This window comes from Vibrio sp. B183, from assembly GCF_000740665.1.
GTDB classification, from domain to species: Bacteria; Pseudomonadota; Gammaproteobacteria; order Enterobacterales; family Vibrionaceae; genus Vibrio; species Vibrio coralliilyticus.
In genome coordinates this window covers 115,343-172,176 of sequence record NZ_JPQB01000005.1, presented here as the reverse complement: position 1 = coordinate 172,176, position 56,834 = coordinate 115,343, and the positions used below count along the sequence as shown (strand labels likewise).

Below are 56,834 nucleotides of genomic sequence, written 5' to 3'. Positions count from 1 at the left end.
CGGCCGCAGCGGCTGCGCTGATGGAAGAAAACAAAGAGCCACCGCCAGAACCAGTAAAAGAAGAAGTGCCTCCACCACCGAAACCCGAAGTGACAGACTTTTACGTTAGCCCTCCTAAACTCGGGATTAGAGAATATCCTAGGTATGACGCTTTCGTCGAAAGTGTGGCCTATCGCGGAGATAAACTGCATATTCTTGAGAAAAAAGACGGCTGGGGAAGAATTTCTCCTTACTATGTCTACGAAGAGGGTGGTGAAGAAGTGGCGGAATGGGTGCCAATGGAAGCTCTGCTGGAAGTGGCACCAACCATTACTAAAGAGGAGCGGGTTGAAACCGTCAGCAGCTACATAGAAAAATCAGACGACTTCAAACAGCACTTTGAAATGTTTGTGAAAAAGACAGATCAATTGCTCAAAGAAAAAACGTGTGAACCAGAGGACTTTGAAGAAACCAGTGGTTGGGTTCGTTCTTTGACGTTTGAGCAAAGAGATGTCTACTTTGTATACTGCGGTGGGCTAAAGCAGGCAAACAAGATTTATCTGGACGCACAAACCGGAGAGATATTCTATCGCTAGCAACAGATAACTCAGGTGTTTTACTGATTTTAATCAGTTTGGTTTAGCGGTTAAATGTGCAATATTAGGTTTTAGAACATTTTAGTTGTTTATAGGCAGACTTGGACTTACCATCCAGTCGTCTTCTAATATTGGTGTCGTGAATGGCTCAACGTTTAATCAAGTTTTTCTGGCTTACTTTGCTTGCGATGGTGTTACCAACGCAAGCATTGGCGTATTTTGCGCAAGCCGAAAATGAAGCCAGCGCACGCTTAAATCGCCATACGGCTAATGTTTTACCTCAATCCCAAGCGGATTATCAGACTCTGTTTGAAGAGTCACAACAAAAAGAAACATCTCAAAGTCCGGTGTCACAGTCTGAAATTGACACCGATGTTTTGGCCATTGTTCAGTTTAATCGTTGGAGCTTATCTGATCGTCATTCAGAGGAAGGAGAAGCACCGGGAACCAGCGATGGCCATTATTCCAGTCAGGCGTCTCTGCCTCTAAATAGTCTTTACTCTTACCCACTGGGCCAGAATGGCTGCTGGGTCGAAAACTCTTTCACTTCAAATCATCGCATTTCGGGTTGGAAAGAATCCAACGCGCTGTATGTGGCCCTGAACGCTCAATTCGTCTAACGACTTCTATCAAATCTGTAAGACAGGTGTGGTTAGTTTTATCGGCTAGCTTTAAGCCCTTTGGCACCTCACTTATCACCTCTGCTGTTTAGCCATCTTACGCATTGGCACAAAGTACTCATCTTCTTACAGATTCAATCCATTATTTTACGACTGACCAAACTTAAGAGTCAGATGACTTTCTGTACCTATCTCAGCTAAGACTTTGATTGGGTACTGCATGTAAAGATATAACTATGAAGAAAAATACGCCGAAAACGAAACATGCGAGAGTGATGAACCGCTACTCGGCATGGAAATACGCAGTGCTGATCGTGACAGTTATTGTGCTTGCACTCAGTGCGATCCCCACATGGTACGGTGAGCAGCCATCCATTCAGGTGACAACGTCACAAAGAAATAAAGTTATCGACAATCCAGTGGAACTAAACCGCTACTTGGAACAACGAAACATTCACGCTAACGAGATTACTCAGCAAGAGAACTCAACCACATTGGTGTTCGATAACGAAACCGATCAAACCCATGCACGCGAAGCACTGAATGGTTTATTGGGCAAGCAAGACGCCATTACCTTCTCTTACGTGTCTGTCGCACCAAAATGGCTAAGTGCTATGGGTTTCAACCCAATCAAACTCGGTTTGGATTTACGTGGTGGTGTGCAATTCTTATTGAATGTGGACGTGGATAAAGCGTTTGAAGAGCAACGCAACACCATAGTCGATGAAATGCGAGACATGCTACGCCAAGAGCACATTCGAGGCGTTAAGTTCGCGCAGGTCGGCGTGGATGGGTTCGACCTGAAAAGTAATTCAGGCGAGGCTTTAACTAAGTCTGCGAACTATATTCGTCAAAACTATCCAGGTTGGGACATCAAGCGTCATTCAGACTACCTAGCAGTTAAGCCGACAGTGCAGAACAAATCTGAGTTTCAAACTGTCACTATCAAGCAAAACCTGAAAATCATGCGTGATCGTATTGAAGAGCTTGGGATCACGGAAGCTTTGGTACAGCGTCAGGGTGAGCACAGCATCCGCATTGAACTGCCGGGTGTGCAAGATCCCTCTCAGGCGAAGAACGTCATTGGCGCGACGGCGACATTAGCCTTCCATGAAGCGAAATCGCCATCCGAAGGTGTGTCCTATGGCGACATTGTGCTTAAGGACAACGATGGTCGTGATGTTGTGCTGTCAAAACGCCCTGTGTTAACCGGTGAACACATCGTTAATGCACGTGCTGGCGTGGACAAAATGGGTTTCTCAGAAGTTAATATTTCGCTGGATCACTCGGGTGGTAAAACCATGAGCGACTTCTCCGGCAAGCATATTGGTAAGCCAATGGCGACCGTGTACCGAGAGTACACCACCAATGCTAATGGCGAGACAGAACGTAGCGAGAAGGTCATCAGTGTTGCAACCATTCAATCCCAGTTAGGTAGTCAGTTCCGAATCACAGGAGCAGGCTCTCTGGATGAAGCACAGAACTTGGCATTGCTGCTTCGTGCAGGTTCACTAACTGCTCCTGTCACGATCGTTGAGGAGCGCACCATCGGCGCATCACTTGGTGCAGAAAACATTGAAAATGGTTTTGCTGCGTTAGCCTTGGGCATGGCGATGACACTGACGTTCATGGCGTTGTGGTACCGACGTTTGGGCTGGGTGGCTAATGTTGCACTTGTGGTCAACATGGTTAGCCTGCTGGGTTTAATTGCTCTACTACCGGGCGCTGTATTAACACTACCGGGTATCGCTGGTTTGGTACTAACTGTGGGTATGGCGGTGGATACAAACGTCCTGATATTCGAAAGGATCAAAGATAAATTGGCGGAAGGGCGAACCTTTGCTCAATCCATCGATTTGGGCTTTGGGAGTGCGCTGAGCACCATTCTAGATGCCAACATCACAACCATGATCACCGCGGTTGTTCTGTATTCAATCGGTAACGGCCCAATTCAAGGCTTCGCTCTGACGTTAGGGCTTGGATTGCTAACCAGTATGTTCAGTGGCGTGTTTGCCTCTCGTGCAATTATCAACTTAGTTTGGGGACGCGATAGCCGTCGTGATGTAAGGGTTTAATTATGGTTGAATATCTAAAACAAAATATCCGTCGCATCCGTTACATCACCAGCTTTGTTTCGGTTGCACTCATGGTTATCTCACTTGGTGCATTCGCGGTAAAAGGCCTCAATATGGGGTTGGACTTTACCGGAGGCATGGTGACAGAAGTGCAGGTGGACAAAAACCTGAATAACAACGATTTACTTGAAGCACTTCAGCCTTCATTAGGTGAATTTACTTCAGTGACGCATTCTGATCAGGATGGTCGTTGGATTATCCGCTATCCAATTCCAGAAGACGAGGCGACGGCACCAGACATCAAATCTATACTGTCTGGGGTCTCTCATCAGGTTGATGTAGTCAGCAATAGCATGGTGGGTTCGCAAGTCGGACAGGACTTGGTAGACCAAGGTGGACTGGCTTTGCTGATTTCGATGCTGTGTATTCTGGGCTATTTGTGTTTCCGATTTGAATGGAGGCTTGCGAGTGGCTCATTGCTTGCTCTACTGCATGATGTCGTATTGGTATTAGGTTTCTTTGCTGCGACACAAATGGAATTCAATTTGACCGTGTTTGCCGCGATTTTGGCGATACTGGGCTACTCATTGAATGACTCCATCATTATCGCAGACCGAATTCGAGAGTTACTGGTAGCAAAACAGAAGACGCCTACAGACGAGATTAACGACCAAGCAGTAATTGCGACGTTCTCTCGAACCATGGTGACTTCAGGCACAACCTTACTAACGGTGTCTGCTTTGTGGATTATGGGAGGCAATGCTCTGGAAGGGTTTGCGATCGCGATGTTTATCGGCATTCTGTCGGGCACTTGGTCTTCTATCTCCATTGGTACCGTGCTGCCTGAGTGGCTTAAACTTGAGCCTAAACACTACCTTCCAGTCGAAGTGGACTCAGCGCCTTAACATTCGCTAAAAGTGAAACTTACACGCCCTGTAACAAAGTTATGGGGCGTTTTTGTTTTGGTCACTACTGAAAGGCAGGTAGTGTATGAACATAGATTAATAACGTTCTCGGCGGTTGAGAGTATGGGTACAGACAATGAACTGTCACAAATGGGCAGCGCGAAAGTCCGTTTGATAGAAAGACAAGGGAAGAGATACATTCAGAAACAAGGCGTTAACGAAATAGAGCGAGGTTTCTATTTCACTGCTGCTAATGTGTTGAGTGAACGAGGAGTGCATTCACCTTCTCTTGTCCACGCCGAAGGTGATTCCATCGTCATAGAGTACATTCCTCGTGCCGTAACATTGGAGGAGCTAACCAGTTCAAGTCAAGTGTTTAGTCAGATCGCGGCTATACACCAAACTCCAATTGATTCGGACTGGGCGTTTAAACAGCATAGCTGGAGTGACGATGCTCTGCGTACAGCATTTCAGCTCCTATCTCTCAGCTCTCAAGAACAGAACGTGCTGAAAAAGTTGCAATCCCAAAGTCATGTCATTTTTGATTACCCAACGCTCTTATCTGGTGATACCAATGATGGTAACTGGGGTCGCAGAGAGAATGGGGAACTGGTTTTGTTTGACTGGGAACGCTTCAGCACGGGTAGCCCAGCGATAGATCTCGTTCCTTTAATCAAAGGGTTGGGGGATGAAGAAGCCATGCTGCGCATTGTCGATAGCTACATGAACGTACATAAAGCGATGCCAAGAGAGGAATTATTCCGACATGTGATCATTGCTAAAGCTTGGATAGTGGTTGAAGTCACTAATCTGCTCTATGAACGCCAAAAGCCTCAACTTCAAAAATATCTAGATTGGTTCAATGCGAATCTACCCAGATGGATTCGAGGCGTTGAGGCTCTGGTCTAATTGAGATTAGTTTGTTGAAGAGGCAAGGAACTCCGTAAAGCGCTGCCAAGATTTTTCATCTGCTTCTTTTCGATAACGTTCACTGCCAAATACAGTAAAGGCATGAGGAGCACCGCTGTAGGTGATCATCTCATGGGCTACGTTCTGGGCTTCTAACTCGCTTGCCAATGCTGCGAACTGTTCCATTGGGATCGCACTGTCAGCAGTACCATGCAAAACCAGTATAGGAGCGGTTGTCTCTTGGTAAGATTGACCTTGAGGTGTCTTTAGCCCGCCATGAAAAGTTACAAAACCTTTGGCATTCATCCCAGCTCTTGCAGATTCCAATACTGCAGCGCCACCAAAGCAATAACCCATAACAACGGCATTATTGGCATTACCACCAAGAGTGGTAGCATAATCTAAACTACCTTGCATCAAGGTTCTTAGTTTGTCTCTATCTTTATACAGTTCACCTGTATGCTGCTTTTTATCCTTTACTTCGGTTGGTCGAACGCCTTTACCAAATAAGTCTGCAGCGAAAACGTTGTAGCCTAAATCATTGAGCATCTTAGCTCTCTTCATCTCATAGTCGGTTAAACCGTCCCAGTCGTGAACGAGTAAGACTAATGGTGCATCGTCACTGACTTTTGCCCAGTAACCTTCATAATCATTACCATTTACATTGTAAATTTTATTTTCGCCCGCAGTAGCAAATACGCTGACAAGCGCGAGAATAACCGTTAACTGTATCTTCATAACTACCTCCGTTAGTTTAGGTAGTGTAGTCACAAAACGATGCATTGGTATTTTTAATAAGTTTATTTTGTGATGATGTGTCAGCGCTTGTTTTGAAGCAGCTTAAAGTTAACTGACACTGCTTTATTGACTTGATGGCTTATAGAGTGTTTTACAATTAATATTAATTCTATTGCTTTTATCTTGATAGTTTATTTTTATAATATTTAATTTCCTATATTTATTATGTATGTTTGGTGATTTTTTATACGGATATAATGCTTTTTTACGAATATTAAAGATATATAAACCTTAATTAGATTATTAACCATCGGTTTTTGCTCACGCTTTTAGTATTCTGTACAGTTGCTGTACTCATTGTTGTTATTGCCATGCTGTCGGCATCAATAAATGTTTAAAGTGAAGAAAAGGTCATAAAAACTCCGTTTTTATCCCTAACTTATGTGTAGAAAGAGGCATAAATATAAAGTGCCCATTATCGAAATTCTAAACTGATTTCGAAATTATAAATAAATACAGAAATAAAATTGGCAAGGATAATGATTACAATTAATGGATCTTTCGAGGTTGATCTTGAAAAAGGAATCGTAAAAAACACAGAAACAAATTACATCGTTAGCTTAGGAGTAAATGAAATTGAATTACTAAACTACTTCATAGATAACTCTAATACTTTACTGTCCAAGAAGGACTTGTTGGACCATGTATGGACGCGTAAAGGTGTGTTTGTCGAAGAAAGTAGTTTAATGAATGCGCTGTCTTATTGTAGGAAAGCGTTTGACGATAAATATGGTAAGGTCATTAAAACTGAGCGTGGTAAAGGCTATCGATTTGTTGGCGAAATTGATAGTGCCCAGCCTCAGCAAGTCATTGAGCATGAATGCTTGAAACCTATAGAGAAAGATACGAGCAGTTTTGTAGGCAAACTGAACGTTCGGTGGACCATATTTTATATCGCGCTCTCAGGTGTATGCTTCTCATCGGGTATGTACGCCAGTGCAGCCTTCAAAGGGTTCAAAGGGCCAGATACCGCAAAAGATTACTCGTATAGGATATATGATTCGTGTGCGTACATCTCTAAATCTAGCGGCAACAGGAAAGACTTTGGTCGTTCTGCGGTGATAACAAATGATGGTATCTCTATCATCATAAATGAAGAGCTGGAATCACTGAGTTTTCCATCGAATATTGCTGAGGTGATCTGTGAATAAGGCGGTGCTCGCGTTGGTTTCAGCGCTGCCATTCATCACAGGCTGGTATTATCACTCAGAAAATTACGGACGTTTATCCGGTGTTTACTATTCGGATACAGAGTCCCACGTAGCGACCAAGAGTAAAACAGAAGATTTGATGCTGAGGCTGCGAACTGAGTTAGAGTTAAACTCGAATAGTATGTATGAGCTCAATCTGTATACAAGAAAGAAAAGTGGCTCTTTTACAAAAGGAGTCTACGTATATGACAATTATCGTTTATCGCTTTATGAACAAGAGCATGTCTCGTTTCAGCCATCGGATCGAGACATTCCATTCAGTGAAAAAGTGGTCATTGGTCCAGGTACAATGGGCAGAGAGAATATGACTGTCGTTCCAATAGAACGAGCCAATAATGGCTTTATACTGTTCACAGAAAGAGCAGCGTATCTATACCACAAAGTCGACTAATGGCTTAGGCTCTGGGTAATACGCCCAGAGCAGGCTGCTCACAATAATAAAACCTTCTTCTGTAAACCTAATCTCACGAACGAATCACAATCTTTAATGCCGTGTTGGGTACGCCGCTAGAACTCCCTAGTTCTTTTCATGTATTTGTTTTTTACACCGATTATGATCCTGTCGACAAAGAACGCAATCGGCATAACAAATGCTAAGAAGGCGATCCCGCGAGTTGAGGGCGATAAATGATGCTGGGCGAGGATTAGAGCCAGTAAAACGATAGAGCCCAAAAAGGATATGACGACCATAAAGCGATATTCGTTTTCTCTGCTAAACAGCAGAAGCAAGCCCAAGCACAGTGGGCTGAAAAGGATAGCTGCGGTTAACACTAGCTCTCGAATCTCGGGAACAAATAAAGACACTCCTACGTATATTGCCACCAAATACAACACCCAAAAAATCATGACTACTCCTTATCTTAGATTGGGTGGATATTGTTTTAGTTTTAGACAGTTAAGACAATTTACATAAGATTAATTAAGTTTAAATGTCTTGATTAAACTTGAGTTTGTTGAACAGGTTGAAGAGCTTGATATGTTCTTGATATAAGTCATTAAATTAAATGGAAGAAAATGAAGCTACTCAAGTTATCTGCCTTGCTTGCACCTATGTTACAACTGAGTAATATAGCCTATGCAAGTGATACCAAAGACATCCTTCTTTATACCCCTTGGATTGAAGAGCCCGGTACCAGAATCATGGTCGACAAGCTTAAGGAGGTGTCATGGGATAATCACTGGAACGTCAATCTTGTCTCGGATCCTGTTGAACTTGGTGAAAGTCTTTATGCTAAGTCGAAACCATCGGCCATTGTCATTAACGCAGACCCAAGCTCAATCGAAGAATATTTAATGATAGCGAAAGAGCAAGGTGTTCCTGTCGTCGGTATGGACTCTGCTCAATCAAGGTATTTTGTCGCTAACATTACCAGTGACAATACCGCTATGGCTCGTGAAACGGCGGCCTACCTTGCGAAAGATATGAACTTTCAAGGAGAGGTTGTGATGGTGAGTTATCGAGCATATCCACCTGTTTACGAGCGAGAAGTGGCAGCCAAGCAAGAGTTTAAAAACCATCACCAAATTCGAGTCCACAGCACTATAGAGCCAGATGTTGCTAAATCTGATTACCAAGCTTTTAAACAAAAACTGGCGAAAGTTCTTACCGCTGATAGCGAAGGAAAAATCCGAGGAATTTGGTCAGCGTGGGATAGGCCGGCACTGGTTGCTGCCAAGGCGATAGACGAACTAGGATATTCCGGTCGCATCAAAGTGGTGGGAATAGACGGAACAGCCCCTGCATTGGAAGCGCTACAATCGTCTAACTCGTTTATTGCAACATCTTCTCAAGACCTAGAAGGTATTGCTCAGCAAGTGGCTCAGACTGTTTTTCAGGCAATGGATGGAGAGATTATCGAGCAACAACGTATAGAACTGCCAGCGCAGTTGCGTACTAAGTCGGATTTGCTTGAAGATCTCAGCATCTAGAGACCTTTTCAAAATGATCGATGTAAGCGCTACGCACCTATTGCGATAGCGCTTCACGTCATTCTACTTCCTCAGCAAGTTCTCCAGCGTGTGACAAACTTGATTACCACGAGTGAATGACACATGGTGAAGGGCGGCTAAGTTTCGCGTAGCTTGGAAAATGGCCTCAAACTCGACTTGTTTTCCATTGTCGAAATCTTCTTTCATGCTGAAATAGGCATTCTGGTAGCTGGGGGCATCTAACAAGGAGAGTAGCTCAGAAATAGTGAGTTTGGGGTGCGGAATAGATAAAGCATCAAACAGAACCAAGAACTCTTGTTCAATATCTAGCATCAACGCGCGACACTTGGCGTTATTGGCCAGGCCATACATGTCTGAATCAAAGATAAACGACGCAGCGTTAGCAGCGAAGCTAATCATAAGTTTTGGCAGCCTCGCATGGTAAGTACTTGTTTCGCGTTTTACCTCGTCAAAGGCGTGACTCAATATGGAATCCAGATACGGGTTCGCTTGGCCTTGATGGACAGCGTAAACACAATCCAGTAACTGATTATGCAAAGTGACCTGATAAGGGGCGGTGGTGTAACTGGCTTTTAAATGAGTGATTGCGCTGATGATTGCGTTACTTGAATCGAGTGCTTGAGCGAGTTTTTCATCTTCCCCAATGCCATTTTGGAGTAAAACGATCGTTTTGTTTGTCCAAGCTTTGGCTTGAGAGAATAAGGCGCTATTATCGTGTGCCTTGGTTGTGATAAACACGACATCACCTGTCACCTGTTCTAACCCGTAGCTGGTGGCGTGTGCTTGACCGATTAGTGGCTCATCGGTTTCAGGATAGGTGAGTAACACCTGTTCGTCCTGCCTGATGGAACTCTTTCTATAAACCCATTGGATTTGAATATCGGGAAAAGAAGACAGTCGAGCGGCGAGAAATCCTCCAAGACTGCCTAAACCAACAATACTTACTTTCATCATTCCACACTCCTTGCTTGAATCGATAGCAGCATTCTACATTGCTTAAGAGTCTTTGCTAACAGCTTGGTTTTAATAAAGTAAGTATCAATAACCACATGAAATGATTACGTTCTTGGATGTTTTGTTCTCTTATATATTTGGCGTATTTTTCGATCAATTATTTTGGGTTGCTTTTATGAGATCTTAACTCGTTAATGAAGGCAAATTAACGTCTGATTGACAAATGTTAATAGGTGTTTCTTAAACTTGTGCGCCGCTGAATTTTAACAACACAATTAGGATACGTAATGCTAGCTCGCTATTTACTCATAGTAATCGCCTCAATAAGCCCTTTATCTGCTTACGCTGCAGATAATGGTGATGACATTGGCCTGGGAGATATTAAAAACAGCATCGAAAAGTCTCAAGATACGATGCACTATGTTCGAACAATGGACGGCTCGGTTTATGTTCCAGAACCAAAGCAAAATCGCGATAAACCTGCACACAGCTACTTCAGTTTAGAATCTTACGACATTTATAGCAGTCAAGGTGGCAAGCGCATGGTACAAGCGATGGTGACGAACAACTCTGGTGGCGGGATCACTTTAAAGCCTAAGCAAATCAAAGGTTATTTTGGTAATGAGCACTATGTGTCGCCAACGCGTATTGATCAAGATGGTAGTTTTGCACAAGGCGAGACCAAGTCGGTGACCTTGTATTTTGGTGAAACTGATGCCTCAATACTGGGTCTTTTAACCCGCGCATATTGAACTTTTCTCTGAATAGAAAAGCCTCCCGGAGGAGGCTTGAGTTAGGAAAAGAAAATGGTATTACATGGCGGCTTCGAAGATTGAAGAGATTTCTTCGTGGGTCGCCTGTTTCGGGTTAGTAAAGCCACACGCGTCTTTTAGCGCGTTATCAGCCAGTGTTGGGATGTCTTCAGATTTCGCACCCAGTTCTTTGATACCTACTGGAATGCCCACATCTTTCGCAAGCGCTACGATCGCATTGATTGCCGCTTCAGCGCCTTGTTCTGCCGTCATGCCCTCAACGTCAACACCCATTGCGTTAGCCACATCACGTAAGCGATCAGGACACACTTGCGCGTTGTAGCGCTGTACATGTGGTAGAAGAATCGCATTACATACACCGTGTGGCAGATCGTAAAAGCCTCCTAACTGGTGAGCCATCGCGTGAACATAGCCTAGAGACGCGTTATTGAACGCCATGCCTGCCATAAATTGCGCGTAAGCCATTTGTTCGCGAGCTTCGATATCTTCACCGTTTTCGACAGCGGTGCGCAGATGAGCCTGAATAAGCTCAATAGCTTTGATGGCGACGGCGTCAGTGATTGGTGTTGCAGCGATAGAAACATACGCTTCAATAGCGTGTGTTAGAGCATCCATACCTGTTGCTGCTGTCAATGAAGCGGGTTTTGCCAGCATCAGCTCTGGATCATTCACTGAAATCAGTGGAGTGGTGTGCTTGTCCACAATGGCCATCTTAATGTGACGCTCTTCGTCAGTAATGATACAGAAGCGAGTCATTTCAGACGCAGTACCGGCAGTTGTATTGATGGCAATGAGTGGCAGCATTGGTTTTGCAGATTGATCAACACCTTCATAGTCACCGATCTTGCCACCGTTTGAAGCCACTAATGCAATACCTTTAGCGCAATCATGCGGTGAACCACCACCTAGAGAGATAACGAAATCACAGTCATTGTCTGCCAATAAAGCAAGACCGTCATTTACATTGCTGATGGTTGGATTAGGCTGAGTCCCGTCAAAAACTACAGTTTGGACGTCACGTTCTGTCAGTAGATCTTGAACCTGTTTTACTACACCGATTTGGTTAAGAATCTTGTCTGTAACGATCAGACCTTTTTTGAAGCCCTGAGACTGCACGCTGTCTGCTGCGTCCTTTAAACAGCCAGCACCCATTAAGTTTACAGTAGGGATAAAAAATGCACTTGTCATCGACTTGCTCCGAATATATTTAGAATAAAAACTACAAATAGATTGGCATATCCAAGGTCGTAGCAATTTTGATCTCAAACAATTTGCCTACCCAAAAGTGGTAGGTGTGCACTGGATTTGTGAGCTTGGTCAGATGAGTATTCGGGTAGTGATAAAAATGTTAAATATTAGTGGGTTATCGCAACCGTTTGTTCAACAGGAATCGTGATTGTCGTAATATTCTTCAGCGATGGCTTTGTGTGGAAAATTAAAAAAGCCCTCTGATTGAGCAGAGGGCTGTAGTGTTGAATGGAGAAATTAAGCAACTTCTATAAGTTTGCTTACTAGTTTTTCGATGCCACTGGCTGCCTGAGAAATATTGCCCGCTAACATATATGCAGGTGTTGAAAGCACTTTGTGTTCTTCATCGAAGACGATGTCGTCCACCTCGCAAGTAATATGTTCGCCTCCCAATGCATTGAATGCAGAAGCAGTGGCTTCATCATTACCGATTGTCCCTTTGACGCCACTGTCGTAAATCATCGGAATGATAGCTGGTGCAATGCACAGATAGCCGGCTGGCTTTCTGGCTTGGGCGAAAGCTCGACAAGCAGAAGCAACGTGAGTATTGATGCTGCACTCGGCTCCATTGATTGCAAAATCAGTCAGGTTTTTTGCCGCACCAAACCCACCAGGCAGAAGGAGTGCGTCAAATTCTTCAGCATTGAGTTTCGCCACATCTTCAATGTTGCCCCGTGCTATACGAGCAGCTTCAGTCAAGACATTGCGTGTCTCCGCCATTTCTTCCCCAGTAATATGGTTTATCACATGAAGCTGCTCAATGTTTGGCGCGAAGCAATGCCAGCTTGCTCCTTGTTTTTCGATGGCATGTAGCGCAAGCACGGATTCATGAATTTCAGCGCCGTCAAATACACCTGAGCCGCTGAGGATAACTGCAATCTTTTTCATTATTTGTTTCCTTATCAAACTGACGTTTTTAGCTTACATCAAGTCGTCCTTAATGGAACAAAGAAAGCGTTATTGTTTCTTTTTTATGTGCTTTTTCTTTTCATTTTCTGTTTTCTCAACAGGGTTAGGACTAGAGCCCTTATTGGTATCGCCTTGTTCTGGTTCAGAATAATGTTTAACCACGAACGGAGTGAGCATCACGCTAGAAGGAAAAAATCGTTTCATAAAGACCTCGGATACAACGGAACAAAGAATGGCTCAATTGTGTGACTCTATAGTGCTCTCACCTTTGTTTCAGGTCATGAAATAGAGTTAGAGTCGGGGAATTCGGCGCTATGTGAGGACGGAGTCACATCTTAAGTGACTCATCGTTCAAGGTTTATGTGCAGGCTGAATCAAATCCCAATAGGGAACGTCTGATCCAAATTTCTCGGCGATAAAATCCACAAACGCGCGGACTTTTAGTGGTAAGTGCTTTCTTTCTGGAAAAACAGCATAAACAGAGTGAGAAGGGAGTGTGTAAGCCGTCATAATGGGTTTGAGCGTACCGGCTGCAATGTCTTTTGCCACGATGAATGTAGGCAATTGACCAATCCCCAAGCCTTCCAGCAGTGCTCTGCGGATTGCTTCACTGTTGTTTACGACCAGTTTACCTTTCGGTACCACGCTAACTGGCCCTGTAGGGCTTTCGAAAGTCCACTCGCTGCCGCCACGAAAGTAGGCGTAACGTAGACAATTGTGAAGGCTAAGATCGCTGGGCTTTTCTGGCTCACCATGCTCATCCAAGTAAGATTGAGAGGCGCAAAGAATGCTACGACAAGTGGTTAGCCTTTTGGCAACTAGGTTAGAAAGTGGTAGATGACCAATGCGGATGCCTAAATCAAACCCGTCTTGGACCAAGTCTACCATTTGATCTTCCAGTTGCAGGTCGATTTCCAGATCTGGGTACAGAGTCAGAAATTCTGCGACCAAAGGAGCAACGTGTAGAACACCGAAGGACATTGGTGCCGTAATCTTGAGCTTACCCCTTGGCTTTCCTTGCAGTTCAGTAACGGCATCAATACCTTGTTGTGCAAGGCTAAGTGATTGGGCGACATAATCGTAATAGCGTTGTCCGGCTTCGGTGAGGCTTAATTTGCGAGTGGTACGATTAAGCAGGCGAATACCCAACTCATCTTCCAGCTGGTTAATGCGCTTACTGACCGCGGACTTGGTGATATGGAGCTTTTCAGCGGCAGTGGAGAAGCTACCACTTTCCACTACAGCGACAAAAACAGGTATTGATGAATAGGCTTGCATTGGTTGAGTAATAGTAAACAATCAGTTTCTTGATTAGTAGATTATCATCTTGTGGAAAACAATCTACACTAGCGATGAAAATTGAGGAGAGAAAAATGAAATACGATTGGATCTTATTCGATGCTGACGAAACCCTGTTCCATTTTGATGCCTTTAAAGGGATGCAGCTGATGTTCTCTCGCAAAGGGATTGAATTTACCCAAGAAGACTACAACCATTACCAAACGGTCAATAAACCTCTTTGGGTGGATTATCAGAATGGCACTATCACTGCACATGAATTAAAGCACACCCGATTTAAAACTTGGGCTGAGAAGCTAGAAACAACGACCTCTGAACTGAACAGCGCTTTTCTTGATGCAATGGCCGATATTTGTACCTTGCTACCCGGAGCAAAAGAACTGATGGAGGCATTACAAGGTAAAGCCAAGCTAGGGATCATTACCAATGGCTTTACTGAACTTCAGGCGATTCGATTAGAACGAACAGGAATGACAGATTACTTCGAGCACGTGATTATTTCTGAAGAAGTCGGTATCGCTAAGCCAGATGTGGGGATTTTTTCTCACGCATTGGAAAAGATGGGCAACCCTTGTAAGAGTAAAGTGTTGATGGTGGGTGATAACCCTCATTCTGACATCTTAGGTGGAATTAACTTTGGGATTGAGACCTGCTGGTTAAATACAACTCAAGAAGATGAAGTGGAAGGGATTGAACCAAACTACACGGTTGAATCACTACTTGAACTGAAGAGTATTCTACGCGCTTAATTACTGTGTGATCCATTATTCCCTGCAGTGAGTATTTATTGTCAATATAGACAAAAGATGTACGGAAAGATTATGCAGGGAACAATCATTGAGTATGATGCCAAACATGGCTACGGTTTAATATCTATTAAGAAAAATTCACATCAGAAAGTTTTCTTTCATTTCAGAGATATGAGTAGGGACGAAGGACCGCCGTACATTATGGAATATGTTGAGTTCGACGTGGTAAATGACATGAATGGTTGTATGATGGCGGTCAACATTTCCCCGCTCATCTTAAGAGTTGCCTGCTAGTCCTTTGGTGAGTAAAGCGTAATAAAGTGTTCTAGAGACTTAGTTTTATTGGTCTCAAACTGCTGGTCTAGGATGCTTAGCTTTTCAATCCGATCCAATCTGAAGTGACGATAATCGTCTCTTAGTTCGCACCATGCGACTAGCGTCCAGACTTTTCCCCAAAACATTTGCCCGAGAGGTTGCAGAGTACGCTTCGTTCTAGCCCCACTTTCAGCGACGTAATCAATCTCTATTTTCAACTTTGCATCAATTGCATGTCTGAGCATTTGCCCGTGGCGAGCCGATTCGGTCTGAGTATAAAAGTCAGGCACCAGTATCGGAAAGCTCTCAACCTGTTGTTTGAGTTTGTCTGGCAATACGGAGAGGATTTTGTTTGATGCGCTGATGGAAGCATCTGCTAGATCACTGTCTGACCAAGCTCGAACCATCCTCATTCCGAGTTCCAGTGCCATCATTTCTCGTTCTGAGAACATCAATGGTGGCAAATGCGCGCCCGCCTGTAAGATGTAACCAACGCCTGCTTCGCCCTGAATTGGAACCCCGGAATTCATGAGTGATTGAATATCTCGGTAGATAGTTCGTTCGCTCACTTCCATAGTTTGGGCTAGCTCAGAAGCTGTGACTGCATAACGTTTTGAGCGTAGCAAAGTCAGCAGCTCAAACAGTCGTTCAGATTTACTCATCTGTTCCTTTCTCCTTACAGGAGGGCACATTATGCACCCTCCTTAAGCTAGCGTTAAGTCAATTCTACTGATACTTAGCGGCCAGATCGCTCATACGTAGAACTTGATGTTGCATGTTGACCGATTCAGAATCAATCAATGCCATTAACGGCTGACACTCTGCACAGTTTACAAACTGCTCGCCTGCCGACTTAGCGTCTTCCATTGAGTCCCAGTAGACCACATCGGTCCATGTATCGTTTTCTGCATCATGGCTTAAAGAACGATATTGGAAGCCTTTTAATGTCGCAACGAATTTCTGGCTTTGATTGGCGGCTACGATAAAGTCTTCAGATGTTGTTCCTGCCAGTAGCTTAAAGCTAACCATTTCAATTACGTTTTCCATTGTATTACTCCTTTTCTGTTGGTGTTGAGTTCGAAACTGAGTTTATGGCAGGGGAGTGTCAGAACCTGTCAGTATTGATTCTTGATCTGAATATTAAATGAGTGAGGCATTATTGAATGTTTTATTAGGCGACTTGTTGATTATGCAACTAAACTAGAACTAAGAAGTAAAACGAAAATACGTTGTGTTTGGCTAAGGAATCTTAGGCAGGGAGCCTGAGAGAGTGAGGGACCATAATGGCGATTCAAGGAACCATTAGTGAGTGGCACGATACTAAGGGCTACGGGTATATTTCGGTTGATGATCAGGAAGCACAAATCAAGTTTCATCTTTGTGACCTAGAAGCATACGGTCATCCTCCAAGAATCAGTGAGCGAGTTCAGTTTCGATTGGCGAAAGATGCCCAAGGTGGTATCCGTGCTGTCAATGTCGAAAGGCAAGTTGTGTTTAATTTCTCTTTGTCTATTGCGATTTGGTTTTTTACCACGCTAGTAGCAAGTGTGTTTCTTCTTGATTATCCACCGCTGTCGTTTGTCCTTTATATTGCGTTAAGCACGATTGCTTATATGGTTTATGCACTGGATAAACATGCACTTCACACTGGCGGGTGGCGTGTTCCTTCGTTGACTTTTCACGTTTTGAATATTGTCGGAGGCTGGCCGGGAGCTTTGCTTGCTCAATCTGTGTTGCACCATAAGTACAATGACATTGGCTTTAAGAGTTTATTCTGGCTAACGCTGTTTGCCAATTTTGCCCTGTTCTGCTGGACACTCACTGAGGAAGGCACTGTGGTAATGGTAGAGTTCCTTGTGGAAATGCAACGCCTGTTGTCTTTTTAAAAACAAAAGCCAGTAGCAAAGGGCTACTGGCTTTTCTACTATGAACGAACTGCTGGGTTAAGGACGCTCACCCGCTTCCAGACGGCGTTCAATATCTTTAACCACGTCAGGTAGCTCAGAGATTGTGTCAATCAAGTAATGTGGCGCGCTCTTCATTAACTTCACTTTCGCTTTTTCACGCGCAGCATTCAGTGTTGCTTCATCAGCCTTCTGATATTCTTCAAACGTTAAACCCGCTTCATTGCCAGAAAGCAGTAGGCCTACCGTCCACATACCAGCATTGTGTCCTTCGTCGATGCCAGGTGCCGCGTCATCCACTTTAATGCATGACTTTACATCCGTTACGTTCAGCTCGATGACGTTTTTTAGTGCCATATAAGGTGCAGGGCGGCCTCCTTGAGGAAGGTCGTCTGTCGCAACAACATAATCAGGTTTATAACCATAGTCAGCAGCGACAGGGATTAACACATCCATGACTTCACGAGGATAACCAGAGCAAGATCCAATCTTGATGCCATGAGCTTTTAAATCATCGACGACTTGAATCGCGTTCAGGATGGGTTCTGCGTGGTCAGCGACTTTTGCTTTTTGCAGGGGCATAAAGGTTGCGTAAATACGGTCAATGTCATCGCTATTCATAGAACGACCAAACTGCTCATTCCAACGTTTATCTACAGCCGGAAGGCGACCTACCGCCTGAATGTGGTCCCATTTTCCAAGCCCCATTGGCTCGCGTGCTTCTGCTAAGTTGATATCAAAGTCGAAACCTTGTTTGAATGCTTCAACAAAGATGCTGGTTGGTGCGAATGAACCAAAATCTACAATGGTGCCAGCCCAGTCAAAGATGACAGCCTGAATCGGTGAGTGAGAGTGAGTCATAATTGATATCCTGTTATCAGTAGTTGTGTTCATTACATACATTGGCAATCGCTTCTTCAAAGATAGCCAGCGCTTCGGTAAGTTGCTGACGTGAAATAATTAATGGTGGGCTGAGCTGAATAACATTGCCTTGAGAAACTTTAAAGCTCAAGCCATTATTCAGACATTGATAAAGTACGGCTTCCGCTTCATCAAACGCTCTTTGTTTGGTTTGCCTATTTGTCACGAGTTCTACGCCCCAAAGTAAACCGATGCCGCGAACGTCTCCGATTACTGGGTATTTCTCTTTCATTTCCAGCAACTTTTCACGTACAAATTCGCTATCGTCTTTTACTTTTTCCAGTAAACCTTCTTGCTCTATAGCTTCCATAGTTGCGAGTGCAGCGGCGCAGCCTATTGGACTCTTCTCGTGGGTGTAATGACCCATAGAAATTTGCTCTGCAGTGTTATATTTGTCTTTGGTTACCATCGCTGCAATGGGAACCAATCCACCACCAAAACCTTTTCCAATACACAATATGTCAGGTTCGATGTCATAGGCTTGATACGTGAACCATTCTCCGCTGCGCCCCATGCCGTTAGGAATGTCGTCAATAATGAGCATGACATTGTGCTTATCGCATATCTCACGAATACGTTTCCAGTAGGCTTTGCTGGGTACCTGAACATCGGTATTGCGCACAGCTTCGGCAATAAAAGCACCAATGCCGCCTTCTTTTTCAATCACATATTCCAGATAGTCGGCATAGTGAACATCGCTACCATCAGAAGAGGCGTTCTGGAAAGCACCGCGGTAGGATACAGCAGGCGGAATACGTTCTACTCCTGCCATTAAAGGGCCCATACCTTCACGGAAACAGGCTTCACCGCCAACGGAGATTGCGTCCAGAGAGGCACCGTGAAAAGAGTCCCACAAAGAGACCACTTTAAAGTTGCCAGTGACATGACGAGCTAACTTGAGTGCCATGCCTATTGCCGATGTGCCGCCTGGGGCGAACAAGACTCTGTTGAGCTCTCCACCACAGATCTGCGTGAGTTTTTCAGCGCATTGAATCGCGGTTTCATTGGTGAAGCGGCGAGGCGAAAATGGCAGATTCGCAATCTGTTCGGTGACACGCTTAATCACATGTGAATGACCGTAGCCGAGCTGGTGAACGTTGTTGCCATGAAAATCCATGTACTTTTTGCCTGTGGCATCTTGAATATAGATTCCTTCGGCTGCTTCAAGTGCGTCCAGACACGGTGTAGACATGGCCTGATGCAGAAAGACGTCGCTATCGCGCTGTAGCAGTTCTTGCGTACGTTCGTCGTTTAGGGATGCGTTCCAAGCCTGTCGAGCAGGCGTGGTATTCACATCTCCTTCACTGCGAAAGTGGGTTGGTTTTATCGACTGAGTCATGATTAAGCTACCGTTTGCGCTTCTTTCCAGTACATGGCGTTCTTGATTGCACCGATCAAACGCTCAATATCCTGCGGGTATACTTCGCCAATATTGCCAATTCGGAAGCAATCTGCGTTAGATACCTTGCCCGGATAGATGACAAACCCTTGCTCTTTCAGGCGGTCATAAAACGCCTTAAATTGATAGTCCGGATGAGTCGGGGAGTAGAAAGAAGTAATAATTGGTGAGTGAAGATCATCGCTTAACAATGGTTCAAAGCCTAATGAACGCATACCTTCGACTAGAGTTGTCTGGTTAGTTTGATAACGAGTGTGACGTGCCTGAACCCCGCCTTCCTGTTCGAGCTCTAACAGCGCTTGGTAAAACGCGCGTACAGTGTGAGTTGGAGATGTGAAACGCCATTTTCCATGGTTCATTTCCATACACTTCCACTGATCGTACAAATCTAGGCTCAATGAACGGGCTTGCCCTTGGCATCTTTCCAGTTCGCTTTGCTTTGCTATGACAAAACCAAACCCTGGTACACCTTGAATACATTTGTTGGCAGAGCTGATCATAAAGTCGACGCCCATTTCGCCAATGTCCATTGGAATACCGCCAAAGCTAGACATCGCGTCTAGGATGACAACTTTACCGTGTTGTTTTGCCAATTGAGTAATAGCCTCAATTGGATTCAGCATGCCAGTTGTTGTTTCGCAATGAACAATGGCAACGTGAGTAATACCTGGATCCGTTGCCAATGCAGTTTCCACCTCGTTCAAGTGTGGCTGTGATGTTTCGCCTGGGGAAACTACATGGCAAGGGATATCTAGGTATTGTGCGATTTGTGCAATTCGAGCGCCGTAGGCACCGTTGTCAACAACAAGCAGTTTGCCTTCTTTTGCTATCGCACTGCCAATGGTTGCTTCAACTGACGCTGTTCCACTGCCTTGCATAAGTACACTCGTATAGCCCTGGTGTTGAGTCGCCAGCTTTGTCAATTTAATACGAATCACTTCTACGATGTCTTTGTTGTATTCATCATCCCAAGTACACCAGTCTTTTAACATAGCTTCACGGACCGTTTCTGATGTCGAAAGTGGTCCAGGAGTTAGCAGTAAGTATTCGTTTTTCATCCTAATATCCATGATTGTTGTTTTTGGTATACACCAGAATTTGAACTCACTCTAACAGGGCAGAAAACGATGAGTAAATAGACAAAAACTGAAATTCATAAAACTTTAACATCGCATCGTTGTGGGATTTTAACTTGGTCAAATTTCTGGATAGGTTTCTAAAAAGTGCCATTTTTTATTCATAGAATCGTCACAAAGCCATTTTAGGGTGTATATCGTTAACTGGTACAGACCAATCGACTTTTGCAAAGAGAATGCAATGTCAATCGGTCTCAAACAAATAGTCTTAATTGGAGAAAATGATGAAAAACCGTTTGATGAAAGGATCGCTGGCTGCACTTGTCTCTCTGCTAGCAACGAATGCAATGGCGTCTCAGGAAGTAACGGTTTACACCGCTTTCGAAACGGACATTCTTGCAAAGTACAAGTCTGCGTTTGAGAAAGAAAACCCAGACATCAAGATCAAGTGGGTTCGCGATTCTACGGGTATTATGACTGCTAAGTTACTGGCAGAAAAAAACAACCCACGTGCAGAAGTTGTATGGGGCCTGGCAGGTTCTTCAATGGCATTATTGAAAGACCAAGGTTTGCTTAAGCCATACACGCCTAATGGTGTAGAGTCCCTACATGCGAACCTTAACGACCCGCAATCGAATCAAGCTTGGTTTGGTAATGATGCATTTTTCAACGCAGTTTGTTTCAATGAAGCGGTGGCGAAACAGTTGAACCTACCTAAACCTACGTCGTGGGAAGACCTGACAGATCCGGTCTACAAAGGTCACATTGCGATGCCAAACCCTGCGTCTTCTGGTACAGGTTACATGCAGGTTTCTGCATGGCTACAAAACATGGGTGAAGACAAAGGTTGGAACTACATGAAGGCGCTGGATAAAAACATCGCACATTATACGCACTCAGGTTCTAAGCCATGTGTACAAGCGGGTATGGGCGAAGTAGCGATTGGTATTTCTATGGCTAGCCGTGGTGCTAAGCTGAAGACTCAGGGCGCACCTTTGGCTGTGATCACACCTAAGGGCATTGGTTGGGAATCAGAAGCAGTAGGTCTGGTTAAAGAGTCCGAAGCGGCGAAACGTGTTGTTGATTGGTCTATTTCTAAAGCAGCAAACGAGCTGTATGTAGAAATGTACCCGGTTGTTGCTCATAAAGATGTCAAAGCAAGCGTCTCTAACTTCCCTAATGTACAAGAGAACATGGCAGAGATGGACTTTGCTCAAATGGGTAGCAAGCGAGCAGACATTCTTGCAACTTGGTCTGCGAAATTTGACGCAAAATCAGAGCCAAAATCATAAGGTTTTGATAACCTTACTGGCCTCTTATGGCTGAGTATTTTAGGGAGAGCATAGGCTCTCCCTTTTGCATTTTGGATTCATCACAGGCAAATTTGTTCAAAGGTTATTCGAGGTAGAAGAAATCATGGACGTTAGAAAAATATCAGCAGAAGACACGCTTGCTTTAAGGCATCAGGTACTTTGGCCAGAGAAGAGTATCGATTTTTGCCGTGTGGAAGAAGATGACGTGGGTTTACATTTTGGTGCGTTTGTCGCTGGAGAGTTAGTCTGTGTCGCTTCTGTATTCGTCTCTGACAATGTCGCTCGATTGAGAAAGTTTGCTACTTCTCCGGAGTATCAAGGGCAGGGGATAGGTTCAAACGTACTCAAGGTTATAATTAGTGAATTGCAAAGTACGGGCGTCATTGTTTTTTGGTGTGATGCTCGTGAAAGCGCATTATCGCTGTATAAAAGATTTGGTATGACAGAGCAGGGTGAGCGCTTTTACAAGGGGGATATCCCATATTACAAAATGTCTGTCGCTTGGGATTAATCTGAGTCGGTCTTGGTGGTTAAATCATCCTGCCTTCATGCTTTTGTCATCTTTGGTCTATAAATTTGTAATGCGTCTGAAATAAACCAGATTTAGAGTTGGTATATACCATTTGGAGAGTGTGTTATGCCAACTAACCAACCTTATCTACAGATTGAAAACGTTGTAAAGCAATTCGGGCAATTTACAGCGCTTAAAAATATCTCACTTGCCATTGAAAAAGGCGAGTTTGTTTGTTTCCTTGGGCCATCTGGCTGCGGTAAAACGACGCTACTGAGAGCCATTGCTGGGCTCGATCTTCCAACTTCAGGTTCAATTTCTCAACACGGTGAAGAGACTACTTTCCTACCACCTGAAAAGCGCGATTTTGGCATTGTATTCCAATCGTATGCTCTGTTTCCCAATCTGACTGTGCAAGAAAACATTGCTATTGGCCTGAAGAATCAAGGCATGTCGAATCAAGAAGCACTGGAGAAAGTCGATTACTGGCTGGAGATGATTGGACTTCCTACATCTGGGCAAAAGTATCCAAATCAGCTATCTGGTGGTCAGCAGCAGCGTGTCGCACTTGCTCGTGCTTTAGCCCTTTCTCCAGGCCTACTACTACTTGATGAACCTTTATCTGCACTTGACGCCAAAGTACGTGTTCACTTGCGTGATGAGATTTGTAAACTACAACGTAAGCTGGGCATTACAACCATTATGGTGACTCATGATCAGGATGAAGCGCTGTCGATGGCAGATCGCATTGTGGTGATGAATCACGGCGTAATTGAGCAAGTTGGCACGCCACAGGAAATCTATCAACAACCAGCAACCCGATTTGTTGCTGAGTTTGTTGGTAGCATGAATTTTATTGGTGCTTCGGTGGCAACTGACAGTCAGCTACGCATTGCAGAGTCCCTCATTCAAGCCCCGGTGTTGGAAAACAGAAATCTGGTCCGTGGTGATCGTTTTGACTTAGCAATCCGTCCAGAGAATATTCGCTTTTCCGAAGAAGTAAAGGATGCGTTGCCAGTCCGTATTCGTACCTATGAATTTTTAGGGTCGTTCTGCCGATATGAGTGTGAGTTGCAGCACGACAAACACGCTGCTCCTATCTTTGTTGACGTTTCCGGTGAACAAGCGCAAAACATGAAGCTGCGTGTTGGCGACATTCGCTACATTCAGTTTGCCGAGCGAGGAGCCAGAGCCTACCCAGCGTTGAGCGCAAATGGCGACAAAGCGATTGCGGCTTAGGATGAATGCAATGGACAGTAATACAATGAATAGTTCGACGCTGATTGCTCTGAAGAATCATTCTACCAGCCACTTAAAACGTATCAGCCGCGATAACATCGTCTTGTTTAGCTTACTTGCGCTTCTATTTTCGTTGCTGGTGATTTTTATCGTCATGCCTCTATGGGCGATGTTGGCGAAAAGCGTGCAGGGTACGGAAGGTGAATTTGTTGGTTTAGCCAATTTTGCCAGCTATTTTTCACAGGCGAGCCTGTGGCAGTCTCTCGGGAATACATTGACGGTTGGATTGTTGGTAACCGCTGTTGTTGGTGTTCTGGCGTTTGGCTATGCCTACGCATTGACTCGCTCTTGTATGCCGATGAAGGGCTTGTTCCATGTCTTGGGTGCAGCGCCTATTCTTGCACCTTCGCTGTTACCTGCGATCAGCCTGATTTTTTTGTTTGGTAATCAGGGTATAGCGAAAGAAGTGCTGGGCGGTCATTCTGTGTATGGTCTAATTGGTATTTCGTTAGGTTTGATTTTCTGGACCTTCCCCCATGCGTTGATGATACTGACTACCTCGCTTCGTACGTCTGACGCGCGTTTGTATGAAGCCGCTCGCGCGTTGAAAACATCTCCACTGAAAACGTTCTTTATGGTGACTTTACCCGCAGCGAAATACGGATTGATCAGCACGCTGATCGTTGTCTTCACTTTAGTTGTGTGTGATTTTGGTGTGCCAAAAGTCATCGGTGGAAGCTATAACGTTCTTGCTACGGATATCTTTAAGCAGGTTGTCGGGCAGCAAAACTTCTCTATGGGTGCAGTGACCAGTATTCTGTTGTTGATTCCCGCTTTGTTAGCATTCGTGGCAGACCGTTGGGTGCAGAAAAAACAAAAGAGCTTGTTTGATACGCGCTCCGTACCTTATCAACCTGAACCGAACAAAGTTCGAGATGGCGCTTGCTTCCTGTATTGTTCATTGATCTCATTAGCGGTCATTACGGTATTGGGCATGGCGGTTTATGGTTCCTTGGTGACCTTCTGGCCTTGGAATAAAGCACTAACGCTGAATAACTATAACTTCGCCGAGATGAGTACTTATGGTTGGCAACCGTACTTCAACTCATTATCGCTGGCGACATGGACTGCCATTATTGGTACCGCATTGATTTTTGTCGGAGCATATTGCATCGAGAAAGGACGCGCCTTTGCTCCTGTAAGGCAGGCAATGCAAATGCTGAGTGTGGTACCCATGACCGTGCCGGGCATGGTGTTAGGCTTGGGCTATATTTTCTACTTTAACGATGCCAATAACCCGCTGAGCTTCCTCTATGGCACGATGGCCTTTCTGGTAATCAATACAGTGGTTCACTATTACACTGTCGGTCATATGACAGCCGTGACGGCGCTGAAGCAGATCCCAGCAGAAATCGAGGCAACAGCAGCTTCCGTCAAGTTGCCTCAATATAAGCTGTTCTTTAAAGTGACTTTGCCCGTCTGTGTCCCTGCGACATTGGATATCGCTACGTATCTGTTTATTAATGCATTAACCACCACTTCTGCGGTAGTATTCATCTATTCAACTGAAACCATTCCGGCTTCTGTTTCTGTATTGAATATGGACGATGCAGGTCAGACGGGCGCTGCAGCAGCGATGGCGGTGATGATCATGATTTCAGCTACGGTCGCAAAGCTAGTGCACATGACGCTAGGGAAATGGTTAGAAAACAGAACGCAAGCGTGGCGTAAAAGGTAAGGACAACGGGTGCAGTACGTAAAAATTAAAGATTCTATTGTCGAGCAGATTGAATCCGGTTTACTTTCACCGCGGCAAAAATTGCCAGCAGAGCGTAAACTGTCAGAATCGTTTGATACCACTCGTGTGACATTACGTGAAGCCTTGTCATTGCTGGAAGCGGAAGGTCGTATCTATCGCGAAGACCGCCGTGGTTGGTTCATTTCTCCAGAGCCTTTGAAGTATGACCCTACGCAGACGTTGAATTTTACCAATATGGCGCTGGCGCAAAACCGTTCCCCACAGACTGAACTGATTGCGGCAAAGGGCATTCTTGCCAATAAGCAGGCTGCTAGCCTTCTTGGGCTTCAACCATTCTCCGATGTTTATAAGGTGGATAGGGTAAGGTATCTGGAAGATCGCCCTGTGGTGTTTGTCACTAACTATATTCGTCCTGAGCTGTTTCCTAATCTTTTGGACTTCGATTTATCTCAATCGCTTACCGATATCTATCGTGATCACTTCGGCATGGTGTATCAGAAAATTCGATATCGCATCAGTACCAGTAGTTTGCTCGGAGATACCGCTCAGGCGTTGAGAGCTACGTCTGGTACACCAGCTATGGTCGTCGAGCGTATTAACTACAACCAGCATGGTGAGCTTATCGATTGTGATATCGAGTATTGGCGCCACGATGCAATTAGCATCGAATCTATTGCTGTACTAAACCACTAATCTCTTCTCTTAATTTGATGGGCTTCCGTTTGTGGAAGCCCTTTTTTACAAGGATTTTCTATGTCTGTTTGGGCTATGTTTCTGGTTGTTATTTCTGCTTTTCTTCATGCAGGATGGAACTTGCTCAGCAAAAGCAATAAAGCTTCGGGGCCAGCTTTCTTTCTCGCCAGTAGTTCAGCGGCGGCGTTGCTGCTCACTCCTTATATCGTCTGGTACATCAATCAAGTTGGTGTCGATTCATTCCCTCAAACCTTCTGGTGGATTCTATTGGCTAGTGGTATTGCCCAGATGGTTTACATGCTGGGCCTTGGGTTCGCATACAAGCAAGCGGATATTGGCGTGATTTATCCTATTGCGCGGGCACTACCTGTATTGATGGTAGGCGCAGGTACGGTTGCTCTTGGTTATGATTTGTCGACGCTTAGCTGGGTTGGCTTCTCGCTTATCACACTCGGTTGTCTATTTGTTCCTTTAGAATCATTCAGGCAGTTTAATTTGCAGGGATACCTCAATGCTGGTGTGTTGTTTGCTCTTATTGCTGCGCTTGGAACCTCGGGTTATTCGATCCTTGATAAAGAAGCTCTAGTAATTTTGGGTAATGCTTTTCAACAAGTAGTGAGTGATAAAGCCTCTGCGGTTTTCTATTTGGGGATACAGTTTTGGTCAATTGCGTTGTGTATCGCGAGCTATCTATTAGTTGCTAAGCGATTTGATGACTTTAAAGATGCTTGGGCTATCAAGAAGCCTTCAGCCATTGCAGGCACAATGATGTCAACCACTTATGGGCTGGTGCTTTACGCAATGACAATGACGGAGAATGTAAGTTATGTGGTCGCGTTGCGTCAGCTTAGTATTGTGTTTGGGATGATATTTGGAATTATTTGGCTATCTGAAAAGTTTTTAGTTACCCGCCTATCAGGAACGATGTTGATCTTAGGTGGCTTAGTTTTGACCGTGCTCTGACGGGCAACAACTCATGTATCGGGTGGACTATTCTCAATAGTTGATTAAATTTATCAGTTTTTATTATGACATTTGTTACTTATTTTATGAGAAATAATTATAAAGAGTAAAAGCCTTCCGCTTTCTTCGTTCTAGACTCGAAATAATAAGTGATTGAAGTCACATAAAATTATCTTATTAGCATATCTTGGACCACTAAAACCCTAATTTTTATACAACAACTAGTTTTAAGTAATCGTCGAATTTGTTGAATAACAAGTGCAAGATTTTCTAATCCCTATCGGTCTTCTTTTACGTACCATTTAGGTATTCGAGCGAGGCACAAGGCTCGATTTTAAGGTAACTAAGGAGTCAGTTATGATTAAGTTAATCAGTCTATCTAGCGTATTGTTGTTTAGTTCTTTTGCTGTTGCAGGTTTAAGTGGTAACACTTCTCTAAAATCCGTCACGATGACGGGAGACATTGTACAGAGTAGTGATGCTGCGTTTTCTGCTGGGCATGCAATGGCCGATCAAATCAACAATAAATCGCCTTACGAGCTGAGCCGCACTGTGGATTACTATTCAGGTGAGCTTGTGGATACTAGTTCATTTAAAATCATTCAATCTAGTGTATCTGTAAAAGAGCTTGTAAATTCTGATGGTGAAGTGGCATACCAGCCAGTACTAAGCGTGGATTATAAGTACCGCACCCACTCTTCTTCTAATAGAGACTAAATACGTCTTTATTGGTTTTTTGCTAGCACCTAATAAAAAGCCCCGGATATAAACCGGGGCTTTCTGTTTCATGAATCTATTAGCTTTCAGCTTCAACTAACTCAGGCTGCTCATCTGCACGAGCTGCATCTAGCATCTTACGAATGATGACAGAAGAAATCAGAGCAATTGCAACCATGACTACGGCTAGTACAGTTAGCAATTGGAAGTAATCACCGTAAACGTTTTGTACGATCTCTTGCGTTATTTCCTGGCCTTTTTCGAGTGCGATTGAGGTTGAGAATACCGCGCCCACGATACCACTCAATGCCATCGCCACTGAGAAGAGCGACACCGAGAAACCTTCAATGTGTTTTGGAGCGACTGAAAGGATAAAGGCGACTACCAAGCTACCAACGATAACTTCGGCAAATGCTTGGAAGAAGTGAATCGCTAAGAAGACTTCAGGACGAATCACAACGTCTTCACCAATGTTCATTACAGCCATTGTCAGAATACCAAAGGCGATAGCGGTGAAGATAAACGCAAAGCCGATCTTTGTCGCAGTGGAGAAGTTGATGCCTTTTTTCTCCAGAGAAGAAAACGTCATGGCAATCACAGGGCCCGCAACAATACACCAAAGTGGGTTCATTGCCATTGATGCTTCCGGAGCGATAGGGATGATGTTGAACAGGTCACCACGCATGGTGTTGATGGTTACCATGGTCATAGAGGTCATCATTTGACCGTAGTACACGAAGAAGCAGGTCGTGAGTACAGTCATGATAAGGATTGTGCCCATTTTCAACGCGTCTGACTTACCTGACTTGATCATTAATGTGATGAAATACAGGATAGCTGCAGCACCGATGGCGTAGACAATGTTCTGGCCAATATCCATGTTTGAGAACATGAAGAACACTAAGCCAACCATTGCTGCCGAAAGGGCAAAGAACGACAGCCAGTTTTTAACACTCACTGAGTTCTTGTCGATATCTGCACCCACACCAACTAACTGTTTGTTGAAGATGACTAGGGTAACAAAAGCGAAACCAGCCATTACCGCAGACAGCATGAAGCTACCATGGAACCCGATTGCCAGGACAAACATTGGGAACAGATATTGGCCGAGAAGTGCACCGACATTGTTGACCGAGTAGTTGACGGGATAGCCGTTTTCGAAGTCTTCTTCAGTAGAAAAAGTGCGTTTGTATAGACTTGGATAAGAAGGAGACATCAAACCACGCGCGTAGCTCGCCAGTGCGATACCGACAAGGCTCATTGGCACGTTCGTTGTTGATGCACCTAGCACGAGTAGCGTATAGCCAGTTGCAAAAGTGCCGTAAGCAATAGTGAGTGAACGGTAGGCTCCAAGGAATTTATCTGCTATGAAGCCACCCGCGATAGCGAACAGTGGACCGATAGAAGAGAAAGCCCCGACAACCATCATGGTGTCCGCTTCACTATACCCCAGATCTTCTAAGAAGAAGCGGGTCAGGATAACCATCACACCGTAGAATGATAAACCAAACATTGCTTGGCAGAACATCATTGATTTGTTGAGTTTATTCCACATAATAGTCTCATATAGTTGGTATAACACAGAATTAACATCTGATAATAATATCATCTGTGGCATGTTATAAATTGAAACAATTATCGCAGAAAATGCATTCGATGCACGAGTTTTTCTAAATCTCGCATAACTTTTTATAATGAAGTTGAACCAAAACGTTTGCGTCGGATAAGTATCACTTGCAAACCTTTTGTCAGGAGTCTGCATTTTCATTTTGGTGCACTAACCTTTGTGTTAGCCTGTCTGGCAATCTCGCTCTTATTGATAAGGAAAGTAATTCAATGAAGATCTTCAGCAATTTCGAAAGTGGTAGTATTGAAGTCGTCAACGCAGATGACAAAGATGCAATTCAACTTAAGATTCCTAATGACAACCAATCTGAGTTTTATCAGTGGTTCCACTTTCGACTGGAGACAGAAGCTGAGCAGTCACATTCTATTCAGATAGTTGACCTGAAAAACTCTGCGTATCCAGAGGGTTGGAAGGATTATGACGTAGTGGCCTCTTATGACCGAGAAGAGTGGTTCCGAATTCCGGCCGAATTTGACGGTGATACGCTTAGTTTTACCGTGATTCCTGAACATGGCTCAGTTTACTTTGCCTATTTTGCGCCTTATAGCTATGACCGACACCAAGATCTGTTGCATGCCGCGCAAAGCGCTCATCACTGCAAACTGGAAACTCTAGGGCATACCCTTGATGGCAATGACATGAGCTTACTGACTTTTGGCGAACCGGAAGAAGGCAAGAAGAAAATCTGGGTCATCGCTAGGCAGCACCCAGGTGAAACCATGGCCGAATGGTTTATGGAAGGGATGATTCAGCGCCTGATTGATGATGAAGACACAGGTGCTCGTGCGTTACTTGATAAAGCGGTACTTTATGTTGTACCAAACATGAACCCTGATGGCAGTATCCGTGGACATCTACGTTGTAACGCGATTGGTGTAAACCTTAACCGTGAATGGCAATCTCCAAGTATGGAGAAAAGTCCTGAAGTCTTTTTGGTAAGAGAGAAGATGCTTGAAACTGGTGTGGACATGTTTCTTGATATTCACGGCGATGAAGCGATCCCTTACAACTTTGTTGCGGGTTCAGAAGGCATTCCCTCTTATGATGAGCGATTGGCTTCACTTGAAACTGCATTCAAACAGGCACTGCATACTGTGACTCCTGAATTCCAAGATGAGTTTGGCTATGACAAAGATGAGCCGAGTAAAGCTAACCTAACGGTAGGCTCAAATTGGGTGGGGGAACAATTCAAGTGCTTGTCTTACACGATTGAAATGCCGTTTAAAGACAACAACGATTACCCTGATCCTCTTTATGGTTGGTCGCCCGAGCGAAGTCTTCAGTTTGGTGCCGATACCTTGTCTGCAACGTTAGCAGTTTCTGACAAAATCTAGTCAGGGATCATTTCATATAAAAAGCGCAGCCAGTCTGCGCTTTTTTGTTTGCGTTAGTTTTACTATCGCTGAGCGAAAGATATCCTCGTTGGGCGATTGACGCCGATATGCGTACCTTTTGAGTATCGATAACATAAGGTATTCAGCTATGTCACAGCATCCCTCATTTTGGTTCAAACAGGCTCTAGAGCGAGAGCATCCCCTTGATACGCAACCCTTGTCAGAGGACATTACGGTTGATGTGGCTATTGTTGGCGGTGGTTATACCGGTTTATGGACTGCCATCATGCTCAAAGAACAACAACCTGAACTTGAGATCACGGTGATTGATAAAGGGCTGTGTGGCAGCGGGGCATCTGGTGCGAATGGTGGCTGTATGCTGACTTGGTCTACCAAGTACCCAACGATGAAACGTTTATTTGGTGAGGATGAAGCTAAAAGACTCGTTAAAGAATCCGAAGCTGCGGTATACGAAATCGAGCAATTTTGCCAACAGCATGAGATAGACGCAGAACTGCGCCGACAGGGCACTTACTATACCGCAACCAACACCGCTCAGCGGGGCGCGATGCAGCCAGTTGTCGATGAACTTAGGCGACTAAATATCAGCAGTTGGCAAAAATGCAATGATGACGATATCGCTCGGTTAGCGGGTTCTGCGCAGCATATTGAAGGGTACTATTCGCCTGCAGCAGGGAGTGTTCAGCCAGCATTATTGGTGCGTGGCCTTCGCCGAGTCGCTGTCGAGAAAGGCATCAAAGTGTTTGAGAACACGCCAATGACGCAGATTAACTTTGGCGATCCTGCAATCGTCATAACCCCAAATGGTAAAATCACAGCGGCTAAAGTGGTACTCGGTTTAAACGCTTGGATGGTTGAACACTTTAAACAGTTTAAGCGCAGCATTGTGGTGGTATCTTCCGATATGGTCATTACTGAACCGCTTGAAAATACACTTGAAAAAAGTGAGTTTGACCGAGGTGCAGCGGTAGTAGACTCTCGTATCTTTGTTCACTATTACCGAGATACCAAAGACGGACGGCTTATGCTAGGTAAGGGTGGTAATCGATTTTCGTTGGGTAATCGGGTTGATAACATGTTCAACCAACCCACCCGATATTTCTCCATTTTGGATAAGTCGTTCAAGAAGTTATTTCCCCACTTTAAGGAGGCCAAATTTGCCTACAACTGGACAGGTGGATCTGACCGCTCGGTAACGGGATTGCCTTTCTTTGGTCGTCTTCAGGGACAGAAAAACATCTTTTATGGTTTCGGTTATTCAGGTAATGGCGTAGTGCAGACCCGCATGGGCGGAAAGATATTGTCTTCTCTTGTGCTTGGGGAAAGTAATGATTGGACTCGAAGTGGGTTAGTACAAGGGCCGCTAGGGTGTTTTCCGCCAGAGCCGATAAGGTGGCTAGGCGCCATGATGGTGAGAAATGCGGTACGAAGAAAAGAAGAAGCAGAAGATAATGAACAATCGCCAATGATTTGGGATAAGTGGTTGGCGAAACTTGCAGGTGCTGCAGGCAAAGCAGATAAGGTTGAGTAATACACCTGTCATAAAGCCTTGGCATGCTGAGTGTTTGTAAGAACAACTGCCTACCTATGCGTTTTATCCCTCCTCTTAATGCTTTAAAAGCTTTCGAATCCGCAGCTCGGTTGCAGAGCCTAACCAGAGCTGCGGAAGAACTTAATGTGACTCGGGCTGCCGTAAGTCAGCAAGTTAAGCAACTGGAAACTTATCTTGATGCGACCTTGTTTGAACGTAAAGGCGCCAAGCTACTGCTAACGCAAGATGCTCAATATTACTTACCGCTCCTGACGCAAATGTTTGAATCACTGTCGGTTGGAACAGAGCAACTGTTTCAACGCAAACAACGCCAAATGCTGAAGCTGAGTATTGCGCAAAGCTTCTGCTTTCAATGGTTAATTCCACGTCTCGAAGACTTTCGGCGCGAATATCCCAATGTGGAGCTCAAGGTATTCACCACATCTAATGCTTATCCGAATGGGAGCAAAGTAGCGGACATTGAAATCATTAATGGACCTTTACCTCAAGATGAAGTGAAGGCCAAGGTTCTTACGGAAGAAAGTTGGGTGCTGGTTGCGGCTCCGCGGCTCGTTAAATCCAAGCTGTTGAACACGCTGGAAGAACTTGCAGGGTGTGAGAAAATTGCCACAACGGGTTACAAAGAAGACTGGCAATTCTGGTTCGATTACCATCAGTATGTGGGAGTGGTGAAAGAGCCGTCGTTGCAGTTTGATCACTCCCTCCTTTCTATTGAGGCAGCTGTTGCGGGGTTGGGTGTGCTGTTAGTGAAAGAGTTGTTGGTCGAAGAGCAGCTTATTCAGGGCAGTCTAGTGAAAGTAGGTGATAAAAAAGTGCCCAGTCGAGATGGGCACTATTTATTGCAGCGTGATGTTCACAATCCACTGGCTACTCAATTCTCCGAGTGGATCACCAAGAGTTTAGATTACTCACACGGTGGAGCCATATGAATAACCGCTAATCCGCCAAGTGACGTTTCGCGATATTTCTTGTTCATATCCTTACCCGTCTGATACATAGTAGCGATGACTTTATCTAGTGAGATTAAGCACTTGCTGGTTCGTTTTAGAGCCATGCGCGATGCATTAATCGCTTTCATTGCTCCCATCGCATTACGCTCGATACACGGAACTTGCACTAGGCCACCAATTGGGTCACATGTCATACCCAATGAATGCTCCATAGCAATCTCTGCTGCAATACAGATCTGTTCATTGCTACCACCTCTAAGTGCTGTCAAGCCTGCCGCAGCCATAGACGATGAAACACCAACTTCACCCTGACAGCCAACTTCAGCACCAGAAATGGACGCATTGGTTTTATAAAGAATGCCAATCGCTCCTGCGACCGCGAGGAAATCTTTAATCTGCTTGAGGTCGAGTTCTTTGATAAATCGGTGGTAATACATCAATACTGCTGGAATAACACCTGCGGCGCCATTGGTAGGCGAGGTGACAACCTGACCACCTGCAGCGTTTTCTTCACTGACCGCAAAGGCAAACAAGTTAATCCAATCCATGATTTCCATTGGGTCGTTTTCGATTGCTTCGTTGGCTTCCAGTTTTTTGAGCAAGTTAGGCGCACGTCGGGTAACATTTAGGCCACCTTCTAGAATCCCTTCCGTTTCAAAGCCGCGTTGCATGCAGAGGGACATGACTTTCCATATCTGTTCTGCTTTGCGGTCAATTTCATCGGCGTCGAAAAAGCACACTTCGTTTTGCAGAATCATTCCGCCAAGGCTGAAACCACTTTCCTCTGCCATGTTGAGCATCTCATCTGCAGAGGTAAATGGATAGGGCACGTCGACCGATTGCTCACTGCCACCATTCTCCAGCTCTGCCGCTGTGGCAATGAAGCCGCCGCCGATAGAGTAGTAGGTTTCAAATGCGAGCTGCGTCCCAAACGAATCATAAGCTGTTATCGTCATACCGTTTTCATGTAACGGCAGGTTGTCGCTATGGAATACAATGTCACTCTCGTAGCCGAATGCAATGGTATGTGCGTCAGCTAATAGCAGCGAACCTTCGTCCAGCGTCTGTTCGAGTGCCTGTTTAGCACTGGTCATCTTGATAGTGTCTGGCCTATTACCCATAAGCCCCAGTATCACTGCACGATCCGTGTGGTGACCTATCCCTGTCAAAGACAGAGAACCATACAGATCAACCTGTACTCTATGCACTTTCGACAGAGATTCGTTGAGCAGGCGCGTAAAGTGGTAACCGGCCAGCATAGGCCCGTTGGTGTGGGAACTGGATGGTCCAACTCCGACTTTAAAAATATCGAAAATCGACAGCATAAACTAACTTCCTGTTGATATGGCCTGTTGATCAGACTCTATTTAAATATAGTTAACAAAATATTAACCTTGCTAACGCTATCTACAAAGAAGATGTTTGTACAGTACTTCAGCAAGTTAGTATTAATAATTGAGAAGTGAGTAAATAATGAACATTCGTAATGTGGTTATTGTTCTTGGCAAGCGACTTGTTGGTAATGCTCTGACCGCTGAAGGGAGGTCACGTGTTGAAGCTCTGCCAGAGTTACTCAGTTCTTATGACCTGAATGAAACGGTATTGTTGTTTTGTGGTGGCGTGACGCCAGGTCAAAGCACGTCAGAAGCGATGGCAATGAGAGACTACTTTAAACAATTACCGTCGGCGAAGATGCTCGACGACTCCAACATTATTCTAGAAAGCGATTCACAGAATACGGTACAAAACATCCAAAATGCTGCTTTGAAGTTAAAGCAACTCGGCTTGGCAGATCAACGTGTCGAAGTGACACTCGTGTCCAATGATTACCATCTCAAGCGTATTTTTGAAATCCAGTCTCTGATGGATGAACAGGGCCTGTTGCGTACCCTTAAACAACACTGTGCAAGTTCTGGATTAAATCTGCATATTGACCAAGACATAGATCAGCATTGCAGTGTTATGTATCCGCATCAAGGTTTGTATGCTCAAGCGTTTTTATTGGTAGATGAGTTGACGACGTATCGAGTTTATTTAGAAGGGGTGGTGAACAAGGCGTTTGACAGGCCGTTAGGTGATGTCAGGTGCTTACCCGAAAAGTTGGCTCTACATGCTTTGTCATTACTGGAAGCGTTAAATCTGCCAGTGGAAATACAGGATAAGTTACAGACCATGAAAGAGGTTGTTCTCACAACAACCTCAGAATTCGACTGTCACGCAATAGAATCTCAGTTGACGTATTTCCACCAAACGTTGACGTGGCTAAACAGGCAGCTTGATCCAGAAAATCAGTCAAACTATAGCGTTAACGAACCCTCATGCTAATGCGAGTTTTCACAGCAGCGAGCGCAATGAGGCAGTAACAAAGTAGCTCCATGCTTTCCTCTGACACGTTCTTAACTTCTCGAATGTAGTGCTCGCCCATGACTGAGTGCCAGAAATGTCCCATGCCGTACAGGCGAGAAAATACGATCAGTAAAACAACGCCGCCAATCAAGAAATTCATGTGACGAGCATTTAAAATCGTCGCCATTTCGTTGATAGTGTTTTTACCTGCTCGATAAGCATAAATACACGCAACAACAGTGACGGCTAATGCTGGAAGCACCCATGCACCGTGGAAAATCATGTCAAACCAGACATCCATCTCGCGTATCGCTAATACAGTGAAAAAGCCACTAATTAAGGCAGCAGCATGAGTTATGTCTTTTCGCTCTCGCATCATGCTGTAAAAGGCCCAGACTGAAATTACCAACATCATCAGTTGTAATGACTCTGTAATGGACGCTTCACCAAATCCGGCGTTTAGGTAGCTGAAATCAGCGCGAATCGATAAGTTAACCAAAATGCTGATTGCTACGATAATGAGCGCATTGAGTGCTGATTTATAAATGATTTTTTTGGATTGAAGCGAAATTGATTCAGAGGTGGCTGCTTGTTCCTCGTACAGTGAGGGAGTTTTTTGCTTCATAGTGACATCCAGTGTAGAACGGTATAAATGTGATGTGCGACACATTTTATTCCTCACTTGCACTGTTTTGTCAGGACAATGTCATAAATAAAACACTGTTCATTAGTTGCATATTGTTACAGATTGAATGGATTGGTAAAGGAGTTATTAGCTGAATTGTCCCGAGACCGCTCGAATTAGGTGCTTCAAGTGGCTGGGGTGATTAATCGCGGTAGGTGTACGTATTAGCTATCTGAAGATTTCTGGTGTTGGCGATAGTATTCCCACTGCTCGATTCGGCTGTCCGAAGAAAGGACACAGTAGGTAACACGTTTTTCATTTTCGCTCACGGTTTCTAGTTTCCCGCCTTGCTGTGCACAGTATACGGAAGCCGGATTGGCAATAGAGGTGTAGCCTTTCACTTCATATTCATCAGGTTCACTAGCGCAGCCAGCGAGTGCTATTGCTGCTGCCGAGGTCAAAACCCAAGTCGCTTTTTTCATTCTTGTTCTCCAATCGAATCAATCAGTCGCATATCGAGTATAGAAGAGTAGATAAAAAACATTGCCTTAAGTTTGTTAAAAGATCGAAGGTGTCTAAAATTAAAAATGTACTCATAGTACTTATCTATGAAATAAGCATTGAAGCAAAAGTACCAGTTATTCGAAATGTGTGCATTGAGCTGTTAAAGATAAGGATATAAAGATGTCGGAACAGAAGCATCGTTTAGTGACACGGAGTGATTTTGACGGACTAGTATGTGCCGTTCTTTTGAAGCAACTTGAACTTATCGACGACATAAAGTTTGTTCATCCAAAAGACATGCAAGATGGCATCATAGAGATAACACCGCAAGATATTGTCACCAACCTCCCATACGTCGCACAAGCTCATCTTGTGTTTGACCACCATCTATCTGAAATGATTCGAAATCCAGGTGAGAGGCCTAATCATATTATTGACCCGAATGCGCCTTCAGCAGCACGTGTGGTTTGGGAGCATTATGGGGGAGAAAAAACCTTCCCAACTGATTGGATTGGCATGATGGAAGCAGTTGATAAAGGAGATTCAGCTCAGTTTTCGCGAGACGAAGTTTTGGACTCTACAGGCTGGAACTTGCTCAACTTTCTTATGGATGCCAGAACAGGCTTAGGGCGTTTCAAAGACTTTAGGATCTCCAACTATAACCTGATGATGGACTTGATTGAGTACTGTACATCACACTCGATAGAAGAAATATTAGATCACCCTGATGTCAGGGAGCGTATCGAACTTTACAAAGAGCATGAAAATCTGTTCAAAGAGCAGATACAACGCTGTGCGACTGTCTACGATAACCTGGTGTTTCTTGACCTTACGGGAGAGGAGGTCATTTATGCTGGTAATCGATTTATGATTTACGCTTTGTACCCTCAATGCAATATTTCAATACATAAGATGTGGGGGTTTCAAAAACAAAACACCGTGTTTGCGACAGGAAAATCGATATTTGATCGAAGCTCAAAAACTAACGTAGGTGAGCTGATGCTGAAATACGGTGGAGGCGGGCATAAAGCTGCTGGAACCTGCCAGATTGATAATGATAACGCGGAAAGCGTAGAGCGGGAACTCATCGAGGCCATTACTGCAGATGGCTAATAATTAGTGAAAGATTAAAAAAGAGCCCCTAATTGTTAGGGGCTCTTTTTATAGGTTAAAGTGGCATTACTCGGTTGCGCCCGAGTTGTTTTGCTTCATAGAGAAGCTTATCCGCTCGCTCAATGATCGAGTTAGGCATTTCACCCGGTTGCAATTCGGCTACACCAAATGAAGCGGTGATATTACCCACTTGCTTGCCAGAGCGTCTGTCTTTAATCGACAGTTTTTCTACTGAACGACGTAGACTCTCTGCAAATTGACGGGCGATTCTCAATTGCTTGTTGGGCATAATCAATGCGAACTCTTCACCGCCGAAGCGGTAGGCATGGATACCATCACGGCTACTAATCTGAAGGCGCTTAGCGATGCCTTTAATCACAGCATCCCCAAATAGATGGCCATAAGTGTCGTTGTAGCTCTTGAAGTGATCGATATCGGCCAGAATCAGGCAAATTTTCTGTTCCGAGCGGCACAGCGTGTCCAAATCATTATCGAATGAACGACGGTTGTACAGGCTAGTTAGCCCATCAAACAAGGCGTCTTGTTGTACTTCAGCAAGTTGTGTTTTGAGTCGCTGAATTTCTTCGGTTGCTGTTTCGAGCTGGTTATTTAGAAAATTAGTCGAGTGACGAATCTCTTTAGACTCGGCAACGAGTTGACGAATGACTTTCATCACTTCGTCGATGGACATTGCTTCATCATCGACTCTTTCGAGATTTTCGAAGCTTTTGTCGATCACTTGAGAAAAGTGTGAAGTATCCGCGAGCGTATCTGTCATTGAAGAGGCAACCTGACCTACGAGCACTTCAATATTGGCGCGCAACTCTTTCATGTCAGTTTCAGCTCTACTAGCAACATAGTTGTTGTAGAGCTGTTCGCCTGCTGCTGGTGGACACACGCCGTAATTCTCCAGAATGGTCTCGAGCTCACGGTTCATTTGAGGAATGGCATTTTCCACATAGGTATACCATAACGCATAATTAGCTGGCGTTGCGGCTACGTGGTTTTGCATCATAAGTGGGACAGCTTTCTTTAAGTTAGCGGTCGATTTTTTAAAATCGTCTTCTGTCATCTGATTATAAGAATTCTACGTTAACTACCGATTACGTTAAGATTAGCGGATTTAGTCCTGAGATGCTTGAGTTAATGTCAATAAAATTTGAATATTTAATAGATTTGATGAACTTACCGCAACAAAGTTCATCATACTAAAGTCTAGAACGCTTAACTTTTGGTATTACACCGCGACTTCAATTCGTTCTTTTGTGCTTCCTGATTCGAGCATGGCGGCACCTCTCAGCATAGCCTTAATTAAGTCACCTGCATTAAACTTCTCAAGAGCCTCATGTGCGCCAACCTGACGAGCTCTGTCGACACAAATTTCACTCGATAATGAAGTGTGAAGAATGATGTAGGTATTACTGAGTTGCTGTTCACTCTGGGTTTCAAACGCCAACTCATAACCGTCCAATCCAGGCATTTCAATATCGCTAACAAGAAGTTGAATTGGCTTGCCTCGTTCCGCTTCTTCTCGCATCAGTTCAAGTGCTTCAATGCCATTGTTTCGGATCTGATAAGAAATATTAATACTATCGAGTGCATCGGCGAGTTGTTTTCTTGCAATAGAGGAGTCATCAACGAGTAAAATACTCAGTGCTTTGAGCCGCTCTCGTTCGATATCGGTCAACATCGGAATCTTAGTAGATTCATATTGAGGGTAAATTTTCGACAAAAGGAGCTCTACATCGAGCATCTGTACAATCTGTTCTTCGAATCGCGTGATACCCGTAACGAAAACATTGCTACCTGCTGATTGAGGGGAAGGCTCAATAGAGCGCCAGTCACATTCGATGATTTTCTCAATCGAACGCACCATGAAGGCAACAACGGTTCTCAGACAATCGGTGACGATTAGATAGCAAGAATCGTATTCTTCTGGCTGGATCGGCCTAAAACCTATAGCGGCAGGCATATTAATCACAGGGATAGTTTTATCTCGGATGGTGACTGTGCCAATTACATGGTGATGTGAGTAAGGAATTTGAGTTGTCGGTTGATAAGGGACAATCTCACGAACCTTTAGTGTACCAATCGCAAATAGTTGTTCACTGCGAGTTAGCGTGAACATCAACATGCCTTGAGACTGATTTGCTTTACTGATTGTTTTTGCCATGACGGACGTTTCTCAAATTTGATACTTTACAATATGAGATGGTAACGCATCTACGGTTCGAATCAATTAAGATAGGTCAATTAAGTCAGATTCTTTGATAGTTTGTGTGGATATTTAGTTAATAGGATGGTGATTCTGTGCTATTTGGTTACAATGTGCGCCCTCAGATAGGCCCAATACATTGAGATTTTGACATGGCAAATACAGCGGCAGCTTTACACATCTTGGTAAAGCATAAGGAACAGGCTGAAGACATCATCAAGCAGTTGAAGAAAGGTGCAAAGTTTCAGACTCTGGCAAAAAAATACTCCACATGTCCATCTGGTAAAAAGGGTGGTGATTTAGGTGAGTTTCGCAAAGGTCAGATGGTTCCTCAATTCGATAAAGTCTGCTTTAGTGGAGAAACGCTAGTGCCACACTTGGTGAAAACCAAATTTGGTTGGCATGTAGTAAAGGTGCTATATCGAACTTAGCATAACTTTTATTCCCCTCAAAAACTAAGTAAATAATCATGTAACCTCCAGATTATTAAGGGGGTTTCATGGTGAAAGCTCTAACTGTTTAAGCTTTACAAATCTGTTTATTGGCTCATGTGCACCATACGGTGTTACTGTCAGTTTCGCCAGAAACAAACCCATTGATTGGATTTGTTTCTAGTTTAGCTACGTCAGCAATTGCAGGATGCTTAATAATACCGTAACCATTATCTTATTCATGTACGTAAGGAATATACTCAATATCAATGTCTGGAAGGTTGTCTTTATCCAGATGATCTTTATCAGTGATTGAACTATCGGTTGAGCTAGTGTTTACCCATACACAGACAGTAGGTCGAGTAATACTAGTGATTTCTTCATCATTGCTATCCTTTAGAAGCGGAAACCGAAGCTAAGGCTAGCTTGTGTAGGATCTGCGTATACAACGTTACCGTGTATACCGTGTTCGTAGTCGTACCTTAGAAACTCAAGGTTGAAATACACTTCATCCTTAACAATAACTGAAGTACCCAGACCGTAGTATGGAATTACGCTATTTGCTGATTGTGTGTAACCGTTAGATAAAACATCACCGGTTGAGTACATCATGCCAATAGGTAAGAATGGTTCTACTGATAAATACTCATTTACTTGGAAAGCCGTTTTTAGGCGAATACCACCTGTGTAATTAAATAGGTCTGCATTGTAACCGACACCATTGATGTTCTCGCTAGAGCTTGCGTGGTAGAATGCAGCGACGAAATCAACGTTCTTATGAAGACCAGTACCACCTTTGATGTTAAGGCCATTACCATCGGCTGTACCAGCGTCAATATTTGTGTAGCCAAACTCAATAAAAGACTTAGTTTCGTCAGCAGTAGTGCCAAAAGAGAGTGAAAGAATAGATACTGCTAGAGCTGATTTTAGTTTAGACATAACTTCTTACTTAAAAAGCTTCCCTCTGAATAAATCTAACGATCTCCATGCGCCAGACATACAATAAAACGGTGTTCAATATAGTCACTGTGATCATATAGAGCAATTACTCAATCGATAAAAAACCATTAAAAAGTATTGCAAAATGTGTGGATATAGTTGGAGATGAATATAACCGTCAATACCATCATTTATTGATATGTTTTCAGTTTTCATTCAGGAATCATTGGTTCTTTCTAAAGGGGGCGGCGGAGGCTCGCGCTCGGTGTATTGAATGGCAAAGTAAGATTAGAGAGTTGTCCGATGCGTAATATAGGAGTAGCTTCTAAACTGTGGTCTAAAATTAGGTATAATAGGACTCAGGTTATTACCGCACTTAAAAAAACACCCCGCGCTGGCGGGGTGTTTTGGACCTAGTGAATTATAGTTCGGTCCACGCTTGGTCCCAGTAAAGCCCTGTACCCGGCGCGTAGGCCCATGCTTCTCCTGCACACCATCCTGTGTATGGATGAGGTTTACACTCGTAGCTGTTTCCTGCGTTAGTTACACGGTCACCAGCCTCATATGCAGTACCTTCAACATATTGAGGGTATTCTCCCGGGTTACCACCATCATCTTTGGCTTTGACAAGAATTGAGAGACTTGCAGTGTCAGAGTCAGTTCCATCAGAAACAGTCACTGAAACTAGAACATTGGTATCTTGCGTAAACTCAGGGGCAATAAAGCTTGCACTGTTGCCATTCTCATTAAGCGTAACGTCAGAGGAAGACCAGCTATAGGTCAAGTTGTCACCGTCTGCATCAGAGCTACCTGATGCATCTAAAACAACATTGTCGCCAGCTTCCGCTTGAGTAGGACCACTGATATCAGCGACAGGTGGTGTGTTTTCTGGCTCGCTGCCAAATTCGGCTTTGACGTTAACTGTGTCATATGAGGTTGCATTTTCATCATCCTTCACAGTTAGTTTAAAGCTATAGGTGTCATTTGCGCCTGTATCCGGAATAGAAACAGTTGCAACAGCTTTGTCTGCATCGCCGATGTTAAGATCATTGCCGGCAATCTGCTCCCATTTGTAGGAAACGATGCTGCCATCATTGTCACGCGAGCCTGAACCATCAAGCTGAACAACTTGAGCAGTGTTGACGACGATGTCATCACCCGCGTCGGCGACTGGCGGTTGGTTGCCTGGCTCTCCACCTTCCAGTAGTCCACGTTGCATGGCATTGAGGATATCGCCGTTGTCTCCATCGATCTCCCATGAGAATAAGCCCGCAAATCCTTGAGAGCGCACATAAGCCGCTTTTGCTTCAACAGAACGAGCATCATCATAGGTGATCACTTCACCAGTAGACTCTTTATAGAGGTAAGGAGCTTTTGCTGGCTCGTCGTAGAATTGTTCAACACCAGATTTATCTAGGTAGTCCGTGACGATGTCTTTGTAGTCGATCACGCCAGCTTCCCAACTGCCCACAATTGGGCCGTTGCCAACGCCAGTAATAGGATTGGATGTATCCGTCATACTATCTCGAGTGACACCGCTCCAGCCGCGACCATACATTGCAGCACCTAATACGAGCTTGCTTGGAGATACACCTTGCTTGAGCAGTTCTTTTACGCCGTTATCCGTAGTGTATTCTGGGCCGTCATCAGGTGTTAATGTTCCTTCACACTGAGCTGCTGTGATGTGCGAACCACAGTATAGAGCAGCTTGATGACCAAGGTTGTTATCCCACGCCCCGTAGAAGTCATAAGTCATGACAAAGAGGTAATCCATGTACTGAGTTGCATCTGGGTAGTTTACGTCTTCGATTTTATCCCACCCCGCTCCAATAGCTGAAGTCAGTTCATACGTTCTCCCAGTTTCAGCAGACAGAGTATCAAGCATTTGGCGTAGTTCTTTCATCAAATCAACGTACGCTTGGCCATCTTTTTCTGGGTCACCTAAGTCTGGGTTTGCTCCTGTACCACCAGGGTATTCCCAGTCAATGTCAACGCCGTCATAGAACTTCCAAGTAAGAAGGAATTCTTTGACAGATGCGACGAAGGTATCGCGATTCTTTTTGTCGGTGAATCCGAAGAAGGGGTCGGACAGCGTCCAACCACCGATAGACGGGAGAATTTTCAGATCAGGATAGCGTTGTTTTAATGCCATCATCTGACCGTATGTTCCTTTAATCGAGGAATCGGCAGTGCCTGGTAGGCTAGAGCCAAAAGCGCCCCATTGATCATGAACGACGACTTCGTAGTCTTGAGAATCGCCACAAGCTAGTTGAAGTGCTCTTTGCGAGTTTTGATCGGTTAATGATTCATTTGGACCACAGATAGGTACAAACCCGTAGATGATGTGTGTTAGATTGTCGGCTGGAATGTTATCAACCGTGAATTTGCGATCATACTGGCTCCATTCGACAAAATAGGTACCCACAACTGTGCCGTCTGGTTGTGGAGGGAAAGATTGGTTATTGCTGTCGACATTCATAACCAGCGGTGCCATGCCTTTGCCGTTAGTATCCGTCACCGAAATTTGGTGCACGGGAGAAGTCGAACACTCCCCGTCAGCATCACATATGTTGACAGTCATATCATATTGGCCTGCTTCATCTATCTGTACTTGCGTATCTCCAGAAAAAGCAGATCCTGTAGGACCATTAATTGGGGCAGAAAAGATCACTTCATTGTTAAGTCTGACTTGCCACTCGGTTGCTGGCGTTCCACCGTTGTACCAAACATCCCACTCAACAGGAAAGGTAACTTGTTCATGCCTCACCACGGTTTTCTTGTATGACTGTTGGCCAGCTTCTCCGTTAATCTCAACAAATGATTGGCTTTTTACACTGGTCATATTCCAGTCCAACGCTGCTGAAGCGGGAGCTGCATGTACATTCATGCTGGCCGTACCTAGACTGAGTGCAATCACTACAGATAGAGGTTTCAGTATGCCTCTCTTACCAAACTGACGACTTTTATTTTTATCCATTGTTCTTTTCCTTTAATTCAACCCTATGTTCAAGCCTGAAAATAATTTCAATGGGAACTTATTTAGCAGACTAATTTAATCTAGAAGGGCTTTAAAAAAGGTTAAAAAGGCAATTTTTCAATATGGAACTAATGGTGGCAATTAATATTATTTCATAATTGGTTATTGGACTTTCCCTAAACTAGGTGGCAGTCCGAAATAGAATTAAAGCTCTATTATTCTCGCTAATATTGTTAAAAATGGATGGTGGAGTTTTGACGGCTTTGGCGGAGTGGTTATATAGTTTAATGGACGTCAAAGAAATAGGCTTGTTTAACTTTAAACTTATTAATAGCTTAGTGGTGTTGCTAAATGACGGTATTAAACTGCTTGTAGTTTGATTTGTTCGACGGTTCTTGGCCAGTCATTAACTGTAAATCATCATAAAATAACATGGCATAGTGGAAGTTTTATTTAATTTGAGTAGGTGTACATCATGACGTGTTCGTCCTTCTTGTGGATTAAGCAAGTTTGAAGTGTGAGCCAGCGAGAACGATTTATGTTTCTCGCTGATTTGAATAGTTGAGTAACTCGAAGCCTATGGAACGATATTGAAGGGGTCAATAAGCTCGATTAAAACCGCCGTCCAGCACGATGTTTTGACCTGTCATGTGGTTAGAGATGGGCCCGAGCAGCGCTAAAATACCATCAATGACATCTGTTACCGATGCGTATTTTCTAAGTGGGATATTAGACACTTCGTTCTCCATCAGTTCTTCAAACGATAGATTCTGGTCGAGAGCTTTTTGCTCCATTTTCTGCGTATAGCTTTGAGTCATTACGCCACCGAGGGAGAGGGTATTGACGGATATACCTTGCTCGGCCAGTGACAGCGCCATGGTTTTCGCTTGTCCGACCCAAGCGCTGCGTAAGCAATTGTTTATTGAGTAGTGTGGAAGTGCGGCTTTGGAGCTGATTCCTGAAACGAAAACGATGGAAGCTTTTTCCTTCAGCTTATCTTGCTCGACAATCTGACGAAGCAAACGCAGGGGCAAAATAAAGTAGTTATTGAAATACTCTTGCCACTTTTCATCGTCAGGAAACACTTCTTTGGAAGGTGGAATTCTTGGGATAAAGAACACCACACCATCAAACTTATCAGAGCCTTTGATTGCTAAAGCACATTCATCAATGGAGTCGGGACTGAAGAAATCTAATGCACACGTATGTACGGGATGCTGAAATGCAGGGCTAGAGACAATATCATCTAGTTTAGTTATATTTCTTGCAGCCAAAAAAAGTGAATGCTCTTGAGCGAGCTCGAGAGCTAAGCTAGATGCGATTCCGCCTGTCGCACAAGTGATAAGATAATTTTTCATATAAGATGTTCTTCGTACTAGCAGGTTTGTTTTCAGGAGATGTTGATAAACAGTATTCTTTTTATTGCTTACTGAGAACCCGACACAATAATATCGTTCGGTATTTTACGGAAAGCAATCTTATTTGTATGTTCTCACCTATAGAAAAAGCCAGCCACTTAGGTGACTGGCTTCTAAATTGAGTAATGCCTAAAACTACAAATACGCTTTCAGCTTTTCAACAAGCAACTTAATATCAGACTCAGAAACGTCTTTATGAGTCACAAAGCGTATTGGGTTTCCTGGCGAAACGGTAATGCCATCTTCGCTCAATTTATTTGCAATAGCGTGGATATCAACATTGTCGTCCAGCTTAGCAAATACAATATTAGTCTGAACGAATTCAGGGTTGACGTGGAAACCTGGAAGTTGACTCAGTTCTGTGGCCAGCAGTTTTGCATTGGCATGGTCAACTTTCAGCTGTTCGACTTGTTCGGTCAACGCCAGTTTGCCTGCAGCGGCAAGAATGCCAGCCTGACGCATACCACCGCCGACCATTTTGCGTAATCGGCGAGCCTTAGCGATATAAGCTTTGCTGCCAAGAAGTAATGAACCGATAGGTGCGGAAAGGCCTTTTGACAGGCAGATTGTCATCGAGTCAAAGTGCTTGGCGATTTCTCGAATATCAACATTGAGTGCAACAGCTGCATTGTATGCACGAGCTCCGTCTAGATGTAGTGACAGGCCGTGTTGATCAACAAACTCTCGGGCTTGTGCGAGATAAGACAGTGGAAGCACTTTACCATTGATGGTGTTCTCTAAGCTTAATAGTTTAGTTCGAGCAAAATGGCTATCATCTGGTTTGATTGCTGCTCTTAGTTTGTCGAAATCAAGGGTACCATCTGGGTTATTTTCGATGGGTTGCGGTTGAATAGATCCTAACACGGCGGCACCGCCAGCTTCGTATTTGTAGTTGTGGGCCTGCTGGCCACACAGGTATTCGTCACCACGGTCGCAATGTGACATCAAACCAAGCAAATTTGCCTGTGTGCCTGATGTGGTAAAAAGCGCTGCTTCAAACCCGTGGCGCTCTGCAACCCACGCTTCTAATTCATTAACGGTCGGGTCGTCACCGTATACGTCATCACCGACTAACGCGTCAGCCATGGCTTGTCTCATTGCTTGGGTGGGTTTGGTGACGGTATCCGAACGGAAATCCATGTGCTCTCTCCTATATGTATCCACACAGTTTTGCTTTACTTAAACATGCGATCGTTTTGGCATCGGTGATTTCGCCTTCGATAATCTTTTGTTCGATTTCGCTAACAGGCAGAGACAACACCTCAATGACTTCATCATCGTCGCAATTAAATCTTGTTACCTCGGACAGGCTTTTTGCGACAAACAGATATTGAATCTCGTCGCAAAACCCAGCTAAAGGTGTGACTTGCCCTAGAGATATCATGGTTTTTGCGCTGTAACCAGTCTCTTCTGCTAATTCTCTTACTGCACAGAGCTCAACAGGTTCGTTAGGTTCAATCGTGCCAGCCGGTAATTCAAGTAGCCATTTTTTGAGAGAAGGGCGGTACTGATTGATCACAATAATATTGCCATTATCTTCTATCGGTAATATGACGGCAGCGCCAGGGTGAGAAATCGTGGTGTGAGTAATGGTTTTACCATTAGGTAGTGTGGTTTGCTCTTCCTGAAGGGAGATACCCTTCCAAGTGTGTAGAATATTCAAAGGTGTGTCCATAGTATTCTTAACGTGACTCATTAATTGAGATGCGGCCTTACATTACAGCCTACAAATAGTGAATAAAAGGTTAATAAGGGGCGTGACTCAAATATGAGACATTCTCCCAGTGACTTGTCTCCCAAAATTGCAAACTTTGATTTCAACAAGTTACGTGAAACTGGCTTCTGTTATAAAGATGGGTCAAAACTAAAAAAATGCACTTGTAACAAAATAATAACAAATGTATAAAAGTATACATATATTCAGTTCTGGTCGAAGTCAGAGGAGCGCAGAATGATTAGCCCTACCAGAGTCTCCCACTCGCAAAAAGCGTTGCTCTCTGAACGAATTAACAAACTTGCTCATGCCTTATCCGATAGTGTCTACGAGCGTGAAGATACCATCAAAATGTGTTTGCTCGCCGCATTGGCGGGTGAAAGTGTTTTCCTCTTAGGCCCTCCGGGCATCGCAAAAAGCCTCATTGCGAAACGCCTTATCCAAGCATTCGACAATTCCTCCTATTTTGAATACTTGATGACTCGCTTTTCAACACCTGAAGAGGTGTTCGGACCTCTGAGCATTCAAGAGCTTAAGGATAATGGACGCTATTTACGCCTGACAGAAGGCTATTTGCCAACGGCTCAAGTTGTCTTTTTGGATGAGATTTGGAAGGCTGGCCCTGCGATTCTCAACACCCTATTGACTGTGGTGAATGAAAAGACCTTCAAAAATGGTAGCGATGTAGAACGCGTTCCTATGCGTCTGCTGGTATCCGCATCTAATGAACTGCCGGATGAAGACAGTGGTCTGGAAGCGCTATATGACCGTATGTTAGTCCGCATCTTTGTTAATCGCATTCAGAACAAACAAAACTTCAAATCAATGCTGACAGTAGGTACGCCGCAGGAAGCTCAAATTCCTGAAGGTTTGGCGATTACAGATGAAGAATATCATTTGTGGCAATCTGAGCTTGAAAAACTTGAACTGAGCGACGAAGTCTTTGAAAAACTTTATGAGCTCAAAGAAATGCTAGAGCAATCAGCAACTGAAGGAATGGGCGTTGATGTCTCTGATACCGATATGTATGTCTCAGACCGCCGTTGGAAAAAGGCCGTTAAGTTACTCAAAGCAAGTGCCTATTTTAATGGTCGCGATAGCGTCAATCCACTCGATCTCTTGCTGTTGCAAGACTGCTTATGGAATAGCCCAGAGTCAAGAGAAGTGGTGCAGCGAGTCGTGAAAGAGTTTGCTCTTAAACAGGCTTTTGACCAACAAGAAGTGGAGCAACAGATCAGCTTATGCCGTGAGGAGTTAGCGGAAGTTCAGGAAGAGTTAGAGTCTGAATTTGGCATTATGTTGTCTATGGAATCGACCACGGGCTTGTTAAAGAAACAAGTCCATAGCTATGACATCTCAGATGCGAAAAGCTACAAAGTGGGTAGCGCCTTTGATCTAGTCAAACTGGTGCTATTACAAAGCAATATGTCAGTGTCTGAATCTGAGAAAGGGGACAGCCGCTGGGTTTACGTTCCGAAGAATGAACTGGAGCGCGTGATTAAAGAAGGCCATGGAGATGTGTACGGGTATGTGAATCAGAACACCAATATGTGCCGTTTACGTTTTGATATTGATGCTGGTAACAATCTCGTCATTAAAGACATCGCTAATCGTGCGGTATTGGTTTCTGTTGTTACGCAGAAAGGTCTCGACGACGGTCTGTATCAAAGTTGGCTGACTAAGTCAGAGCAGGCCTTGGCTCAGCTTGAACACGCAGAGCATCATCTTCTTAAAGTACGTTCTAACTTTCATGGTGCTCTACCGCATAGTTTCATTGACCAAGACTTACCTCGCGCGATGGAAGCCAGTCTCCAGCACATTCAGCAAGTACTGGAATCGACCAAAACAGAATGCGAACGCACGGTTTTCCGTTTTAGAAACCTAAATCAATTCTTCTCTTAAAGGAGCGATGAATGTTAGGAGCTGACGGTTTAAACCTAGCGTTAATGATTGCAGACTCAGGGATCATAGATTCTGCGGTCAACGACCTAATGGCTCGTTCTCAAGTCATGGCGATCACTGAAAACAGAGGGATGAAAACGAAAGTTAAAAACCATCTGCTTAAGTGGCGAGGTAGCGTAAAAAAACGCATTACCAAAGTCTGTGAAACAGAGCGATTCCAGCAAGAGCTCGCGCTTTATCAAGAAGTCATTCATTGGGATGAAGCAACATTCTTTGAACAGATCCCCGATATTATCAAGAAGCTTGAATGGCACTCAGCCTTTTATCTACAAGCCCGTCGTCTTATGGAAAAGAACAAAGGGTTGAACAACCCGATGTTCCCACATTACTTCTGTGATCAGTGGTATCAAAGTCTCTCTGAGGCGATTCGTCAGGCTCAGGTAACAGAGCTAGAAGCAAGCAAAGAAAAAGCTTTGAAAGATCTCTATCAGCGAATGGAAACCATGAAAAACATGGATAAGGTCACTGAAGAAGGAGATGAGAACAGCGTTGGCCGCTTATGGGATATGGCAGCGGCTAAGCTGAGTAAAACAGATTTATCCGTGATGAAGCGCCATGCTGAGTTTCTGAAAAAGAATCAAGGGCTGCAGGAAATCGCGGAAAACCTGGGCCGCATGGCGGGTCAGGTTGATGACCCAGATTTAAATCGTGCGCCAGCTGAAGAGCTACAAATGGTCGAGGAAAAGTCAGACGAAGCGACGGACGACATTGTTGGTATTCATGAAAGCGATGACCTCAACAAGTTGCTACCTAACGAAACCATGTTTTTGGCTTACCCTGAATTAGAAGTCGTGTTCTATAAGCATTTAGTCGATAAACGTTTAATGAATTATCGTATGCAGGGTAAATCTCGTACGCTGCGCAAGGTTAAGGCGCACAGGCCAGACAACAAACAGGTCGATGTTGAAAAGGGGCCTTTTATTGTTTGTGTGGATGCTTCAGGTTCGATGAGCGGCTTCCCTGAACAATGCGCGAAAGCAATGGCGTATGCGCTAATGCAGATTGCACTGGCGGAAGATCGCGACTGCTTTGTTATTTTGTTCTCTACGGAACAAATCACCTATGAGCTGACGAGACAAGATGGTTTGCGTGAAGCGAGTGACTTTCTCACATACAGTTTTCATGGCGGAACAGACTTAGAGCCTGTGCTAATGAAGTCTATCGACTTAATGGGTGGCGATAGATACAAAAATGCCGATATGGTAGTGATTTCTGACTTTATCGCGCCCAAGCAATCGGATGAAATGCTGGCGAAAGTCGCTAAGCTTAAAAAGCTTAAGAACCGTTTTCACGCTATTAGCTTATCCAAATATGGTAATCCCGAACTGATGTCTATGTTTGATCACAGCTGGGCTTATCATCCTAATCTGGTCGGTCGGATAATGAAAAAATGGTAGCTTCTAGTTGGGCTTAACCGAATCAGACTAAAATAAAGAAGGAGCAGTTCATGCTCCTTCTTTGCGTTGGTTAGACTGCTAAAGGCATTTCATTGGAAGGATCGTGCTTGTGATATACACGAATCAGCCCGAGCAACGCCAGCAGTGACATGAGCAACATTAATGCACCCACTGGCATCTGGTCATGCGATGGGATGAGTGAGGCGGCTAGGGTGGCTAAGCCTGCACCTAAATTCTGCATACCGCCCAGAATGGCCCCTCCGGTTCCCGCATGGTATGGAAAAGGTGATAAAGCACCCGTGGTTGCGGCAGGGAATAGAACGCCAGCTCCCAAAAAGTAGATAGTCGCCCCGCCAACCAACGTCATCGCGGAGGTTTGTCCCAGTAGTCCGGGCACCAGTACAATGAGTGAGCCAAGTACGATGGCTAGCAAACCAAATATCATCGAAACTCTCTCGCCTCTTTTGGATGCAATGACGCTAGATAGCCCAGCGCCGACTAGGTAACCGGGAATAGGCAAGACAAATAACATACTGACCGTCGTTGCTGGTAGCTTTAACACGCCACCAAGTAGAACGCCTGCGGCGGCTTCAAAGATGGCCACACCAGAGAATGTGGCCACTAGGCACATTAAATAACCCTGAAACCTTTTGTTGGAGAGCACAAAACCATAGCTACTTAGTGCAGACTCATTGCGTCGACTCGCTTTAGGCAAGGTTTCTTCGAATTGGGTCATCATGGTGATCACCACTGCGATGCTAAACAATGCCAAGAACATGTAGCTAGAGCGCCAGCCTAAGGTTTCGGTCAGATATCCCCCAAGAACAGGGGCTAATAGTGGAGAAAAAATCACGCACATACTGATCAAGCTGTTCACTTGATGAAGCTCTCTGCCCGAAAAGACATCTCGTGTTAGGGTTCTCGACATAGCGCCACCGCTGCCAATTCCCAGTCCCTGAATAAAGCTGCCAGCAAGAAACCACTCGAATTGTTGTGCAAACAGAGCAACGATTGCACCGACAATATAGATCAGCAAACCAGCAATAATAATCGGTTTCCGGCCTAAACGATCGGATAGCGGGCCATAGAAAAATTGAGAAAAACCGTATGGTATTAGATAACACGCCATGACTGCCTGAAGTGCAGCGGGTGACACAAGAAACTCATCTGCCATATGACCGATAGACGGCACATACATGGTTTGAGTCATCTGACCTACCGCGGTCAGTATTGCAATTAAAAATGTCAGTTTGATAACTTGAGATGATGCGGACATTTTCAGACATACCTAAATTTAAAGCGCACGAAACCACAGGTGCTGCGTAATGCAACCCTAACTAAATAAAGAAAAACGGATGAATTAGGCGCAGAATATTAGAAGGAGATTGGTTTGCGTGCAATTGAAAAGTGTGATCTTAAGCAAGATTATTTTCTATGATTTGGATTAGATAAACTAATCCAAATTTGAGAGGCTACTGAACGAATAATTATTCTAGAGGCAGTTGGTTGAGGCACTTTCTACACAAGCAAGATTCATTGGACGGGAGAGAAGATGTATCTCGCTTTTCGAGAGAAAAACACCAGCAGGTGTTTTTACCCGCGCTGATGTCGCATTGGGCTGGCTCACCACAGGAAGGGCAGGTATGGCTTGTGGTGCTTCCTTGAAGCGCATCCATAACGGTGTCTCTTTCATCATCTGAAAGGTGACGCCAGTTGACGATTTCATCAATGGTTCGATGGCAACCGCTACATATTCCACCATTATTTTTGCATGCAGCGATACAGGGGGTTTTCAAAATGGTCATCCGAGCAAAGAAATTTCGCTGCAGACTATACCGGACTCTGCGTGTAACAACAAAAAATCAGTTGTTTTTGATAATGATTCCCACTAGTATTTGTTGCAAATGATAATTAATATCAAAAAGTAGTTTTGTTGATGATTTCTTCGCTTGCAGCTTCAGTCTTTATCGTAGGGCTAGGAATTAAAATTCGTATCTCCCGCCTACAGATCGGGATCTGGTTGCTGTTTACGCTTGTACTGGAACAGTTTGTCACTAATATGGCACTGCACGTTCTAGTTTCTATGTTTATCGCTTCTCCCTTCCTTATCAAAATGGAGAACAAAGCTCTTGCGCGCCAGATTTACGTTCTGTGTGTTCTCGTTCCCAGTTTAACGCTGATCCCTCGAATCATTTAAATTTTGGCGGCTGATACAGCAGAGAAGTGTCTTGCTTCATAAATATATTACTGGCGATCAAGCTGCCAACACACACCATTCCAAGCGCAAACCATCCCAATAAAGTGGGCTGCTCATTGAACACAGGGATAGCAAGTAATGTTGCTATCGCGGGCGTTGCAGCACCAAACGCAGCAGTACGCTCAGCGCCCAATACTGAAATCGCATGTAAATAGGTAAATGCAGCAACCAGACCCGCACCAATGCCTTGTAGGGTGATATGACCCGCGAGCTCTTTCCATGGCCAATCGGCCAAACTGGTCACGATTAAATGACTCTTGAGCATACCACTGGCGATAAGGGTGATTAATCCGAGTGTGGAGAGTAACGAAATAACTCCCGCGGCAACTAAAGGGTTCAGATTAGAAACTCGCGCGCAAATAGTAAACGTTGCCCACATCATGCTCCCCAACAGGAACAGAACGTATCCGGTCAATAAGCCATTGCCAGAGTGTCCAAAGCCTTGAAAGAGAAAAGCGGCGATGCCACCGAGCACTAGCATAAGTCCCAAAATACGGTGAGAGCTTAACGGTTGTCGAAATAGCACTACCGCGATGCCTGACACGAAAAGTGGCAGTGTGCCCGGTATTAACGCGCTGCCGTCGGAAACTGGCGCCAGCTGCATGCCTGTCCCGGCAACCAACAAATAAGGCAAACCACAGCCAACAAACATCCCTAGCATGTAGCGCTTCGGTACTTTTTGAATGAGTTTTATTGATTTAAGTACCAAAGGGAGCAGCACGATACAAGGGATGAGAAATCGAGCTAACGCGATATCTGCTGTCGTGAGCTCCGAATGTGCGCCACCACGAAGTGAAAGAAAAAAGCCAGACCAGAGCAGCAGTGTGGCAGCCATTGCCAAGTAACCTGAGATCATAACGTTGTTAGTATATTAATTTGGTGTTAGTAATTATGAGTCGTTTCTTAAGACCAAATATGGCAAAGTTAACTAATAACAATATGAGTATTAGCTGAATCAGCTAACTTATGAATGAAAATTGCTATTTAGAGGCGTGAACCATGGATAGGATCGATCAACACATCTTGATGTTGTTACAAAAGGATGCCCGTCAGTCGACAGCAGATATTGCCGACAAAGTCGGTTTGTCACCTTCCCCTTGTGCTCGAAGGATTAAACGGCTTGAAGAAGAGGGAGTGATCGCCAGTTACCGTGCAAGCTTAAGTAAAGATAAGGTTGGGGTTGGGATGACGGTATTTGTCGAGGTCAGCCTAAGTAACCACCAAGCCTCTTCTATCGATGACTTCGAGCAAGCTGTTCGGGATATGGAGGAAGTGGTGAGTTGCCACGTTGTGTCTGGTGCTTATGATTACCTCTTGGAAGTTGTCAGTCATGATCTGGCTGGGTACGAAGCCTTTACACGTAAAATCCAGCGCTTAGAAAATGTTAAGGATATCCATACACACTTGGCAATTCGACAGGTCAAAGAAGCTCGACAACTGCCCATATTCAACTAATTAGCGAGACGCGCGCTGATAAGTGCTCTGATTGTTATTGTCCACACGATCTGGTTGGGAAAACAGTGAAACACGGTCGCGTCCCAGGCTTTTTGATTGGTAAAGTGCAATGTCAGCGCGTTTGACCCAGTCTTCGATAGTTTCAAAGGGTTGGAACTCCGCCACTCCTGAACTGAGGGTCACTTTGGCTTCTTGTGGATAGTCGCTCTCTTTGACGGCGCGGTTGATTGCTTCCATTGAAGATTCAACGGCATATTGATCGGCTTGAGGGAACAACAAAAGAAACTCATCGCCCCCTAAACGAAACAACATGGTTGAGTGTTCGGTTTCGGCATCAATAATTTCTACCACCTGCGTAATGACTTGGTCACCGACATCGTGCCCATAGAGGTCATTAATCGTTTTAAATTTGTCGATATCAATAAGCGCAATTGACGAGGTTGTATAGAGCTGGCGAATGTTCTCTAGTGAGCTCTGTAATTGGTGTCGGTTGTAAGCGCCGGTCATCGGATCCCTCACTAACAAGTAGCGAAGGTCGGTTTGTAGCTGCCTGACCGCTTTCACAACTACATGGACAATGACCGCGGTCGCGAGTAATGAAAATGCATAGCGGGATGTTTCTGATAACTCCTGATGAGGCAATACAGCGATGGTGCAACCTAGACACATCACGATATTCGCGATGGTGGCAGTGCGAGCTGGCAGAAGAAATACAATGCTAATGATGATGGGGAACACCCAGTAAGTGGCCAATGTGCCAAAGATGTTCACTGCCATAATGATTGAGGTAACGAGAAGAGCCAAAGGGATAAAATGCCCGAAGAGGCCGACCTTGTTATAGATAATGGCAGCAATTTCAAGAAGCAAGGTAATCTCAAACGCTAGCAATACAGCGCCGAGCATGGTTTCACCAATGAGAAGATTTTTGATTCCGAGTGGAACGAAGAAAATGAGCGTAATAGCGGCGATGAATTTCAGAACTTGTTTCTGTTGTCTGATGTCGAGGATAGCATCACTCTGTCGGGTCTGAAGCGTCTCGTTTTTCACCATGCAACACCTTTGGCTGTCCTTTACGCCTTTATAAAAAGTAAGCCTAAAGTGTTGCTAAATCAATTCTGGTGCGGGTGGTTATTCTGGCTTAGTAATACTTCCTAGCTCAAGTACAGGTGCTACATCGATATCCTCAGCATTCATCATTGAGGAGATACGTTGCACCGAAGAAAGAAGCAGTGATTGTTCCCATTCTTCCAGTCGCTGAAACTTATTGATGAAGTTTTGCTGCAAAGGCATTGGCGCTTGGTCGAGGACTGCCAGCCCTTTTTCAGTAAGGTGTGCGTGAACCTTTCGCTTATCTTGAACGCTGCGTACACGCTTGACAAGCTCTTGGCGCTCTAAGCGATCCAATATTGTCGTTGCTGTCGCTTGACTCATATTCGTATGGTTAGAAAGCTCTCGAATCGTCACTTCTCCAAGCTCTCTTATTGAGCGCATAAGAATCAGTTGTGGGCCTGTTAACCCAGACTCTTTACTTAGTCTTTTCGAGTGCAGATCAATGGCGCGGATAATCTGTCGAATAGAGATAAGAACTTCTTCGTGCTTTTCCAATGTTAATCCTTAATGAGCGAAGCGTTTGGAGGCGAGAAAATACATGAAAATTCCCGCGAAATGAAGCCTGAAAACTCATAAATATCATACTTATTTCTCATATTAGTGAGGGAATGAATAGTTATGAGATTTGAGAAGAAATTTTTTTGTGTAAATGTGATGTTCTCAAATGTTTAGAAGTCAAAATGAATATGGGGTGAGAGATAGTTGATTGTTGTGTGAATAGTAGGCTCTTGAATTCGTATTCGTCCAAAAAGTGGTCAAATAATAGTGATTTACTGGAATGATCTGTATCTAGGCGTACAATGGTGTTTAGTCGATCAAGTCTTGATATAGATTAAATTGTTTTTATCACTAACGATTTTTCTATCTGAAGACTTGATTAGGGAAGAATATTCATCAAGAGAGGAAAGATGACTAAAGGTATAGACAAGTACAGTATCGATAGTACCGATTACACCATCGGACAAGATAATGTACAGAAGTGGGGGTTTGATGTTCATAACCCCGTATTTGGTGTGAGTGCCGGATTCATCGGATTATTCCTGTTCGCTGTGTTGGTGATGGATGCGCAGTCTGCAAAATCGTTGCTGGATGGTCTGAAGTT

Annotated in this window: 58 protein-coding genes (2 of these 58 running past the window's edge); 30 read left to right on the top strand and 28 right to left on the bottom strand. The window is 44.3% G+C overall.

Translation table 11 applies throughout. The annotated features are described in order from the left end of the window. From IX95_RS06450 to IX95_RS06430, 5 genes are all read left to right on the top strand, one after another. A protein-coding gene (locus IX95_RS06450; protein WP_029236180.1) for a hypothetical protein crosses the window boundary here: on the top strand, positions 1-575 show its 3' portion. 94 nt of this gene lie to the left of the window's left edge; 575 of the gene's 669 nt are visible here — the last part of the coding sequence; its start codon lies off the left edge, out of view; its stop codon occupies positions 573-575. A gap of 143 nt (positions 576-718) precedes the next feature. Continuing rightward, positions 719-1,195, top strand: coding sequence for a hypothetical protein (locus tag IX95_RS06445; protein WP_038158013.1), 477 nt, complete (start codon positions 719-721; stop codon positions 1,193-1,195). Between the two features lie 236 nt (positions 1,196-1,431). After that, positions 1,432-3,270 carry a protein translocase subunit SecD gene (gene secD, locus IX95_RS06440; RefSeq protein WP_038158009.1) on the top strand — a complete coding sequence of 613 codons (1,839 nt, stop codon included), beginning with the start codon at positions 1,432-1,434 and terminating at the stop codon, positions 3,268-3,270. A 2-nt stretch (positions 3,271-3,272) separates the two neighbouring features. Continuing rightward, the gene (gene secF / locus IX95_RS06435) at positions 3,273-4,175 is read left to right on the top strand and encodes a protein translocase subunit SecF (protein WP_038158008.1); all 903 of its coding nucleotides are present in this window, start codon (positions 3,273-3,275) and stop codon (positions 4,173-4,175) included. Positions 4,176-4,298: 123 nt separating this feature from the next. Further along, a complete protein-coding gene (locus IX95_RS06430; RefSeq protein WP_038158007.1) occupies positions 4,299-5,084 on the top strand; it encodes a phosphotransferase family protein in 786 nt (261 codons plus the stop codon). Positions 5,085-5,090: 6 nt separating this feature from the next. Here the strand turns inward: IX95_RS06430 and IX95_RS06425 are convergent, their stop codons facing one another. Further along, a complete protein-coding gene (locus IX95_RS06425) occupies positions 5,091-5,822 on the bottom strand; it encodes a dienelactone hydrolase family protein (RefSeq protein WP_038158005.1) in 732 nt (243 codons plus the stop codon). A 539-nt stretch (positions 5,823-6,361) separates the two neighbouring features. Between IX95_RS06425 and IX95_RS06420 the strand changes: the two genes are divergently transcribed. Further along, on the top strand, positions 6,362-7,033 hold the full coding sequence (locus IX95_RS06420; protein ID WP_038157999.1) for a winged helix-turn-helix domain-containing protein: 672 nt from the start codon (positions 6,362-6,364) through the stop codon (positions 7,031-7,033). Beyond that, on the top strand, positions 7,026-7,484 hold the full coding sequence (locus IX95_RS06415; protein ID WP_038157996.1) for a hypothetical protein: 459 nt from the start codon (positions 7,026-7,028) through the stop codon (positions 7,482-7,484). Before IX95_RS06420 ends, IX95_RS06415 begins: the two co-directional genes overlap by 8 nt. A 116-nt stretch (positions 7,485-7,600) precedes the next feature. Here IX95_RS06415 and IX95_RS06410 read toward each other — a convergent pair whose 3' ends face one another. Further along, on the bottom strand, positions 7,601-7,939 hold the full coding sequence (locus IX95_RS06410; RefSeq protein ID WP_038157989.1) for a hypothetical protein: 339 nt from the start codon (positions 7,937-7,939) through the stop codon (positions 7,601-7,603). 168 nt (positions 7,940-8,107) lie between these two features. On the opposite strand from IX95_RS06410, the gene IX95_RS06405 reads away from it, so the two are divergent. Then, positions 8,108-9,022 (top strand): substrate-binding domain-containing protein, encoded by a 915-nt coding sequence (locus IX95_RS06405; protein WP_038157981.1) that lies wholly within the window; start codon positions 8,108-8,110, stop codon positions 9,020-9,022. A gap of 63 nt (positions 9,023-9,085) precedes the next feature. Here the strand turns inward: IX95_RS06405 and IX95_RS06400 are convergent, their stop codons facing one another. Beyond that, positions 9,086-9,997 (bottom strand): ketopantoate reductase family protein, encoded by a 912-nt coding sequence (locus tag IX95_RS06400; RefSeq protein WP_038157980.1) that lies wholly within the window; start codon positions 9,995-9,997, stop codon positions 9,086-9,088. 287 nt (positions 9,998-10,284) lie between these two features. Between IX95_RS06400 and IX95_RS06395 the strand changes: the two genes are divergently transcribed. After that, entirely contained in the window at positions 10,285-10,749 is a 465-nt protein-coding gene (locus IX95_RS06395) for a hypothetical protein (protein ID WP_038157979.1), read from the top strand. Positions 10,750-10,809: 60 nt separating this feature from the next. Here the strand turns inward: IX95_RS06395 and yiaY are convergent, their stop codons facing one another. The 4 genes from yiaY to IX95_RS06380 form a co-directional block, all read right to left on the bottom strand. Next, positions 10,810-11,958, bottom strand: a complete 1,149-nt coding sequence (yiaY, locus tag IX95_RS06390; RefSeq protein ID WP_038157978.1) for an L-threonine dehydrogenase — start codon at positions 11,956-11,958, stop codon at positions 10,810-10,812. Between the two features lie 297 nt (positions 11,959-12,255). Then, positions 12,256-12,906, bottom strand: coding sequence for an isoprenoid biosynthesis glyoxalase ElbB (gene elbB, locus IX95_RS06385; protein WP_038157976.1), 651 nt, complete (start codon positions 12,904-12,906; stop codon positions 12,256-12,258). Between the two features lie 69 nt (positions 12,907-12,975). Continuing rightward, positions 12,976-13,131, bottom strand: coding sequence for a hypothetical protein (locus IX95_RS26615; protein ID WP_171354507.1), 156 nt, complete (start codon positions 13,129-13,131; stop codon positions 12,976-12,978). Positions 13,132-13,278: 147 nt separating this feature from the next. Next, entirely contained in the window at positions 13,279-14,205 is a 927-nt protein-coding gene (locus tag IX95_RS06380) for a LysR family transcriptional regulator (protein ID WP_038157971.1), read from the bottom strand. Positions 14,206-14,300: 95 nt separating this feature from the next. Between IX95_RS06380 and yjjG the strand changes: the two genes are divergently transcribed. Together yjjG and IX95_RS06370 are read left to right on the top strand one after the other, a co-directional pair. Continuing rightward, positions 14,301-14,975 carry a pyrimidine 5'-nucleotidase gene (gene yjjG, locus IX95_RS06375; protein WP_038157967.1) on the top strand — a complete coding sequence of 225 codons (675 nt, stop codon included), beginning with the start codon at positions 14,301-14,303 and terminating at the stop codon, positions 14,973-14,975. A gap of 57 nt (positions 14,976-15,032) precedes the next feature. Continuing rightward, on the top strand, positions 15,033-15,269 hold the full coding sequence (locus tag IX95_RS06370) for a cold-shock protein (RefSeq protein WP_327196114.1): 237 nt from the start codon (positions 15,033-15,035) through the stop codon (positions 15,267-15,269). Here the strand turns inward: IX95_RS06370 and IX95_RS06365 are convergent. Both IX95_RS06365 and IX95_RS06360 read right to left on the bottom strand, forming a co-directional pair. Further along, positions 15,266-15,952 carry a helix-turn-helix transcriptional regulator gene (locus IX95_RS06365; RefSeq protein ID WP_038157966.1) on the bottom strand — a complete coding sequence of 229 codons (687 nt, stop codon included), beginning with the start codon at positions 15,950-15,952 and terminating at the stop codon, positions 15,266-15,268. The two genes, IX95_RS06370 and IX95_RS06365, sit on opposite strands and share 4 nt — an antisense overlap. A gap of 64 nt (positions 15,953-16,016) precedes the next feature. Then, positions 16,017-16,337, bottom strand: a complete 321-nt coding sequence (locus IX95_RS06360) for a hypothetical protein (RefSeq protein WP_019274424.1) — start codon at positions 16,335-16,337, stop codon at positions 16,017-16,019. 236 nt (positions 16,338-16,573) lie between these two features. Here IX95_RS06360 and IX95_RS06355 point away from each other — a divergent pair, with 236 nt between their 5' ends. After that, positions 16,574-17,176, top strand: a complete 603-nt coding sequence (locus tag IX95_RS06355; protein ID WP_019274425.1) for a DUF1294 domain-containing protein — start codon at positions 16,574-16,576, stop codon at positions 17,174-17,176. 57 nt (positions 17,177-17,233) lie between these two features. Here IX95_RS06355 and phnX read toward each other — a convergent pair whose 3' ends face one another. From phnX to phnW, 3 genes are read right to left on the bottom strand one after another with little or no spacing between them, the layout of a single operon-like run. Further along, on the bottom strand, positions 17,234-18,055 hold the full coding sequence (gene phnX / locus IX95_RS06350) for a phosphonoacetaldehyde hydrolase (protein WP_038157964.1): 822 nt from the start codon (positions 18,053-18,055) through the stop codon (positions 17,234-17,236). A 16-nt stretch (positions 18,056-18,071) separates the two neighbouring features. After that, entirely contained in the window at positions 18,072-19,454 is a 1,383-nt protein-coding gene (locus IX95_RS06345) for an aspartate aminotransferase family protein (RefSeq protein ID WP_038157962.1), read from the bottom strand. A 2-nt stretch (positions 19,455-19,456) separates the two neighbouring features. Then, the gene (phnW, locus tag IX95_RS06340) at positions 19,457-20,572 is read right to left on the bottom strand and encodes a 2-aminoethylphosphonate--pyruvate transaminase (RefSeq protein ID WP_038157959.1); all 1,116 of its coding nucleotides are present in this window, start codon (positions 20,570-20,572) and stop codon (positions 19,457-19,459) included. A gap of 299 nt (positions 20,573-20,871) precedes the next feature. Between phnW and IX95_RS06335 the strand changes: the two genes are divergently transcribed. The 7 genes from IX95_RS06335 to IX95_RS06305 all read left to right on the top strand — a co-directional run bounded on the left by IX95_RS06335 (position 20,872) and on the right by IX95_RS06305 (position 27,785). Beyond that, a complete protein-coding gene (locus tag IX95_RS06335; RefSeq protein WP_152562009.1) occupies positions 20,872-21,882 on the top strand; it encodes a putative 2-aminoethylphosphonate ABC transporter substrate-binding protein in 1,011 nt (336 codons plus the stop codon). Positions 21,883-22,006: 124 nt separating this feature from the next. Beyond that, positions 22,007-22,414, top strand: a complete 408-nt coding sequence (locus tag IX95_RS06330) for a GNAT family N-acetyltransferase (RefSeq protein ID WP_038158503.1) — start codon at positions 22,007-22,009, stop codon at positions 22,412-22,414. A gap of 126 nt (positions 22,415-22,540) precedes the next feature. Further along, a complete protein-coding gene (locus IX95_RS06325; RefSeq protein WP_038157955.1) occupies positions 22,541-23,653 on the top strand; it encodes a putative 2-aminoethylphosphonate ABC transporter ATP-binding protein in 1,113 nt (370 codons plus the stop codon). Positions 23,654-23,678: 25 nt separating this feature from the next. After that, positions 23,679-25,391, top strand: coding sequence for a putative 2-aminoethylphosphonate ABC transporter permease subunit (locus IX95_RS06320; RefSeq protein WP_436411202.1), 1,713 nt, complete (start codon positions 23,679-23,681; stop codon positions 25,389-25,391). A 9-nt stretch (positions 25,392-25,400) separates the two neighbouring features. Further along, entirely contained in the window at positions 25,401-26,105 is a 705-nt protein-coding gene (phnR, locus tag IX95_RS06315; RefSeq protein ID WP_038157950.1) for a phosphonate utilization transcriptional regulator PhnR, read from the top strand. Positions 26,106-26,165: 60 nt separating this feature from the next. Next, a complete protein-coding gene (locus tag IX95_RS06310) occupies positions 26,166-27,068 on the top strand; it encodes an EamA family transporter (RefSeq protein WP_038157948.1) in 903 nt (300 codons plus the stop codon). Positions 27,069-27,425: 357 nt separating this feature from the next. After that, positions 27,426-27,785 carry a DUF3316 domain-containing protein gene (locus tag IX95_RS06305; RefSeq protein ID WP_021455071.1) on the top strand — a complete coding sequence of 120 codons (360 nt, stop codon included), beginning with the start codon at positions 27,426-27,428 and terminating at the stop codon, positions 27,783-27,785. A 79-nt stretch (positions 27,786-27,864) separates the two neighbouring features. On the opposite strand, the gene IX95_RS06300 is transcribed toward IX95_RS06305, so the two are convergent. Next, complete coding sequence (locus IX95_RS06300; RefSeq protein ID WP_031342210.1) at positions 27,865-29,340, bottom strand: peptide MFS transporter; 1,476 nt, start codon at positions 29,338-29,340, stop codon at positions 27,865-27,867. A gap of 281 nt (positions 29,341-29,621) precedes the next feature. Here IX95_RS06300 and IX95_RS06295 point away from each other — a divergent pair, with 281 nt between their 5' ends. The 3 genes from IX95_RS06295 (at position 29,622) to IX95_RS06285 (ending at position 33,248) form a co-directional block, all read left to right on the top strand. Continuing rightward, positions 29,622-30,746 carry a M14 family metallopeptidase gene (locus tag IX95_RS06295; protein WP_038157947.1) on the top strand — a complete coding sequence of 375 codons (1,125 nt, stop codon included), beginning with the start codon at positions 29,622-29,624 and terminating at the stop codon, positions 30,744-30,746. Between the two features lie 148 nt (positions 30,747-30,894). After that, entirely contained in the window at positions 30,895-32,298 is a 1,404-nt protein-coding gene (locus IX95_RS06290; protein ID WP_038157946.1) for an FAD-dependent oxidoreductase, read from the top strand. 56 nt (positions 32,299-32,354) lie between these two features. Next, positions 32,355-33,248, top strand: coding sequence for a LysR substrate-binding domain-containing protein (locus IX95_RS06285; RefSeq protein WP_038157944.1), 894 nt, complete (start codon positions 32,355-32,357; stop codon positions 33,246-33,248). Here IX95_RS06285 and IX95_RS06280 read toward each other — a convergent pair. Next, positions 33,224-34,594 (bottom strand): L-serine ammonia-lyase, encoded by a 1,371-nt coding sequence (locus IX95_RS06280; protein WP_038157942.1) that lies wholly within the window; start codon positions 34,592-34,594, stop codon positions 33,224-33,226. The genes IX95_RS06285 and IX95_RS06280 overlap by 25 nt on opposite strands. Before the next feature lie 148 nt (positions 34,595-34,742). On the opposite strand from IX95_RS06280, the gene IX95_RS06275 reads away from it, so the two are divergent. After that, the gene (locus IX95_RS06275) at positions 34,743-35,594 is read left to right on the top strand and encodes a YdcF family protein (RefSeq protein ID WP_038157940.1); all 852 of its coding nucleotides are present in this window, start codon (positions 34,743-34,745) and stop codon (positions 35,592-35,594) included. Here the strand turns inward: IX95_RS06275 and IX95_RS06270 are convergent. Both IX95_RS06270 and IX95_RS06265 read right to left on the bottom strand, forming a co-directional pair. Continuing rightward, complete coding sequence (locus tag IX95_RS06270; RefSeq protein WP_038157938.1) at positions 35,575-36,240, bottom strand: hypothetical protein; 666 nt, start codon at positions 36,238-36,240, stop codon at positions 35,575-35,577. The genes IX95_RS06275 and IX95_RS06270 overlap by 20 nt on opposite strands. Positions 36,241-36,464: 224 nt before the next feature. After that, a complete protein-coding gene (locus IX95_RS06265) occupies positions 36,465-36,722 on the bottom strand; it encodes a putative hemolysin (RefSeq protein WP_038157937.1) in 258 nt (85 codons plus the stop codon). Between the two features lie 202 nt (positions 36,723-36,924). On the opposite strand from IX95_RS06265, the gene IX95_RS06260 reads away from it, so the two are divergent. Continuing rightward, positions 36,925-37,857, top strand: a complete 933-nt coding sequence (locus IX95_RS06260; protein WP_038157935.1) for an exopolyphosphatase — start codon at positions 36,925-36,927, stop codon at positions 37,855-37,857. A gap of 55 nt (positions 37,858-37,912) precedes the next feature. On the opposite strand, the gene IX95_RS06255 is transcribed toward IX95_RS06260, so the two are convergent. Together IX95_RS06255 and IX95_RS06250 are read right to left on the bottom strand one after the other, a co-directional pair. Then, on the bottom strand, positions 37,913-38,929 hold the full coding sequence (locus tag IX95_RS06255; protein ID WP_019275155.1) for a GGDEF domain-containing protein: 1,017 nt from the start codon (positions 38,927-38,929) through the stop codon (positions 37,913-37,915). Positions 38,930-39,094: 165 nt separating this feature from the next. Continuing rightward, entirely contained in the window at positions 39,095-40,030 is a 936-nt protein-coding gene (locus tag IX95_RS06250; RefSeq protein WP_006960778.1) for a chemotaxis protein, read from the bottom strand. Between the two features lie 194 nt (positions 40,031-40,224). Here IX95_RS06250 and ppiC point away from each other — a divergent pair, with 194 nt between their 5' ends. Then, positions 40,225-40,503, top strand: coding sequence for a peptidylprolyl isomerase PpiC (gene ppiC, locus IX95_RS06245; RefSeq protein WP_004745652.1), 279 nt, complete (start codon positions 40,225-40,227; stop codon positions 40,501-40,503). A gap of 396 nt (positions 40,504-40,899) precedes the next feature. Here ppiC and IX95_RS06240 read toward each other — a convergent pair whose 3' ends face one another. From IX95_RS06240 to IX95_RS06215, 5 genes are all read right to left on the bottom strand, one after another. After that, positions 40,900-41,442, bottom strand: coding sequence for an outer membrane beta-barrel protein (locus tag IX95_RS06240; RefSeq protein WP_038157932.1), 543 nt, complete (start codon positions 41,440-41,442; stop codon positions 40,900-40,902). A 421-nt stretch (positions 41,443-41,863) separates the two neighbouring features. Continuing rightward, positions 41,864-44,419, bottom strand: a complete 2,556-nt coding sequence (locus tag IX95_RS06235; RefSeq protein ID WP_038157921.1) for a glycosyl hydrolase family 18 protein — start codon at positions 44,417-44,419, stop codon at positions 41,864-41,866. 599 nt (positions 44,420-45,018) lie between these two features. After that, positions 45,019-45,777 (bottom strand): SDR family oxidoreductase, encoded by a 759-nt coding sequence (locus IX95_RS06225; protein ID WP_038157910.1) that lies wholly within the window; start codon positions 45,775-45,777, stop codon positions 45,019-45,021. Positions 45,778-45,972: 195 nt separating this feature from the next. Then, positions 45,973-46,977: a low-specificity L-threonine aldolase gene (gene ltaE, locus IX95_RS06220; RefSeq protein WP_019275160.1), complete on the bottom strand. Its 1,005-nt coding sequence runs from the start codon at positions 46,975-46,977 to the stop codon at positions 45,973-45,975. Between the two features lie 10 nt (positions 46,978-46,987). Beyond that, on the bottom strand, positions 46,988-47,512 hold the full coding sequence (locus IX95_RS06215) for an NUDIX hydrolase (RefSeq protein ID WP_038157905.1): 525 nt from the start codon (positions 47,510-47,512) through the stop codon (positions 46,988-46,990). 276 nt (positions 47,513-47,788) lie between these two features. Between IX95_RS06215 and IX95_RS06210 the strand changes: the two genes are divergently transcribed. Together IX95_RS06210 and viaA are read left to right on the top strand one after the other, a co-directional pair. After that, a complete protein-coding gene (locus tag IX95_RS06210) occupies positions 47,789-49,453 on the top strand; it encodes an ATPase RavA domain-containing protein (RefSeq protein WP_038157903.1) in 1,665 nt (554 codons plus the stop codon). 11 nt (positions 49,454-49,464) lie between these two features. Beyond that, complete coding sequence (viaA, locus tag IX95_RS06205) at positions 49,465-50,910, top strand: ATPase RavA stimulator ViaA (RefSeq protein WP_038157902.1); 1,446 nt, start codon at positions 49,465-49,467, stop codon at positions 50,908-50,910. A 70-nt stretch (positions 50,911-50,980) separates the two neighbouring features. Here the strand turns inward: viaA and emrD are convergent, their stop codons facing one another. Then, positions 50,981-52,186: a multidrug efflux MFS transporter EmrD gene (gene emrD / locus IX95_RS06200; RefSeq protein ID WP_038157901.1), complete on the bottom strand. Its 1,206-nt coding sequence runs from the start codon at positions 52,184-52,186 to the stop codon at positions 50,981-50,983. 211 nt (positions 52,187-52,397) lie between these two features. Next, on the bottom strand, positions 52,398-52,706 hold the full coding sequence (locus IX95_RS06195) for a cysteine-rich CWC family protein (protein ID WP_080555938.1): 309 nt from the start codon (positions 52,704-52,706) through the stop codon (positions 52,398-52,400). 140 nt (positions 52,707-52,846) lie between these two features. On the opposite strand from IX95_RS06195, the gene IX95_RS06190 reads away from it, so the two are divergent. Beyond that, positions 52,847-53,107, top strand: a complete 261-nt coding sequence (locus IX95_RS06190; RefSeq protein ID WP_038157899.1) for a hypothetical protein — start codon at positions 52,847-52,849, stop codon at positions 53,105-53,107. On the opposite strand, the gene IX95_RS06185 is transcribed toward IX95_RS06190, so the two are convergent. Continuing rightward, on the bottom strand, positions 53,100-54,002 hold the full coding sequence (locus IX95_RS06185; protein WP_038157897.1) for a DMT family transporter: 903 nt from the start codon (positions 54,000-54,002) through the stop codon (positions 53,100-53,102). The two genes, IX95_RS06190 and IX95_RS06185, sit on opposite strands and share 8 nt — an antisense overlap. Positions 54,003-54,166: 164 nt before the next feature. On the opposite strand from IX95_RS06185, the gene IX95_RS06180 reads away from it, so the two are divergent. Continuing rightward, positions 54,167-54,622 (top strand): Lrp/AsnC family transcriptional regulator, encoded by a 456-nt coding sequence (locus tag IX95_RS06180; protein WP_006960791.1) that lies wholly within the window; start codon positions 54,167-54,169, stop codon positions 54,620-54,622. On the opposite strand, the gene IX95_RS06175 is transcribed toward IX95_RS06180, so the two are convergent. Both IX95_RS06175 and IX95_RS06170 read right to left on the bottom strand, forming a co-directional pair. Beyond that, positions 54,623-55,672 carry a GGDEF domain-containing protein gene (locus IX95_RS06175; protein WP_038157895.1) on the bottom strand — a complete coding sequence of 350 codons (1,050 nt, stop codon included), beginning with the start codon at positions 55,670-55,672 and terminating at the stop codon, positions 54,623-54,625. Between the two features lie 78 nt (positions 55,673-55,750). After that, complete coding sequence (locus IX95_RS06170) at positions 55,751-56,227, bottom strand: MarR family winged helix-turn-helix transcriptional regulator (protein ID WP_006960793.1); 477 nt, start codon at positions 56,225-56,227, stop codon at positions 55,751-55,753. Positions 56,228-56,640: 413 nt separating this feature from the next. On the opposite strand from IX95_RS06170, the gene IX95_RS06165 reads away from it, so the two are divergent. Continuing rightward, a protein-coding gene (locus tag IX95_RS06165) for a BCCT family transporter (protein ID WP_006960794.1) crosses the window boundary here: on the top strand, positions 56,641-56,834 show its 5' end (the start). It continues 1,384 nt past the right edge of the window; only the first 194 of its 1,578 coding nucleotides appear in the window; the start codon lies at positions 56,641-56,643; the stop codon falls past the right edge of the window.

Bases quoted from the DNA above. Each gene is read 5' to 3' on its own strand.
- secF (WP_038158008.1), top strand. From the start codon at position 3,273: ATGGTTGAATATCTAAAACAAAATATCCGTCGCATCCGTTACATCACC.
- IX95_RS06355 (WP_019274425.1), top strand. From the start codon at position 16,574: ATGGCGATTCAAGGAACCATTAGTGAGTGGCACGATACTAAGGGCTAC.
- yjjG (WP_038157967.1), top strand. From the start codon at position 14,301: ATGAAATACGATTGGATCTTATTCGATGCTGACGAAACCCTGTTCCAT.
- viaA (WP_038157902.1), top strand. From the start codon at position 49,465: ATGTTAGGAGCTGACGGTTTAAACCTAGCGTTAATGATTGCAGACTCA.
- ltaE (WP_019275160.1), bottom strand. From the start codon at position 46,977: ATGGATTTCCGTTCGGATACCGTCACCAAACCCACCCAAGCAATGAGA.
- IX95_RS06305 (WP_021455071.1), top strand. From the start codon at position 27,426: ATGATTAAGTTAATCAGTCTATCTAGCGTATTGTTGTTTAGTTCTTTT.
- IX95_RS06265 (WP_038157937.1), bottom strand. From the start codon at position 36,722: ATGAAAAAAGCGACTTGGGTTTTGACCTCGGCAGCAGCAATAGCACTC.
- IX95_RS06280 (WP_038157942.1), bottom strand. From the start codon at position 34,594: ATGCTGTCGATTTTCGATATTTTTAAAGTCGGAGTTGGACCATCCAGT.
- IX95_RS06215 (WP_038157905.1), bottom strand. From the start codon at position 47,512: ATGGACACACCTTTGAATATTCTACACACTTGGAAGGGTATCTCCCTT.
- IX95_RS06235 (WP_038157921.1), bottom strand. From the start codon at position 44,419: ATGGATAAAAATAAAAGTCGTCAGTTTGGTAAGAGAGGCATACTGAAA.
- IX95_RS06295 (WP_038157947.1), top strand. From the start codon at position 29,622: ATGAAGATCTTCAGCAATTTCGAAAGTGGTAGTATTGAAGTCGTCAAC.
- IX95_RS06290 (WP_038157946.1), top strand. From the start codon at position 30,895: ATGTCACAGCATCCCTCATTTTGGTTCAAACAGGCTCTAGAGCGAGAG.
- phnX (WP_038157964.1), bottom strand. From the start codon at position 18,055: ATGACTCACTCTCACTCACCGATTCAGGCTGTCATCTTTGACTGGGCT.
- IX95_RS06345 (WP_038157962.1), bottom strand. From the start codon at position 19,454: ATGACTCAGTCGATAAAACCAACCCACTTTCGCAGTGAAGGAGATGTG.
- IX95_RS06225 (WP_038157910.1), bottom strand. From the start codon at position 45,777: ATGAAAAATTATCTTATCACTTGTGCGACAGGCGGAATCGCATCTAGC.
- IX95_RS06420 (WP_038157999.1), top strand. From the start codon at position 6,362: ATGATTACAATTAATGGATCTTTCGAGGTTGATCTTGAAAAAGGAATC.
- IX95_RS06180 (WP_006960791.1), top strand. From the start codon at position 54,167: ATGGATAGGATCGATCAACACATCTTGATGTTGTTACAAAAGGATGCC.
- IX95_RS06270 (WP_038157938.1), bottom strand. From the start codon at position 36,240: ATGAAGCAAAAAACTCCCTCACTGTACGAGGAACAAGCAGCCACCTCT.
- emrD (WP_038157901.1), bottom strand. From the start codon at position 52,186: ATGTCCGCATCATCTCAAGTTATCAAACTGACATTTTTAATTGCAATA.
- IX95_RS06405 (WP_038157981.1), top strand. From the start codon at position 8,108: ATGAAGCTACTCAAGTTATCTGCCTTGCTTGCACCTATGTTACAACTG.
- IX95_RS06190 (WP_038157899.1), top strand. From the start codon at position 52,847: ATGATTTCTTCGCTTGCAGCTTCAGTCTTTATCGTAGGGCTAGGAATT.
- elbB (WP_038157976.1), bottom strand. From the start codon at position 12,906: ATGAAAAAGATTGCAGTTATCCTCAGCGGCTCAGGTGTATTTGACGGC.
- IX95_RS06410 (WP_038157989.1), bottom strand. From the start codon at position 7,939: ATGATTTTTTGGGTGTTGTATTTGGTGGCAATATACGTAGGAGTGTCT.
- yiaY (WP_038157978.1), bottom strand. From the start codon at position 11,958: ATGACAAGTGCATTTTTTATCCCTACTGTAAACTTAATGGGTGCTGGC.
- IX95_RS06330 (WP_038158503.1), top strand. From the start codon at position 22,007: ATGGACGTTAGAAAAATATCAGCAGAAGACACGCTTGCTTTAAGGCAT.
- IX95_RS06320 (WP_436411202.1), top strand. From the start codon at position 23,679: ATGAATAGTTCGACGCTGATTGCTCTGAAGAATCATTCTACCAGCCAC.
- IX95_RS06175 (WP_038157895.1), bottom strand. From the start codon at position 55,672: ATGGTGAAAAACGAGACGCTTCAGACCCGACAGAGTGATGCTATCCTC.
- IX95_RS06335 (WP_152562009.1), top strand. From the start codon at position 20,872: ATGATGAAAAACCGTTTGATGAAAGGATCGCTGGCTGCACTTGTCTCT.
- IX95_RS06445 (WP_038158013.1), top strand. From the start codon at position 719: ATGGCTCAACGTTTAATCAAGTTTTTCTGGCTTACTTTGCTTGCGATG.
- IX95_RS06360 (WP_019274424.1), bottom strand. From the start codon at position 16,337: ATGGAAAACGTAATTGAAATGGTTAGCTTTAAGCTACTGGCAGGAACA.
- IX95_RS26615 (WP_171354507.1), bottom strand. From the start codon at position 13,131: ATGAAACGATTTTTTCCTTCTAGCGTGATGCTCACTCCGTTCGTGGTT.
- IX95_RS06275 (WP_038157940.1), top strand. From the start codon at position 34,743: ATGAACATTCGTAATGTGGTTATTGTTCTTGGCAAGCGACTTGTTGGT.
- IX95_RS06300 (WP_031342210.1), bottom strand. From the start codon at position 29,340: ATGTGGAATAAACTCAACAAATCAATGATGTTCTGCCAAGCAATGTTT.
- IX95_RS06365 (WP_038157966.1), bottom strand. From the start codon at position 15,952: ATGAGTAAATCTGAACGACTGTTTGAGCTGCTGACTTTGCTACGCTCA.
- IX95_RS06240 (WP_038157932.1), bottom strand. From the start codon at position 41,442: ATGTCTAAACTAAAATCAGCTCTAGCAGTATCTATTCTTTCACTCTCT.
- ppiC (WP_004745652.1), top strand. From the start codon at position 40,225: ATGGCAAATACAGCGGCAGCTTTACACATCTTGGTAAAGCATAAGGAA.
- IX95_RS06400 (WP_038157980.1), bottom strand. From the start codon at position 9,997: ATGATGAAAGTAAGTATTGTTGGTTTAGGCAGTCTTGGAGGATTTCTC.
- IX95_RS06260 (WP_038157935.1), top strand. From the start codon at position 36,925: ATGTCGGAACAGAAGCATCGTTTAGTGACACGGAGTGATTTTGACGGA.
- IX95_RS06185 (WP_038157897.1), bottom strand. From the start codon at position 54,002: ATGGCTGCCACACTGCTGCTCTGGTCTGGCTTTTTTCTTTCACTTCGT.
- IX95_RS06255 (WP_019275155.1), bottom strand. From the start codon at position 38,929: ATGACAGAAGACGATTTTAAAAAATCGACCGCTAACTTAAAGAAAGCT.
- IX95_RS06250 (WP_006960778.1), bottom strand. From the start codon at position 40,030: ATGGCAAAAACAATCAGTAAAGCAAATCAGTCTCAAGGCATGTTGATG.
- IX95_RS06395 (WP_038157979.1), top strand. From the start codon at position 10,285: ATGCTAGCTCGCTATTTACTCATAGTAATCGCCTCAATAAGCCCTTTA.
- IX95_RS06370 (WP_327196114.1), top strand. From the start codon at position 15,033: ATGTACGGAAAGATTATGCAGGGAACAATCATTGAGTATGATGCCAAA.
- IX95_RS06380 (WP_038157971.1), bottom strand. From the start codon at position 14,205: ATGCAAGCCTATTCATCAATACCTGTTTTTGTCGCTGTAGTGGAAAGT.
- secD (WP_038158009.1), top strand. From the start codon at position 1,432: ATGAAGAAAAATACGCCGAAAACGAAACATGCGAGAGTGATGAACCGC.
- IX95_RS06325 (WP_038157955.1), top strand. From the start codon at position 22,541: ATGCCAACTAACCAACCTTATCTACAGATTGAAAACGTTGTAAAGCAA.
- IX95_RS06430 (WP_038158007.1), top strand. From the start codon at position 4,299: ATGGGTACAGACAATGAACTGTCACAAATGGGCAGCGCGAAAGTCCGT.
- IX95_RS06285 (WP_038157944.1), top strand. From the start codon at position 32,355: ATGCGTTTTATCCCTCCTCTTAATGCTTTAAAAGCTTTCGAATCCGCA.
- IX95_RS06210 (WP_038157903.1), top strand. From the start codon at position 47,789: ATGATTAGCCCTACCAGAGTCTCCCACTCGCAAAAAGCGTTGCTCTCT.
- phnW (WP_038157959.1), bottom strand. From the start codon at position 20,572: ATGAAAAACGAATACTTACTGCTAACTCCTGGACCACTTTCGACATCA.
- IX95_RS06425 (WP_038158005.1), bottom strand. From the start codon at position 5,822: ATGAAGATACAGTTAACGGTTATTCTCGCGCTTGTCAGCGTATTTGCT.
- IX95_RS06310 (WP_038157948.1), top strand. From the start codon at position 26,166: ATGTCTGTTTGGGCTATGTTTCTGGTTGTTATTTCTGCTTTTCTTCAT.